This window comes from Serpentinimonas sp. SSL01, assembly GCF_056323735.1.
Genome location: NZ_CM150487.1, coordinates 670,858 through 724,223, shown reverse-complemented (window position 1 = coordinate 724,223; position 53,366 = coordinate 670,858). Strand labels below are relative to the sequence as shown.

Below are 53,366 nucleotides of genomic sequence, written 5' to 3'. Positions count from 1 at the left end.
GCACTGCTTGCGGGTTGTTGCGCGGTGGCAGCGCGGCTTCGGGCACGGCTACAGGCTTGGATGGGTAAAATTTTCCTTGCCAACTCGGCGAAGGTGGCCAGCTTTCTCTACAATATGGTCTTGAATACATATTGATTGCTGGCGCAATTCGGCCCGAACCTAGGGCGCCCAACTGTGGACACGCTCAAGGGCTCGCGGCACAGCCACATGAAAGAGTTGCGCTTTTCTTGGAATGGTCAGGTCTGGCGGGTGGCGTTTGCCTTTGACCCACAACGACAAGCCATCCTGCTGGTGGGTGGCGACAAGGGCGGCGCAGACCAGCGTCGGTTTTACAAACGATTGCTCAACGCAGCCGATACGCGCTACGACGAGCATCTGGGCACGTTGGCCTAGCCAAGCAAGGAGCCCCCACATGGCAAAAACACTCGATGAACTCCTGGCCGCGCTGCCCCAAGAGCGCCAGCAGCGCATAGAAGCGCGCGCGATGGAGTTGGCCACCCTCAAGGATCTGCGTCTGGCGGCCCAGCAGACGCAAGAGCAACTGGCGGCCACGCTGGGCGTGGGGCAAGACACGATTTCGCGGCTGGAAAAACGCAGCGACATGCTGCTGTCGACCCTGCGCCATTACGTGGAAAGCATGGGTGGCAAGCTGGAGCTGGTGGCGCAGTTTCCGAACCGCCCACCGGTGGTGATTCAGCACCTGAGCGAGGGTGCCAAAGCTAGGCGCAAGACGCGGGCAACGGCCTGAGCGCGGTCTTTAGGCAGGACTACCCCCCCATGTCAGAATTCTTGCCGCCTCCGTAGATGTCGGCTTAGTGGTAGCGAACGCAGCGGAACAGCCTGTGCCGCTTGGCATTGGTTGCCGGCCCGATCAAGCCTTGACGGCGTTCAAGCGCAGCATCAGCGTCAGCGGATGGAGCGGTGAAGCCTGAAAACCGTAGTGCTCGTAGAACGCCTTGGCGCGGTCGTGTAGCGCGTGCACCAGCAGGGCCCGAACACCGGCGTTGTGCGCAACCGTCACCGCCCGATGCACTGCATCCTGCAGCAGTGCCCCGCCCAGCTTGAGGCCCTGTGCACGGTGATCGACCGCCAGTCGGGCGAGAACCAACACCGGAACCGGGTCCGGCATGTTGCGGCGCACGGCGCTGGTTGCGGCTTGGTGCGCTACAGCACCCGCCGCCAGCGCGTAGTAGCCGAAAACGCAGTGCTGCAGATCGGCCACGACAAAAGTGCGGCTCGCGCCACTCAACTGGTTGGCCAGAGCGCGGCGTTTGAGCCATTCGTCCAGCACCGCCTCGCCACAAGCAAAGCCGTCTAGGCGATGGGCCGTGGCCAGCGGCTGCGGCGCACCGAGCTGCAAGCTCATGCCGCGCCGGTGCCCCAAGGTGCCTTGACGGCCATGAGGCGCTCGAGCCCGGGATTCGGGCCGGGGTGCGCGTCGAGCATGGCCGTGAACTGCTTGAACTTGTCGGCGTCTAGGCGGAAAAAAACCTGATCCAACACCACGGCCTGAGCGCGCTCGCAGGCCGCTTCGAGCATGAAGTCGGACCGGTTCTTGCCGAGCAGACGGGCGGCGTGATCGATCAGATCGCGCTGTTCGGGCAGGGCCCGCAGATTGATGGCGGCGTCACGCATTGGTTTGCCCTATTCATGCATACACAACAGATATACGGACTGTGGTGCAATGTGTAGCTTTTGTCAACACGTCTGTGCAGTGAATGGCGCAGGTAGCGACCTGCCGCAACGCCCTGTTTTCAGCGTTTTAGGTTCCAAGTCTGCCAGTCAACATCACAACTTGACGATGTGCGTCTCTTGTACTAACATCACCGCAATCAAAGCAACAAAATCGGTGCCACCATGACTGCCCTTGCATCGCCTCCTTCCGCCCGCTCTGCCCGACTTGGGCTGCGCGCCACCCCAGAACAAGAGGTGGTGCTGCGCCGTGCCGCCGAGGTGGCCCACAAGTCGTTGACCGACTTCATCCTCGACAGCGCCTGTTTGGCCGCAGAACAGACGCTGCTTGATCAGCGCTTGTTCATGGTTTCGGGCAGCCAGTATCAGGCCTTGCTGGATCTGCTGGAGCGCCCCGAACAGGACAACGAGGGGCTGCGCGAGTTGTTTGCCCGCAAGGCGCCTTGGGATGCGAAGTGAGGTTGCGTGCACCGGAGCCACTGGCCGCGCCACATAGGCTGGAAGGTTTTGATTGCGGCAAGCCCGCGTTGAACGACTGGCTGTTGCGCTACGCCCTCCAAGCGCAAGGCAGCGGCTCGGCCAAGACCTTCGTCGTGACTGAGGACGATGGCCGCGTCGCAGGCTACTTCAGCCTGACCGTGGGGCAAGTCGACACGCTGGAGGCGCCGGAGCGCATCCGCAAGGGAATGGGACAGTATCCGTTGCCAGTGGTAATCTTGGCGCGGCTCGCTGTCTCGGTAGCGGATCAGGGGCGAGGCATCGGCTTTAGTCTGCTACAGGATGCGATTCGCCGCACGCTGCTGATTGCCGAGCACGCTGGCATTCGGGCCATGCTGACCCACCCCATCGATGAAGAAGCGGCGCGTTTCTACACCCGGTTCGGCTTCATCGCCTCCCCGCTGCGCGAGCAGCAACTCTTGCTGCTGCTCAAGGATGCGAGGAGGGTCTTGATGGCCCTGAACGAGTTGGAAGTCAAGCGCTGCCAAACAGATTTATCGGGGCAATGACGCACCCCTTTACCCTCAATTGTGGGTATGATTACTAGGGCTTACAAGGAATTCGAAGAACGTGTCGGCGCCATCGAGCGTGGGTGCGGCGCCAAGGGCGACCGGGTGCGCGCCGAAATCCTCAAGAGAAACCTGCCGTTCTCGATCTCCGAAACCGAAGAGGCCTGCCCGGGCATCAGCCGCGACATGGTGCGCGTCGTCTTGCGTGCCATGAAAGCCGAAGGGCTGATCACGCCAACCGGCAAAGGCCGAGCGGCCAAATGGGAACAAACAGGGCCGATGCCATGAAGACGCTATCGGACAACCTGCGCCGTACCGGCGATAGCCGGACGATAGAGGGTGGGCGATCCGCCGGCACCGGCCCAATGAATCAAAAGGTTCTATCGACCACCAGCGGCGCGCCGTGGGCGATAGCAGCGCAAGCAGACCGCTCGACTTACAGGACGCACACGTGAGCGCCAACTTCCAACAACTTGCCAACTTCATCTGGTCCGTCGCCGATTTGCTGCGCGGGCCGTATCGCCAGCCGCAGTACGAGCGCGTGATGCTGCCGCTCACGGTGCTGCGCCGCTTCGATGCCGTGTTGGCGCCGAGCAAAGAAGCTGTGCTCAGGCGCTACGACGAGCTCAAGGCCAAGAACATCCCGAACATCGACGCCATCCTCAACAACCTAGCCAAGGATGAGGACGGCACCCCGCTGGGCTTTCACAACCACAGCCAGCTCGACTTTGCCAAGCTCAAGGGCGACCCCGACCACATCGGCCGCCATCTGGCCGACTACATCGCCGGCTTTTCCGAGAACATCCGCAAGATCTTCGAGCGCTTCGAGTTCGACAAGGAAATCGAGAAGCTCGAAGAGTCCAACCGCCTCTACCATGTGGTGGCGCAGTTCGCCGAGATCGACCTGCACCCACACAAGGTTGACAACATCACCATGGGTCTGGTGTTCGAAGACCTGATCCGGCGCTTCAACGAAGCCGCCAACGAAACGGCGGGCGATCACTTCACGCCGCGCGAAGTCATCCAGCTCATGGTCAACCTGCTGCTGGAGCCCGACACCAGCGTGCTCACGCAGGCCGGCGTCATCGTCACCATCTGTGACCCCGCCTGCGGCACCGGCGGCATGCTGGCCGAGGCGCAAAACTGGATTCGCGCGCACAACGAACAGGCCACGGTCAAGGTCTTCGGGCAGGACTACAACCCGCGCTCCTACGCCGTGGCTGCGTCTGACCTTTTGATCAAAGGCCACAAGGATGGCTAGGTGGTGCTGGGCAACACCCTCATCGACGACCCGTTTCCGGACCAGCGCTTCGACTATCTGCTGGCCAACCCGCCCTTTGGCGTGGACTGGAAGGCGGAGAAAAAGGTCATCGACCGCTGGCCCAACTTCCGCGGCTACAGCGGCAAGCTGCCGCGCATCAACGACGGCGCCCTGCTGTTCCTGCTCTACATGGTGAGCAAGTTCCAAGACTACCAGACTAGCAACCGCGACAAGCCCGGCTCGCGCACCGCCATCGTCTTCAACGGCTCGCCCCTGTTCACCGGCGGCGCCGGCAGCGGTGAGAGCGAGATCCGCCGCTGGATCATCGAACGCGACCAGCTCGAGGCCATCGTCGCCCTGCCCGAGCAGATGTTCTACAACACCGGCATTGGCACCTTCGTCTGGGTGGTCACCAACCGCAAGGCCACACACCGCAAGGGCAAGATCCAGCTCATCGACGCCCGCGAGCGCTACACGCCGATGAAACGCAGCCTAGGCGACAAGCGCCGCTACCTCGACCAGGTTGCGCTCGACGCCGTCACCCGCGAACACGGCGCGCTGGAACACAGCCAGACCAGCCGCGTCTTCGACAACACCGATTTCGGCTACCGCCGCGTCACCGTACTGCGCCCGTTGCGGCTGCGCTTCCAGATCACCGACGAAGCGCGCGAGCGCTTCCTCAACACCTGCCCCGATCTGTACGATGCCTTGCAGGCCGTGCAGGACGCACTCGGCACCGAGCCGCTGCTGGACTGGAACCGGGCATGGACCACGGTGCAAAAGGTGTTCCAACATCTGCCGGACGGCGTCCAGGGCTGGGCCAAGGGCGCCAAGGGCAGCGCACAGAAGAGGATTTTGCGCGACTGCTTCACCGTGGTGGACCCCGAGGCCGCGCCGGTGATCGCCAAACACCACAAGATCGAGCCGTTGGACCGCGCCGCCCTGTTCCCCGCCCAGACCCTGCCCGCCGACATCACTAAGGAAGGGCTTCATGCCCTGCTGGGCCTGAACGCCGACGGCAGGGGCAAACACGTCGAGTACGAGCCAGACCCAGCGCTCAAGGATGCCGAGAACATCCCGCTGAAAGCAGACATCGTCAGCTACGTGCTGCGCGAGGTGCGCCCCTACGTGCCCGATGCCTGGATCGACCGCGAGACACTGGACGAGCAGGACGGCGGCATCGGCAAGGTGGGCTACGAGATCAACTTCAACCGCGTGTTCTTCCAGTACCAGCCGCCGCGACCGCTGCACGAGATCGATGCGGAGCTGGCCGAGGTGGAGCAGCGGATTCTTGAGCTGCTGCGGGAGGTGACGGAGTGAGCTGCACCTCTGTTCGAGTGAAATTCATATGCCGGCTCGGGTACGGTGATGCTTTGCCAAAAGATGAAGAGTTCGCCGGTGGTGTGGCCGTCTTTGGTTCGAATGGCCAGTACGCGACCACGAGTGCGAGAAACACCGATATTCCCGCCATCGTCTTAGGGCGCAAGGGCTCATATGGAAAGGTGAACTGGGCACCAGACGGTTGCTTCGCTTCAGATACAACCTTTTTCGTTGACGAACGTCTCACCGCTGAAAATCTGCGGTGGCTGTTTTGGAGTCTCCAGACGCTGGGCTTGGACGAGGGGTCTCAAGAAGCGGCGGTTCCTGGGCTAAACCGGGAGTCCGTGTATGAAGAGCGCATTTGCCTTCCTTCTCTTGCCAACCAAGTAACCGTCGCCAACTACCTCGACCGCGAAACCGCCCGCATCGACGGGCTGATCGCCGAGAAGGAACGCATGCTAACGCTGCTGGAAGAAAAGCGGGCCGCCCTCATCAGCCGCGTCGTCACCCGTGGCCTCGATCCCAACGCCCCACTCAAACCCTCAGGCCAAGAATGGCTGGGAAAAATTCCGGCTCATTGGCAGGTGCTGCGGTTGAAGTTTGCGACAAGTGGCATTGACCAAGGTGCCTCGCCACAATGCTATTCCTACCCTGCAGCACCGGGAGAGTGGGGCGTCCTCAAGACGGGATGCGTCAATGGCGGCGAATTTCGCGAGCAAGAAAACAAAGCCTTGCCGGACGAGAATGAATCGCTCCCGGAAATCGAGGTTCGTCAGGGAGACGTGCTGATGTCGCGGGCCAGTGGCTCCGTTGATCTGATCGGGTCAGTTGCTCATGTTTCGAGTCAACCAGCGGCACGGTTAATGCTGTCAGACAAAATTTTTCGCTTTCGCGTCCGAGAAGACGTACTCAATCCGCGCTATCTGGTCCTCGCCATGGGCGCACGATATTTGCGACATCAGATCAAGTCGGTCATTAGCGGTGCCGAGGGATTAGCCAACAACATCGCGAAAAACGACGTTATGGAACTCTTGCTCGTAGTCCCGCCAATCCTTGAACAACGACGAATCGTGGAAGACCTTGATCGCGCTATCAGCAGCAGCAAGGTGCTTTGCGGCTCACTTGGTGAGTCGATCACGCTCGCCAAGGAACGCCGCGCCGCCCTCATCACCGCCGCCGTCACCGGCCAGATCCCGCAGGAGGAGATGCGCGCATGAAGTTCGAAACCTTCAAGGCCGGCCGCTGGCAGCCGCGCTACCAGTACAAGAGCTTCGAGCCGGTGCCGGTCAACCACGAATGGACTTGGGAAAACGCCACGATCAACGCCTTGCTGGAGCAGGCCACCCGGGCGCTGGGGGAGCTGAACGCGTTTTCGCTGATCGTTCCCGACATCGATCTGTTTATCGAAATGCACGTGGTCAAGGAGGCGCAGACCTCCAGCAAGATTGAGGGCACGCAAACCGCCATCGACGAGGCCTTGATGCCCGAGGACCAGATTCGCCCCGAAAAGCGCAACGACTGGCGCGAGGTGCGCAACTACATCGACGCCGTCAACTTGGCCATCGACGAATTGCAGCGCCTGCCCCTGTCGAACCGGCTGCTTAAGCAGACGCACGCGACGCTGATGCGCGGGGTGCGGGGCGAGCACAAGCTGCCGGGCGAGTTTCGCACCAGCCAGAACTGGATCGGCGGCTCCGGGCTGACCGACGCGGCCTTCGTGCCGCCGCATCACGAGGCGGTGCCCGAACTGATGGGAGACCTAGAGAAGTTCTGGCACAACGAGGCGGTGGTGGTGCCGCACCTGGTGCGCGTCGCGATCAGCCACTACCAGTTCGAGACCATTCACCCCTTTCTGGACGGCAATGGCCGCATCGGGCGCCTGATGATTCCGCTCTACCTCATCAGCCACGGGCTGCTAGCCAAGCCGTCGCTGTACCTATCGGATTTTTTCGAGCGCAACCGGGCCAGCTATTACGACGCGCTGATGCGGGTGCGCACCAGCAACGACCTGATTCACTGGGTGCAGTTTTTCCTCAATGGGGTGACGCAGACCGCGGTCAAGGGGCGCGACACCTTTAGGCAGATTTTGTTGCTGCGCACCGAAGTGGAGCACGCGGCGCTGGACATGGGCCGCCGCGCGGCCATGGCCCGGGATGCGCTGAACCTGCTGTACCGGCGCCCCATCGTGGCCGCAGCCGACTTGGAGCGGGCGCTGGGCGTGTCCACTCCCACGGCCAATACGCTGATCAAGGCACTGATCGAGCGGCACGTCCTGGTGGAGATTACCGGCCAGCAGCGAGGCCGGGTGTATGCCTTCGAGCGTTACCTTAAGCTGTTCACAAGTTAAAGTTCGGGCTTAAAATTTAACCAAGACCCCGCGCTGATAAAGGAAACGAGCGATGAAGACCACCAGCGAAGCCGCGTTCGAAACCGCCATCGAGGCGGTCTTGCTGGGCGGGGGCTACGCGCGGGTCGAGGGCAAGGGTTTCGACCGCGAGCGCGCGATCTTCCCCGACGAGGCACTGGCCTTCATCCGCGCCACCCAAGGCAAGGTATGGGAAAAGCTGGAGGCGCTGCATGGCGAGCAGACCGGTGCCCGCGTGCTGGAATTGCTGTGCAAATGGCTGGACACCCATGGGGCGCTGGCCACCCTACGCCATGGCTTCAAGTGTTTCGGCAAAACGCTGCGGATCGCTTTCTTTCGTCCCGCCCACGGCTTGAACCCTGAACTGGAAGCCCGCTATCAGGCCAACCGGCTGGGGCTGACGCGCCAGTTGCACTACAGCCCTAGGTCGGAAAAATCGCTGGACGTGGTGCTGTCGGTCAATGGCATCCCCGTGGTGACGCTGGAACTCAAGAACCCGCTCAGCGGCCAGACCGCCGCCAACGCCATCCACCAGTACCGCCACGACCGCGACCCGCGTGAACCGATCTTCGTGTTTACCAAGCGGGCGCTGGTGCACTTCGCGGTGGACACCGAAGAGGCGCACATGGCCACGCGCTTGGCCGGTTCATCCACCTATTTCCTGCCCTTCAACCGCGGCATGGACGGCGGCGCCGGCAACCCGCCCGACCGCGAGGGACGCAACTACAAGACCGCCTACGTGTGGAAAGAGGTGCTGGAGCGCGACAGCCTGCTCGACCTGCTCGCCCGCTTTCTGCATCTCGATGTGCAAGAGAAGACCGCAGACGACGGCAAGAAGCTGCGCAAGGAGACCCTAATCTTTCCGCGCCACCACCAGTTGCAGGCAGTGCGCCAGATGGTGGCGGCTGCGGCCAGCGAGGGCGTGGGTCATAACTATCTCGTCGAACACTCGGCCGGAAGCGGCAAGAGCAACACCATCGCTTGGTTGGCGCATCGCCTGTCCAGCCTGCACAACGAACGCGACGAGCGGTTGTTCGACAGCGTGGTGGTCATCACCGACCGCGTGGTGCTCGACCGCCAGTTGCAAAACACCATCTACCAGTTCGACCACCGCCAAGGCGTGGTGCAAAAGATCGAGGAGGATTCGCGCCAGCTCGCCGAGGCGTTGGAGGCTGGCGTCCCAATCATCATCACCACGCTGCAGAAGTTTCCGTTTGTCTCCGGGCAACTGGCAAAACTGAGCGAGGAGCGCGGCGAAGGCGGCAAGAGTCATCTGCCAGCGCGCAAGTACGCCGTGATCATCGACGAGGCGCACAGCTCGCAGTCGGGCGAGACGGCGACCGAGCTCAAGGGAGTGCTGGGCGGCGCGCAGTTGCGTCGCAAAGCACAGGAGATGGCCGAGGAGGAAGGCGAAATTGAGCTGGAGCGTCTGTTCCGGTCCATGGCCAAGCGTGGCCATCAGCCGAACATGAGCTTCTTCGCTTTCACCGCAACGCCCAAGCACAAGACGCTGGCGATCTTCGGCCGCAACGGCGCACCCTTCCACCGCTACACCATGCGCCAAGCCATCGAGGAAGGCTTTATCGAGGACGTGCTGAAGAGCTACGTCACTTACAAGACCTACTACAAGCTGATCAAGAAGGCCGAGGACGACCCCAACGTCGAACGCAAGAAGGCGGCCAAGGCGCTGGCCCGTTTCATGCGGCTGCACCCGCACAATATCGGCCAGAAGACCGAGGTAATTGTCGAGCATTTCCAGCACTTCACTCGGCACAAGATCGGCGGTCACGCCAAGGCGATGGTGGTCACCGGCTCGCGGCTGGATCAGCGACTACAAAAAGGCGCTGGGCCAGCCCGAGGGCTTGGCCGAACTCTCGGTGTTCTACTGCGAGGAAGTGTTCGATTTTCTGGCCGGTTGCGGCATGGACGACGCAGGCTTTTTTGACTCGCTGGTGCGAATGTTCGAACAGGCGCTGAAATACGTGCTGGCCTTGCCAAAGGCGCAACAAACGGCATTCCTTGCGCGGCTGGATCGGGTGCGCCTGCTGGGGCAGAACGTCGGTTGGGGCGTGGGCGATGATTTCGACCATTTTTGGTCGGAGGCCGGGTTGGCGGCTGACGCATGAAACAGCGCCACAGGCGGGCTCATCTTGAGCCATCCGCGCTTGCGTGCCGCCTGCTGGTCGCTTGACCCGCAGCAAGAAGTCTGCTGTGTGCGCAATAGTTGCGACAGAAACCGCCACCTACGCGACAATGCGCCCATCTGATCGCTCCGATAGGCTCCCATGTCCGAACGCATCAACGCTCGCCTGTCGCGACCCTTGGCTGAATTCGTGCATCGAATGGTCGGCGAGGCGGGTCTTTACGAAACACCCAGCGAATACGTGCGCGACCTGATCCGCCGCGACATGGAACGGCGTGACGGCCAGTTTGTGCAGGACGCCATCCTCGCCGGTTACCGAGACTTGGCGGCAGGTCGCATCTTTGCGTCCAGCGGCAACTTCAAGGCCGACATGGCGGCGCTCGACGAACTTCTGATGCGCCCGAAAAACGAAGGCGAATGATCCCGAAGGCCGTTTCCACATCCTCTTGCCACGAGACTATAAAAAGACTATATTCGGTCTTTATTAAGTCTGGAGCACGGCCATGCGCTACTCATCACAAGTCAAGCCCATCAGCTACCTTAAAGCCAACGCCGCCGAGGTTCTGACGCGGCTCGCGCAGCAGCGTGAACCGCTGGTCATCACGCAAAACGGCGAAGCCAAAGCGGTCTTGCAAGACGTGGCCTCGTTCGAGGAGACACAAGAAACGCTGGCCTTGCTGAAAATCCTAGCGCTGGGCAATCAGGATGTAGCCGCTGGCAAGGTCAGGCCGGTGGCCGATGTCGTTGCCCGCCTGCGTGCCAAACGCGCCCCAGTCTGATGGCAGGCGCACCGGCCAAGTTCGAAGTCCTGCTCACCGAGGGTGCAGAGCAGGACTTGGAGGCCATCCATGACTACATCGCCGAGTTCGACTGCGTCGCCAACGCCAACCATGTGCTGGATGAACTGATGCAGGTCGTGGAGAGCCTGTCGAGATTCCCCGAACGCGGCAGCTATCCGAGGGAGCTGGTAAATCTGGGCAGCAAAGAGTATCGCCAGACCTTTTTCAAGCCGTATCGCGTGATCTACCGTGTCACAGGCAGCCAGGTCATCGTTTACCTCATTGCCGACGGCCGCCGTGACATGCCATCCGTGCTTGCGCGCCGCCTGCTGGGCGCTTAACCCGCAGCAACCAGCACGCGTGCTACCCAATCCAGACAGCCGGTTTTTCGGGCGATAACCGTCCGCCAGCGGTCGGGCATCGAACCTGCAATGCCAGCGTATGGGCTCTTAAACGTTACTACCCAACCTGACCTGCCCCCATTGACCGTACCATTGTTTCGGAGAAGTCCTGGGGGTGGAAGATTAATCGATTTTTTGTCTTTGAGGTTGGTCAGCAGCACCGCCAGCGGCTGGCGGTGCTGTTGGACGAATCGTGCTGGCGGGATACGCCCCGGGCTGCTGTGTGGCCTGACCTCGTTGTAGTCCTGCCGCCAGCGCACAATGCACTCCCGGGCCTGTGACAACGATTCACGGGGGTTTCCTTTGTCAAAATCGGGGTCTATGACCGTGTGCAGCGATAAAAAAACAAACGAGCGCCTCCTCTGTGTGGATTTCAGCTCAGCCGATGCTGTCGAGGCTTGGGCCCCGATTGACGACCGCATCATGGGCGGTGTGTCGCAAAGCCGCCTGAGCTTTCATGCGGATGGGTATGCGGTCTTTGCAGGAACCGTCTCGATGGAGAACGGTGGCGGCTTTGCCTCGGTTCGAAACCCTTGCCTGCGCTTGGGCGATGCGCAGGAAGGGCCTTTCAGCTTGGACATCAAGGTTCTCAGTGCGGCAACCTGAGAAAGCCCTCCACCGCTGCTCCGACCTCGTCGTCCCAAGACCACATGAACGAGTGCCCCATGTTCAGGACCAACATCTGGGCACCGGGGATGTTCTCGGCCAGGTACTGCCCATGTTCCAGCGGAAACAGGGGGTCGAAGCGCCCATGAATGACTAACGTCGGAACCCGTATATCCCTGACGAGCTTGAGCCGGTTCTTTGAAGCAGACACCGCCAAACCGTGCTTGAATGCAGCCATGAGGTTGTCCGTTCGGCTAGATGCCAGACGGATGGCGGCTTTGACCTCGGCTGTCGGGCAACCCTTGGGCCCGGCGTAGGTCGCGGCCAAGGCATCGTAGGCGCTGGCGTACAAGTCGTCTGCGCTTTTGGGGCGATGTCGCCGAGCCTTCTTGATGTAATCCTGAAACGCCGAGGTGGGTGGTGGCAGGCGCAGCAGCTTTGTTGTGGGAATCCCCAAGGAAGCGGCGACGCAGGGGCGGTGGTCCGCAGTGGTGGACATCAGCACGAGGCGTTCGACACGCTGCGGATGTTGGGTCGCCATCAGTTGGCCGATGAACCCACCCATGGACAAACCCACCACGGCGGCCTTCGCCACGTTCAAGCCGTCCAGCACCGCCACCGCATCGCTGGTGAGCGCGTTCAAGGTGTAGGGATGCAGCGCGCTGACCGTGGAAGACCGACCGGTGTCGCGGTGGTCGTACCGGATGACGAAGTGGCCGCTCTGCGCAAGCTGTATGCAAAAACGCTCGGGCCAGAAAACCCCTTGACCCGTGGCGCCCATCACCAGCAAAACGGCAGGGTGGCTGGGAACACCAAAGGTCTCGGCCCACAGTGTCAGGCCTTCAGATTGGCGGATGAACGTTTCCAAGAGGCCTTACCATGGGTGGGTGGCTACAGAGTCTAGCAGGCCGTTGAAAAGTGCAAACCAAAGCCGCCCGCCCCCTGCCGCGTTGCTCTCGAGCCGCCGCAGAGCGCATTTTCCAGCCTTTGCAGCCCCTTTCGCGGCCCGTTTCATGCCAATGCGCCCATTTTGGACGCACCTCGGCCCAGAATCACGCATGATGCGCATCCCACCAGCCACCCATGGAGCCCATGCGCACCAAGTTGTAGGCCGCAAAGCACATCAGCGCCTGCCCAGTCAGCTTGGCCTGACCCTTGAGCTTGGTCTTGGCCAGTCCGCCTACGGTCTTGATCCAGCCAAAGGCCTCTTCGATGCGCTTGCGCACCTTCAGACTGGTTTGGTAGCCCGCATGCCGCTTGGTGCGCCCATCGATGGCCGAGTGCTGCTTCTTGGCCGCACATGGGGCGTAATGCCCAGCTTGCGGCAGCCCTGCACGAAGGCCTTGCAGTCGTAGTTTTTGTCGGCGCCCACGGTTTGCTTGCGCCCACGGCGCCTTTGGCGCCCCAGCATCTTGAGCGCCGCTTGGTGCTCTGCCGTGCCGTTGGCATGGGTGATCTCGACGTCCACCACCAAGCCGTTGCGGTTGTCCATCAGGATGTGGCCCATGTGGCACAGCCGCGACTTGTCGCCCTTGGCTTTCTTGTACAGGCGCGCATCGGCATCGGTGCGGCTGGCATGGGTGTCGTTGGTACGCTCTTGGCCTTTGAAGTCGCAGCAGGGCTTTCAAGAGCATCTCGGGCGGTACCGAAGGGCGGCCTTTGCGCGCATACACGGCTTCGAACTCGGCGCTCATACTGGCGAGCAAGGCATCGACCAGCGCGCGCAGCTTGCGCAAGGGGTGCTGGGGCGATACCCGGTCTTCAAGGCTGATGTAGCTGAACATGACTCCTTGAAAGCTCTGCACACCTCTCATTGCAAATCTCTTATATCTGCAAGATGCCGTGATGCATATGATAGCAAATCTGGGGCGGGTGTGGGGGAGTTTTTCAACGGCTTGTTTGACGGCTTACTTGTGCAATAATTTCTCCGTGGTGTGGCGCGGCAGCGATTGGCGATTTGCTTATTCCACCTGTAGGTCACCCCTTAACCCCCCCGAAACTCTCGTCTGTCTAAGCAACCGAACTCGCATGATTGCTTCCGTTTGATGGCGCGGTTGATCGAGTCGGCCAGTTCGCTCCATTCGCAGCCCATGGCGTCAAAGCGCTGGCGCAAGGTGGCGCTGGAGGGCACAGCACGCAGGCCCAAGGCTTGGTGGGCAAAGCGCTGCTTGCGAAAGGCTTCGACGGCTTCGAAGTCGTTCTTGCCCAAGGTGAGCATGGCGACGTAGCACTTGAGGATGTCGCTGTTGGCAATACCAGAGCGCAATGGATACTTGGGATCGACCATGGCCGGCAGGTTGATGCGCTTGAACAAGCGCCCCACCAAGGCCAAGCCACCGTGGCTGCTCAGGTCGTAGGGCAGCTTCTTGACAACGAACTCGACTGGGTCAGCCATTTGAGACGCTTGCACCTGCTGGGGGCATGGTTGTTGGTGGGAACAGGGGGTTTGGGGGTTTTAGGGGGGAAGTCACGGATTCAGGCCCCCAGTAAATTGAGATTCAAACAGCTTCACAGCCCGCAAGCTGTTCTGAACCCTTTTATACCCGATTAACCCGTCTGCCCTGCTGGCCTACACGCGGCTTGCTGATGCGGTAGCGCAGATGGCATGCGAAAAGCGTTATGTACCGTGGTATATTGCGCTGCGAGCAAAGCAGGCCGACCTTCTCGCCCTGCTTTGCAGGACCCAACCTGCAAAAGCCCCTCTCCCGAAATCCCCACCGCTGGCCCCACCCCGACGAAAGCGAGTCCCCATGCGCGCCCTCCTCTGTCGTCTGTTTTGTATTGTGAGCATTTTGGCCGCCAGCGCCGGCGCGCACGCCGGGCAGATCACGGTCTCGGCGGCTGCCAGCCTGACCAACGCTTTCAACGACATCGGCCGCGCCTTCATGGCGCAGCAGCCGGATGTGCGGGTGGTGTTCAACTTTGGCGCTTCGGGGGCGCTGTTGCAGCAGATCGACCGCGGCGCGCCGGTGGATGTGTTTGCCAGTGCCGACGAGTTCACCATGGATCTGGCACAGCAGCGCGGCCTGATCGTGGCCGAGCAGCGGCGCGATTTCACACGCAACCTGCTGGTGCTGGCGGTGCCGGCCGACAGCGGCCTGAACCTGAGCACCCTGCCCGACTTGACCCAAGCCGCCGTGCGCCGGGTGGCCATCGGCAACCCGGACAGCGTACCGGTGGGGCGCTACACCCAGCGCGCGCTCGAGGCCGCTGGGCTGTGGCCGGCGCTGTCGGGCAAGGCAATTTTTACCCTGAATGTGCGCCAGTCGCTCAACTACGTGTCGCGCGGCGAGGTCGAGGCCGCCTTCGTCTATGCCACCGACGCCGCGCTCATGCCGGATCGGGTGCGGGTGGCGTTCCAGGTGCCCACCACCACGCCCATCACCTACCCGATTGCGCCCACGGTGCGCAGCGCCGGCTCGGCCAACGCGGCGGCGGCGCAGCGCTTCATCGCCTTTGTGCTCTCGAGCGCAGGCCAAGCGATTTTGCAGCGCCACGGCTTTCTGCAACCCTGAGCGCTCTGCAGCGCCCACACCAAGCTCATGGATGCGCTAGCCGACGTCTGGATCGTGTTGCGCCTGTCGCTCAAGGTGGCGCTGTGGGCCACGGCGATCACGCTGGTGCTGGGCGTGGCGCTGGGCTGGCTGCTGGCGCGCAAGCGCTTTGTCGGGCGCGAGCTGCTCGACACCCTGTGCACGCTGCCGATGGTGCTGCCACCGACGGTGCTGGGCTACTACCTGCTGGTGCTGGTGGGCAGCCGCGGCCCGATAGGTGCGTGGCTGTATCAACACTTTGGCATCAACCTGATTTTTACTTGGCAGGGCGCGGTGCTGGCGGCGGCGATCGTGACCTTTCCGCTGGTATTCAAGCCGGCCCGGGCCGCGTTTGAGGCGGTTGAGGGCCAGTACGAGCAGGCCGCGCGTGTGCTGGGTGTGTCGGAATGGGCGCTGTTTTTGCGCGTCACGCTGCCGCTGGCTTGGCGCGGTATCATGGCCGGGCTGCTGCTGGCTTTTGCGCGCGCGCTGGGGGAGTTTGGCGCCACGCTGATGATCGCCGGCAACATTCCGGGCCAGACCCAGACGCTGTCGATCGCGGTCTATGAGGCCGTGCAGGCCGGGCAAGACGACATGGCCAACGTGCTGGCCGCGATCACTTCCATCGTCTGCATTGCGGTGCTGCTCTCGGCCACGCGCCTGATGCCGGGGCGCGTGGCGCACCACCAGAACTAGAGCCCGCCATGCTGCTCGACTTTCATCTGCGCAACCGGCTGCAATCGGGCACGCGCGTGTTCACGCTCGACGTGCAGCTCAAGTCGCAGGCGCAGCGCGTGGTGATTGCCGGGCCCTCGGGCTCGGGCAAGAGCCAGACCCTGAAGGCGATAGCCGGCTTGGTGCGCCCGCAGTCGGGCCATGTGCGCATCGACGGCCAGACCCTGTACGACGCGGCCAGCGGCGTTTTTCTGCCGCCGCAGGCGCGCCGGCTGGCTTATGTGTTTCAGGATTACGCCTTGTTTGCGCACCTGACGGTGCGCCAGAACATCGCTTTTGCGCTCGCCCGTGGCTGGCTGAACCCGCGCCGCCGTGCGCGCCACCCGGCGGTGGAGTATTGGATCGAGGCCTTTGAACTCGGGGCCCTGGCGCACCAGTACCCGCACGAGCTCTCGGGCGGGCAGCGCCAGCGCACCGCCTTGGCGCGCGCGCTGGTGGCCGAGCCGCGCGCCTTGTTGCTCGACGAGCCCTTTGCCGCGCTCGACGCCGACCTGCGCCAGACCATGCGCGCCGAACTCGACGCGCTGCAGCGGCGCCTGCAAGTGCCGATGGTGCTCATCACCCACGACCCGCAAGACGTGGCCTTGTTTGGCGACGAGGTGCTGCACCTGCACGAGGGCCGGTCGGGCCGCGCTCCATGAGCCCGCGCAAACCACGCGCCCCGCGCACCGAGCCCAGCCAAGGCACCCCGCACGCTGCACCGGCGCCGCCTGACACCGAAGCTCCGCCCGCGCCACCACCCCCGCAAAAACCCACAGCCCCACCCGCACCCCAATCCACCCAAGCCTCCCCCACCGCCCCCCTGCAGCTGCAAGGGCTGGTGTGGATGACGGCGGGCGAGCGCAACTTCGGCGGCCCCGGCCGCATCGCTTTGCTCGAGCACATCGGCACCTGGGGCTCGATCACGCGCGCGGCCAAGGCGGCCCAGCTGAGCTACAAAGCGGCCTGGGACGCCATCGACACCATGAACACTTTGGCCGGTGAGCCACTGGTGCAGCGCCTGACCGGCGGCAAGGGCGGCGGCGGCACCCGCTTGACGCCCCGGGGCCGGCAACTGGTGGTCAACTACCGCCGCCTCGAGGCCGAGCACCGGCGCTTTGTCGAGCACCTGAGCCGCCAAGCCAGCGGCATGGCCGACGACTACCTGCTTTTGAGGAGCATGACCATGAAAACCAGCGCCCGCAATCAGTTTCTGGGGCGTGTGGTGCGTATCGAGCCCGGCGCCGTGAATGACCTGATCGAACTCGACATCGGCGCACCGCAGCCGCTGGTAGCGCTGCTCACGCGCGAGAGCACGCAAAACCTAGGGCTGCAGATCGGGACCGAGGCCTTTGCGCTGGTCAAGGCCTCATCCATCATCTTGCTGTGCGCCGATGATGACGACGCCGCCGACAACGAGGCTGTCGCCGCCAAACCCAGCCGGGCGCGCTATTCGGCCCGCAACTGCCTGAGCGGCACGATCATGCGCATCACACCCGGCGCCGTGAACGCCGAAGTGGTGCTGCAACTGTCGGGCAGCGCCAGCCTCGCGGCCATCATCACGCAGCAGAGCTGCATCGACATGCAGCTTGCCGTCGGCCAGCGCGCCAGCGCCTTGTTCAAGGCCTCGAGTGTGATTCTGGGGGTGACGGATTGAGATCGGTGCCCGCTTTGATGGCTGCTCCCAAACTCACAAATCATGAACTCACAAATCGGCGAGCACGCGGATGTGCGCTTCCACGCTGCGCGCCAGCGCGCTCAGGTTGTAGCCGCCCTCGAGCACGCTCACGATGCGGCCCTGCGCGTGCCGGTCGGCCACGGCCTTGAGGCGCTGCGTGATCCAGACGTAGTCTTGCTCCACCAGCCCGAGCTGGCCCATGTCGTCTTCGCGGTGGGCATCGAAGCCGGCGCTGATGAAGATCATCTCGGGCCGGTGCGCCTCGAGGCGCGGCATCCAGACGCTGTCGATGAGCTCGCGCACATCCGACCCGCGGCTATAGGCCGGCACCGGCAGGTTGACGAGGTTGTCGGCCTCGGCGTGCGGCCATTCGGGGTAAAAGGGGTGCTGGTAGTAGCTGCACATGAGGATGCGCGGGTCGCCGGCCACGATCTCTTCGGTGCCGTTGCCGTGGTGCACGTCGAAGTCGATCACCGCCACGCGTTGCAGGCCGTGGCGCTCGAGCGCGTACTTGGCCGCCAGCGCCACGTGGTTGAAGATGCAAAAGCCCATGGCGCGCTCGCGGCAGGCGTGGTGGCCGGGCGGGCGCACGGCGCAAAAGGCGTTTTGCAGCTCGCCGGCCAGCACCGCGTCGGTGGCGTTGAGCGCCGCCCCGGCCGACATCAGCGCCGCTTCGTAGGTGTGCAGGTTGATGGAGGTGTCGGGGTCGAGCTGCAGCCGCTCGGGGCCTCCGGCGCGCACTTCTTCGCGCAGTTCATCCGTCATGCCGCGCAGCGAGGCCACGTACATGCGCGAATGCGCCAGTTCGAGCTCAGACTGCGAGGCCGGGTTGGGGTCGCGGCGCTCGAGCGCGTCGGCTAGGCCAGTGATGAGCAACCGGTCTTCGATGGCACCCAAGCGCTCCGGGCATTCGGGGTGGCCCGGGCCCATGTCGTGCTTGCGGCAGGCGGGGTGGGTGTAGTAGCCGGTGGGTTTCATCGTTGTCTCCTTTTTCCGTTATCGTAGCACCCATGCTCGAACCCCAATCCCTCATCGCGCCACTGCTGCGCCAACTCGAAACGGTCATCGTGGGCAAAGCCGGCGTCATCCGCGACGCCGTCACCTGCTTGCTCGCCGGCGGGCACCTGCTGATCGAAGACTTGCCCGGCGTCGGCAAAACCACGCTGGCCCATGCGTTGGCGCACAGCTTTGGCTTGCAGTTTTCACGGGTTCAGTTTACTTCGGACTTGATGCCGAGCGATCTGATGGGGGTTTCGGTATTCGAGCGCGAGCGCGCCGAGTTTGTGTTCCACCCGGGCCCGCTGTTTGCCCAGGTGCTGCTGGCCGACGAGATCAACCGCGCCAGCCCCAAGACCCAAAGCGCGCTGCTCGAGGCCATGGAAGAAAAGCAGGTCTCGGTCGAGGGCGCGACGCGGCCGCTGCCGCAGCCTTTTTTTGTCATCGCCACCCAAAACCCGCACGACCAGCTGGGCACGCACGCGCTGCCCGAATCGCAGCTCGATCGCTTCTTGATGCGCCTGCGCTTGGGCTACCCCAGCCGCCCCGCCGAGCGCCTGTTGCTGCGCGGACTGGATCGGCGCGAGCTGCTCGACACCCTGCCCGCCTTGCTCGACAGCACCGGCCTGGCCCGGCTGCAAGCGCAGGTGCGGGCGGTGGCCCTGAGCGATGCGGTGCTCGACTACCTGCAAGACTTGCTGGAGGCCAGCCGCAACGGGCGCTGGTTTGCGCAGGGCCTGAGCCCGCGGGCTGGGCTGGCGATCTTGCGTGCCGCCCAAGCGCGCGCGCTGCTGGAGGGGCGCAGCTACGCCGCCGCCGACGACGTCGCCGCCATCTTGCCGCAAACGGCAGCGCACCGGCTGCAGCCGCTGGGCAGCGCCGGTCGCGGCGCCTTTGAGCAGGTGCAGGCCATGATCGAGGCCACGGCGCTGCGCTGAAGTGAAACTGGCCCCCACGCTCGCTGCCCCCCAAGGGGGCGCTTCAGTGGCTTCGGGCGGCCGGGCGCCACTGAAGTGAAACTGCCCCCATGCTCGCTGCGCTCGCTGCCCCCCAAGGGGGCGCTTCAGTGGCTTCGGGCGGCCGGGCGCCACTGAGAGGCAATCGCTCATGCCAGCCATGATCCAAACCACCTTTGTGCCGCGCCTGCGCGCTTGGTGGCTGCGCCGCTTGCCACAGCAAGACCAAACCGCGCTGCACCACCACAACCTCTACCTGCTGCCCACCCGTGCGGGCTGGATGCTGGGCTTTACGCTGCTGCTGTTGCTGCTGGGCAGCATCAATTACCAGCTCAACCTAGGCTACCTGCTCACTTTCATGCTCGCCGGCAGTGCGGCGGCTGGGGTCTGGGTGGGGCACCGCAACCTGGCCGGGCTGGAGCTGAGCCTGCACCCGGGCGCGCCGGTGTTTGCTGGCCAGAGCGCCGCGGTCGAAATCCACTTGCGCAACCCCTCGCGGCGCGCGCGCTACGCCGTGGGGCTGCAGTGGCTGGGCAGCGGCGCTGCAGCCAGCGACGTCTGGGCCGATGTGGGCCCCCAAGACCAGCACAGCGTGCAGCTGGCTTACCCGACGCAGCAGCGCGGTCGCCTGCCGCTGCCGGCGCTGCGGGTGCAGACCCTGTATCCGCTGGGCACCTTTAAGGTCTGGCATTGGTGGCGGCCGGCGGCGCAGCTGTGGGTCTATCCGGCCCCCGAGACCCCACCCCCGGCGCTGCCGCTGGCCGCCACACACGAAGACGGCCCGGCCAGCGGCCCCCACGCCGCCCAGCGCAGCGGCGAAACCGATGGCGCCCGCCCCTACCGCCGCGGCGACCCGCTCAAATGGGTGCTGTGGAAAAAAGCCGCGCGCCTGGCCGGCGATGAGCGCGCGCAGTGGATCAGCCGCGACTTCAGCCACCCGGCCGCAGCCGAGCTGTGGCTGGAGCACGCACGCTGCCAGCTGCACGACGAAGAGGCGCGCCGCTCGCGCCTGTGCGCCTGGGTGCTGCAAGCCGATGCCCTCGGGCTGCGCTACGGCTTGCGCCTGCCGGGCTTCGAAATCGCGCCCGAGCAGGGCGCGGCGCAGCGCCAGCGCTGCCTGGAGGCACTGGCATGGCGCTGATGAAACTGGCGCTGCCCTCCGCGCTGGCCCCGCGCACCTGGCCGCGCGAGCTGCGCGACACGCTGTTTTTGCTCGGCGTGGTGGGCTGGATCGTGCTGCTGCAAAGCGCGCATCAGCCGCTGTGGGCCAGCGCACTGGCGCTGCTGCTGTTGCTCGTGCGCGCCGTGCTGGCGCTGCGCGGCCAGCCCTTGCCCGGCCGCGCAGTCATGCTGGCCCTGCTGCTGCTGGCGCTTGCTGGCACCTGGCTGCACCACGGCCAGCTTTGGGGTGCCCTGGCCGGCAGCAACCTGATCGTTCTGCTGCTGGCCCTCAAAACGCTGGAGCTGCGCGCCCGCCGCGACGCGCTGGTGGTGTTTTTCTTGGGTTTTTTCACCCTGCTCACGCTGCTGCTGCATTCGCAGTCGTTGCTCACCGCGCTGGGCATCGTACCGGCGCTGCTGGGCCTGCTCACTGGCCTCGTGCTGGCGCATCTGCCGCTGGGGCGCCCGCCGCTCACCCAAGCGCTGCGCCAAGCCAGCGCCCTGGTGCTGTTTGGGGCGCCGCTGATGCTGCTGCTGTTTGTGCTGTTTCCGCGCTTTGGCCCACTGTGGCACATCCCCACCGACGCCCAGATGGGCCGCAGCGGCCTGTCGGGGCAGATGCAGGTGGGGCAGATCGCACGCTTGGCGCTCGACCCCAGCGTGGCCCTGCGCGTCGAATTCCTCGACGGCCGCCGCCCACCGCAAAATCAGCTGTATTTTCGTGGCCCGGTCTTGAGCCGCTTCGACGGCCAGCAGTGGCTGCCCCAGTACGGCGAGCACAGCCTGCCCGAGCACGCCAGCGCCGCCTTGCAGACCGAGCTGCAAAGCGCCGGCACGCCGCTGCGCTACCGCCTGACCATGGAGCCCAGCCACCAGCCCTGGGTGCTGACGCTGCAAACCACACCGGAGCTGCCACCCATCGGCACCCAGAGCGCGCAGCTCACACCCGATCTGCAATGGATACTGCCGCGGCCCCTGACCGAAGTCACCCGCTTCGAGGCCGTGGCCTGGCCCGAGCTGCGGCACCGCCCGCTGCGCCCCGCCGCCACGCTGGCGGCCAATTTGCTGCTGCCCCCCGGCTTCAACCCGCGCACGCGCCAGCTGGCGGCTGATTTGCTCCAGCAGCTGGGGCCCAACGCCAGCGCGCCGCAGTTGATCGATGCCGTGCTGCTGCGCCTGCGCACCGGCGGCTACCAGTACACCCTGGAGCCGGGCGTGTTTGGCCGCCACAGCGCCGACGAATTTTGGTTTGACCGCCGCGAGGGTTTTTGCGAGCACATCGCCTCGGCCTTTGTGGTGCTGATGCGCGAGCTGGGCATCCCGGCGCGCATCGTCACCGGCTACCACGGCGGCGAGCTCAACCCCATCGACGGCTTTTGGACCGTGCGCCAGAGCGACGCCCACGCCTGGGCCGAAGTCTGGCTGGATGCCCAAGGCTGGACGCGCATCGACCCCACCGCGCACGTAGCCCCAGCGCGCACCACCGACCTGCAGCGGCTGCTGCCGCCACCGGGGCCCCTGGCCGCGGCCCTGATCCAGATCGACCCCGACATGCTGGCCCAGATGCGCGCCATTTGGGAGGCCACCAACAACCGCTGGAACCAGTGGGTGCTCGACTACGGCCAGAACCGCCAGCTCGAGCTGCTGCGCCAGCTCGGCTTTGCCACCCCGCACTGGCAGCAACTGCTGTACCTGCTGGTGGGCCTGCTGTGCCTAGCTACCCTCGCCGCCGTGGCTTGGCTGCAATGGCTGCGGCCGCGCCCCGACCCCTGGCTGCGCCTGTTGCAAAGCGCCCGCAAGGCCGTGGCCCAAGCCGGTGGCGTGGTGCCAGCCCCCGCCACCCCACGCCAGCTCGCCGCCGCCCTGCCCACAAACTGCCCCGCCGCCACCGCCGCCGCCTGGAGCCACTGGCTGCTGCGGCTTGAAGCCCAACGCTACGACCCGACCCAGCAGATCGACCTGCGCGATTTGCGCCGACAATGGCGCCAGTTGCCACCATTGCCACGCCCCGTTGATCCGACCCCATTAAATCGGGCCGCTTGACCCGACCCCAAACCGGTGCCCCGCTCCACCCTTGAACATGACCCACTCGCCAGCCCTTGCCACCCCGGAACACGCGCCCTCGCAAACCCTGCGCCGCCACCTCACGCTCGCAGCGCTGGGCGCTGCCGTGCTGCCCAGCGCCCTGCTGCCGGCGCGTGCTCTGGCCCACCCCGGCCCTGGCACCCTGCCTGCGGCCGCCCTGCCAGCGCCAGCCCCGGCAGCGCCCGCCGCTTCGGCTCCAGCCGCCCCCGGCAGCTTCGCCCACAACCCTGCCGCGCTGGCCTTTGCGCGCCAGCTCGACACCCAACAGGGCTGGAGCGACGGCTGGGCCGAGCGCTGGATCGGGCACGAAGCCCGGCACCGGCCGCAGATCGTGCGCCTCATGACGCCCATGCCGCGCGGCACCCTGCGCGACTGGCCGGCCTACCGGGCGCGCTTCGTCGAGCCGGTGCGCATCCAGGCCGGGCTGCGCTTTTGGCAGCAGCACGAGGCCAGCCTAGCGCGCGCCGAGCGCGAGTTTGGCGTGCCCGACTGGCTCATCGTGGGCATCATCGGCGTCGAGACGCTCTACGGCCGCCACATGGGCACGCACCGCGTGCTCGACGCGCTGGCCACGCTGGGCTTTGACTTCCCGCCCGAGCACCCGCGCGCGGCCCAGCGCAGCGAGTTTTTCCGCTCCGAGCTGGCCGCCTTTTTGCAATTGAGCCACAAGCACCCGCGCCCCCCCGACGCGTGGCGCGGCAGCTTCGCCGGCGCCATTGGGCTGCCACAGTTCATGCCCAGCAACTGGCCGCGCTTTGGCGTCGATTTCGACGCCGACGGCCGCATCGACCTGATCGACAGCGTGCCCGACGCCATCGGTTCGGTGGCGCGTTTTTTGCGCGAACACGGCTGGCAGCCTGGCATGCCCACCCACTTCCCGCTCCGCTTCGACCCTGCACGGCTTGATTTGCCCTCCCTGCTCGCCCCCAGCATCCGCCCCAGCTTCACGCTCGAGCAGTTGCAGGCCTTGGGCGTGCAACCCGGTGGCGCCGCGGCGCAGCACAACGGCCTGCTGGCGCTGGTCGAGCTCGAGCAAGGCGACCCAGCGCGCGGCGGCCAACCCGCCATCCATTGGCTGGGCACGCAAAACTTTTTTGCCATCTCGCGCTACAACCCCAGCAGCTACTACGTCATGGCGGTGATCGACCTGGGGCAGGCGGTGCGGGCGCGACGGAGGAGTTAAACCTATGCCCGCACCCACTACCCCGGCCACCCTAAGCGCGCCCCCACCGCAATCGATCCACCAGAGCCCGATCGACCAGCGCATCGACTGGCTGTTTGACTTGGCGCAGCGCCATGGCGAAGCGTTTCGCGGCCCCGAGGCTTGGCTGGAGCGCCAGCGCTACCGGGCGCAGCACCCCAGCGCCATCGCCGCCCTGATGTGCATGGACGGGCGCGTCAACCTCGCGCTGGCCACCCAACTGCCCGCAGGCATCATCACCCCCTTTCGCAACTTGGGCGGCATGTTCAACCTCGGCTGGCCTTACCTGAGCCAGCTGCTGATCGATTTTGTCAACAACCAAACGCAGAGCGGGCGCCGGGTGCTGCTGCTCATCACCTACCACTGGTCGCGCGGCGAGCGCAAGCGCGGTTGCGCCGGTTTTCGCTATCGGCGCGAGGACAGCATGGCGCACGCTTGGGCCATCCACGCCCAAGTCTCGCAGCTGTTTGGCGCCGCGCACCAGAGCGTCTATCCGATCGTCTGCGGTTTCGAGACCGACGAAGAAGCCCTGTTGCTGCACGGCCCCGACGGCACCGTGCTCGATCTGGCCGCCTTTGGTGCCGTGACCAGCCAACCCGAGCCCGATGCCCGCACACAGCCGCCAGCCGGCACCGAACCCGACGCACTGGCGCTGGAAGCGCAGCTGGTGCGCACCCTGCCCGGCCTGCCGCGCCCGGTACGCGCCGACTTGTTGCCGCTGCTGCTGGGCAACCTGGCCCACGTGGCCGGCGTGCGCCAGCAGCACGGGCGGGCGCTGGCGATCGAGCACCGCGAATGGGTGATATGCCTCGGGCGCGGTTTTGACTTTCTGCACACCCCCAATCTGGCCCTGATGATCGGGCCCTACAGCCCAGACTTGGCGCAACCCATCCGCACCGCCGCCGACATCATCCACAGCAACATGCGCGCCGGGCGCATCCCCCCCGACGGTTTTTTGCTGCTCACCTCCATGCCCTACGAAAACCAAGGTGTCGAGCGCGCCGGGGCCGAGTTGCGCTCGCGCTTTCTGGCCCACTTCGCCACCCAAGTAATCAACGAGGCGCATCCCGATCTGGCCCCCCTGATGCACCGGCGCTGCGCCGTGCTCGACTGGCCGGCGCGGCGGCTCGACGTGCTGCCACCGCTCTAAAACACACTCCTAGGGCGGCGCGGGCAGTGCGCCGCGCCCATCGGGGTGCTGCCAATAGCGCTGGCGCTGCTGGCGCTGGCAGTGCAGCTCGTCCGGGCGCTGGCTGCTGCCCCAAGCGGCCCCGCACAGCGGTGTCGCCACCCACGGGATGCCGCGCTCTTGCAGCCGCGCCAGCACCTGCGGGTGCGGGTGGCCGTAGCGGCTGCGGTGCGCGGCTTGGATCACCACCCACTGCGGCTGCAGCGTGTTGAGCCAGACCGGCCCGCTCGAGGTGCGGCTGCCGTGGTGCGCGGCCAGCAGCACCCCGGCGCGCAGATCGGGCTGCGCCAGCGCCAAGCGGGTTTCCTCCTCGACGTAGATATCGCCCGTCAGCAACAGCGAAGCCGCACCATCCCCCACTTGCAGCACGCACGACATGGCGTTGTCGGGGCGGCGCGTGGCGTAATAGGCCGGGCCCGGGTGCAGAATGCGAAACGGCACCCCGTCCCAGACCCAACTCTGGCCCGCCAGGCAGCGCTGGCTGCTCAAGCCCCAAGGCCGGGTGTCGAACGAGGTGAGCCACTGCGCCTGCGGGTGCGCGCGCGCCAACGTGGCGATGCCGCTGGCGTGGTCGGAATCGATGTGGCTGATCAGCACTTTGGTAGGCGCTTCGCCGTGGCGCCGCAACAGCGGCAGCAACACGCGCTCGGCAGCGTCGCTGTGCGGCCCCATGGGCGGCCCGGTGTCGTAAACCAAGGTGTGGTTCTGGGTGCGCACGATCACCGCCGTGCCCTGCCCGATGTCGGCCGCCAGCCATTCGAAATGCCCCGGCGGCGGGCGCGCCGGGCTGTAGGCCAGCGCCGGCCAGATCAGCAGCAGCCCCCAGGCGCGCAGCGACCACGGCCAGCGCAGCACCAGCAACAGCCCGCCCAAGGCGGCCAGCACAGCCAGCAGCAGCGGCAGCGCCGGGCGGCTGATGGTGGCCCAAGGCCACTGCTGCAAGGCTTGCAGCCACAGCATCAGCGCATCGACCATCCAGCCCGCCAGCAGCCACAGCGGCCAGATCAGCACCCCGGCCAGCGCGAGCGGCGTGACCAGCAGCGTGACCCAGGGTATGGCGGGCAGATTGGCCAGCAGGCCCACCAGCGAAAACTCGCCGAACCACAGCAGCAGCAGCGGGGCCAGGGCCAGCGTCATGAGCGCCTGCGTGCGCACCAGCCCCAGCACATAGTGGCGCCCGCTGCGTCCGTCGGTGGGCAGCGGCTGGCCGGTGGCAAACAGGATCGCCACCGCCACGAAGCTGAGCCAGAAACCGGGGCTGAGCAAGGCCCACGGGTCCAGCAGCACCACCATCTGCATCACCGCCAGCCACATAAAGGGCCACGGCCACTGGCGGCCGCTGAGCTGCAGCAGCACCAAGGTGGCCAGCATCAGCACGGCGCGCTGCGCCGGCACGCCCCAGCCCGAAAACAGCGCGTACAAAAACCCCAGCGCCAGCCCGCCCAAGGCCGCCGCCACCGGCGTGGGCACGGCCAGCAGCAGCGCCGGCAGGCGCCGCCCGGCCAAGCGCCAGAGCAGACCGATGAGCGCCATCGCCATCCAAGCAAAGAGCGTGATATGGGTGCCCGAGACCACCATCAGGTGCGTGACGCCGGTCACGCGAAAAGTCTCCCAATGCGCTTGCGGGATGGCACCCTGATCACCCACCACCAGCGCCGCCAGCACGCCGGCCGTGGCCGCGGGCTGCACGCGCTCGAGCATGCGGTCGCGCACCCACTGGCGCGCCTGCTGCAACGGAAATTGCCAGCCGTGGCCAAGCAACTGCGGCGCCGGCGTGGCCGGCCCGGCGCGCACGCTGCCGGTGGCGTGGATGCCCTGCTCCCACAGCCGCAGCTCGAAATCGAAGCCACCCGGATTGGCCAAGCCGTGCGGGCGCTGCAAGCGCGCCGTCAGGCGCCAGCGCTGGCCGGCGCGCAGCTCGGGCAGGCCAGCGCCCGCGTTTTGCCCGCGCCCCGCACGCGGCGCAAACCACGCCAGCCGCAGCCGCTGCGGCAGCGCCACGGCCACGCCGTCGAGGCTGGCCTGCAGCACCACAAACTCAAACTGCCAGCCCAGCTCGCCTTGGCGCGGCAAACCGGCCACGTAGCCCTCGAGCAACAGATCGCGCCCTTCGAGGTGCGCATCCAGCGCCCCGGCCTGAAACCACAGCGCCCGACCGCCCGTGCTGGCAAACAACAGCCCCGCCCCGACCAGCAGCCAGCCCAGGCTCCACAGCTTTTGCCTAGCACCCCCAAGGCCCGGCTGGCGGCCCCAGAGCAGCGCGCCCAGCAACAGCGCCGCCACCGCCAGCGCGCCGTAAACCTCGAACGACCACAGCAGCGGCTGCTGCAACTGCAACCACGCACCGCCGATGCCACCCAGCATCAGCGGCAAGCCCAGCGCCAGCGCGGCGTGCATTGCCACGGGTCTGTCCATCCCTGCTGCCCCCTTTTGTGCTTTGGACGCCGCATCATATCGCCCTAGAATGGCACTGCGCCGCACCCAGAGCACGCGCCACCCACCCCCAATCCACCTTTATCCTAGCCCCCATGAGCGTCTATCACACCCTGCAAGCGTTGAACATCGAACTGCCGCCCGTGGGCACCCCGGCGGCGGCCTACCTGCCCTTTGTGCAAACCGGCAACCTGGTCATGCTCAGCGGCCACATCGCCAAACGCGGCGGCCAGCCGTGGGTCGGGCAGCTGGGCCTGAACCTGAACACCGCCGAAGGCCAAGCGGCCGCGCGCGCCGTGGCCATCGACCTGCTGGGCACGCTGCATGCCGCTTGCGTGGCCGCCGGCACCGACCTCAACGGCGTGCGCCGCATCGTCAAAGTGATGGGGCTGGTGAACTCGACCGACAGCTACACCGAGCAGCACCTGGTCACCAACGGCTGCTCGCAGCTGCTGGCTGAAGTCTTTGGCCCGACCGTGGGCGCGCACGCCCGCAGCGCCTTTGGCGTGGCCCAGTTGCCGCTTGGCGCCTGCGTCGAAATCGAAATGATCGCCGAGCTGGCACCCAAGCCCTAAAGCACGCGCACGATGCGCTCGGGCTTGAAGCCAAAGTTGCCCGGCTTGCCCTTGCCGCCCCTGGGCCCGCGGGCGTTGTTCAGGCTGCGCACTTCCAGCGTCTCTTCGCGCGGCTTGGCGCCCCGGCCCGTGCCCTCGATGCGCACGCTGCGCGTGTAGGGTTGCGCGCCCACCAGCCGATCGCCGGCCTCGAGGCTGATCAGCTGCAGGCCGCGCCCGCCTTTGGGCTGATGCCGCAGCTGGGCCAGTTCGAAGCACAAAATGCGCCCCGCCGCCGACACCGCGCACACCTGCTGTGCCCCGGCCACCGGCGCCGGTGGGCACAGGCTTTCGCCCTCGGCCAGCGCCAAAAAAGCCTTGCCGGCGCGCTGGCGCGAGAGCAAATCTTCGGTCGCGGCCAGCAGCCCGTAGCCGCCCGAGCCGCACAGCAGCCACTGCACCACCGCCGCTGCCGCCAGGTAATGCTGCGGCTGGGTGCCGCTCTCGAGCTCGATCAGGCTCGTGATCGGCTGGCCGTCGCCGCGGGCGCCGGGCAGGCTGGCCACCGGCACGCTGTAGGCGCGGCCATTGCTGCCCAGCACGATCAGGCTATCCACCGTGCGGCACTCGAAAGCGCCATAGAGCGCGTCACCGGCCTTGAAGGCGAAACCGCCGGCCTCGTGGCCGTGGCCGCTGCGGGCGCGCACCCAGCCCTTGGCCGACACCACCACCGTCACCGGCTCGTCGATCAGCTTGACTTCGGCGCTGGCCTTGCGCTCGGGCTGGATCAGGGTGCGGCGCGCGTCGCCAAAGGCCTTGGCGTCGGCCTCGATCTCGCGCACCAGCAAGCGGCGCAGGCTGGCCGGTTGCGCCAGCACCTCTTCGAGCCGGCCCTGCTCGGTGCGCAGCTCGCTCAGCTCCTGCTCGATCCGAATCGCCTCCAGCCGCGCCAGTTGGCGCAAGCGGATGTCCAAAATGTCGTCGGCTTGGCGCTCGCTCAGGGCAAAACGCGCCATCAGCGCCGCCTTGGGCTCGTCGCTGCTGCGAATCAGGGCGATCACCTCGTCGATATTCAGCAACACCAGCGCCCGCCCCTCCAGAATGTGGATGCGCTCGAGCACGCGCTCCAGCCGGTGCTGGGTGCGCCGCGTCACGGTCTGCTGCCGAAACGACAGCCACTCGCTCAGCATCTGGCGCAGGCTCTTGGGCAGCGGCTTGCCATCCTGGCCCACCAGCGTCAGGTTGATCGGCACCGAGCACTCGAGGCTGGTGTGCGCCAGCAGGGCCGCGATCAGCTCGTCTGGGCTGGAGCGGCTGCTCTTGGGCTCGAACACGATGCGCACCGCCGCGTCTTTACTCGATTCGTCGCGCACGGTGTCGAGCAGCGCCAGCAGGCTGGCCTTGAGCTGCGTCTGCTCGGGGCTGAGCGCTTTTTTGCCGGCCTTGACCTTGGGGTTGGTGATCTCCTCGATCTCCTCCAGCACCCGCTGCGTGCTCACGCCCGGCGGCAGCTCGGTCACCACCAGTTGCCACTGGTTGCGCGCCAAGTCTTCGATGCGCCAGCGCGCGCGCACCTTCAGGCTGCCGCGCCCCGTGCGGTAGGCTTGTGCAATGTCTGGCGCCGGGCTGATGATCTGCGCCCCACCCGGAAAGTCGGGCCCGGGCAGCAGGGCCAGCAGCTCGTCTTCGCTCAGCTCCGGGTTTTTGATCAAGGCCACGCAGGCGCTGGCCACCTCGCGCAGGTTGTGGCTGGGGATTTCGGTCGCCATGCCCACCGCAATGCCGCTGGCGCCGTTGAGCAGCACAAAGGGCAGCCGGGCCGGCAGCTGGCGCGGCTCCTGCGTCGAGCCGTCGTAATTGGGCACAAAGTCCACCGTGCCGGCGTCGATCTCGTCGAGCAGCAGCGTGCTGATGCGCGCCAGCCGCGCCTCGGTGTAGCGCATGGCCGCAGCGCCATCGCCATCGCGGCTGCCAAAGTTGCCTTGGCCGTCGATGAGCGGATAGCGCTGCGCGAAGTCTTGCGCCATGCGCACCAGCGCATCGTAAGCGGCTTGGTCGCCGTGCGGATGAAAGCGCCCCAACACATCGCCCACCACGCGCGCGCACTTGACCGGCTTGGCCGCACCCGCCGCCGCACCCGCGCCCCCAGCACCGCTGTGCCCGAGCCCCATGCGCTGCATGGCATACAAAATGCGCCGCTGCACCGGCTTTTGCCCATCGCACACATCCGGCAAAGCCCGCCCCTTGACCACGCTGAGCGCGTACTCGAGGTAGGCGCGCTCGGCGTAGTCGGCGAGGGTGTCGGTGCCGTCGGTGCTGTTGGTACCGGGGGGAGAGTCGGGTTGGGGGGGGACGGTATCGGGGATGGGCGGAATGGGGTTCATGCGCCGATTTTCGCGCACGCGGGGGCAGGATTGGGGTCGCGGCTCAGGCTCGCGGCTTTAAAGCGCATCGAGCGGGCTGCGCACGCCCTTTCCACCTTGGTTGAGCACGTGGGTGTAGATCATGGTGGTGGCCACATGGGCATGGCCGAGCAGTTCCTGGATGGTGCGGATGTCGTAGCCGTTTTGCAGCAAATGGGTGGCAAAACTGTGGCGCAGGGTGTGCGGAGTCGCCGGTTTGGCCAGCCCGGCCGCCTGCACCGCCCGTTTCATGGCGCGCTGCAACAGTTTTTCGTCCATGTGGTGACGCCGCTGCACGCCGCTGCGCGGATCCACCGAATAGCTGCCAGAAGGAAAGACGTACTGCCAGCCCCACTCTTGCGCGGCGAGCGGGTATTTGCGCTCCAGTGCATCGGGCAGATAGACGGCTGCCATGCCCTTGGATCGATCGTCTTCGTACAAATGCCGCCGCCAGACCCAATGCGCACGCAGCGGCTCGGCCAGCTTGCGCGGCAGCATGGTCACCCGATCCTTGCCGCCCTTCCCGTCGCGCACCAGCAACTCGGCGCGCTCAAAGTCCACGTCCTTGATACGCAAGCGCACCACCTCCATCAAGCGCATGCCACTGCCATACAGCAGTCGCGCCATCAGCGCGTGCGTGCCCTGCATCCGCTCCAGCACCGCCGTCACTTCGCCGGGCGTGAGCACCACCGGCAAGCGGTCTGGTCGTTTGGCACGCACCACGTCTTGCATCCAGGGCAAATCCTGGCCGAGCACCTCGCGGTACAAAAAAAACAGGGCCGACAGCGCCTGGTTCTGCGTCGAAGCCGCCACCTGGCCCTCCACCGCCAGATGCGTCAAGAACGCCTCCACCTCCGGCGCCCCCATCCCAGACGGATGGCGCTTGCCATGAAACAAAATAAACCGCTTGGCCCAGTGGACATACTGGGTTTCGGTTCTTATACTGTAGTGGCGCAAGCGGATGCGCTCGCGCAGCAGGTCCAGCAGCTTCGGTGCCGCGGGGCCTGCGGTAGCCTTGCCAGAGACCGAAAAAGGTGTGGGATCAGACATCACAAGGGGCTGGAAGATGAGATATACACCTGCTGGACGGCTTGAGTATACGCCGTTGGCGGCGTATACTTTACGTTAGGCATTCGAAAACCCGCCGAGGCGCGCTTCTTGCTCGCACTCGCCAAGCCCGTTCCATGGAGTCGGCAATGAGTCCGCAGCGTTTGTTCAAGGTCGCAGAGTTCCTCCAACCAACCGATGGTGAACCCATTCGCTCGGTCATCACCCAGTCGGCTGACGCAGCGATCGTTGCTTGGTACGTCAAGCCCGGACAGCACATCTCGGCTCATGTGCATCCCGATGGTCAAGACACATGGACCATCCTTTCCGGTTGCGGGGAGTACCACGTCAGCGCTCTGGGGCAGTCGATTGCCATAGCCAAGGGAGATGTGCTAGTCGCCCATCGCCGGGAGGTTCACGGTGTGCTGAACACCGGGCAAGAGCCACTTGTCTTCGTTTCAGTCGTCTCGCCCGCAGCATCGGGCTTCGAGCCACTGTAGTAGGTCATTGGCGGAGCCTAGGCCTCTGTCTGACTTCTGCCACCCAACCTCCCCGCGCTCCGGCGACGCTACCCGGCTGCTGGCCTGCCGCTCCCCGGTCTGGCCACCGTCACCCAGCGCACCGCGCTTGCTTTCCTGCAAGGCTCCAGCCATAATCTCCGGCAACGCCGCAGCGTTCCAAGACCCCAGCACCCTTCTCCACAGCGCCTAACCTGCGGTTCAACTCGGACGTGCCTTCGGCACGCCGGTTAACCTCAACGTTAGGCATCATGACCGACGAACTCGCAAACTGGACGATCAAAGACTGGCTTGAGTCAGCGGCCTACGCTGTCGCAATCCTCGGCGCCCTTGCGGGCGCATCGCTTTACTTGTGGACATCGCGCGAGAAAGCGATTGACGAAAGCCGGAGCGTTCTTGCCAATCAGTGGACGAACGAGGGTGATGTTTCTGGCAAAGAACGTGAGTTCATCACGCTAGAGCTTGAAGACTCAGATGGTGATCTCATCGGCAGCCTAAGTTCTCCGTCCATGCAAAGGCCGCTTGAGGTGCATGCGCACGTCGGCTGGAGTTCGACGACGCTTAAGCTCTCTAAGCTTGTTGGCAACCGGGTTGTTCCAGTTGCTACCGTCAAGATCCGCGTCGTTGGCAACAAAAATCGTCTTGAGTGGCGTGTCGTTGACTCAGGCACCCCCGAGCACATCCCGGCATCTACGATCCTGTGGCCCGTTCCTTCGGCCGCTCGCGGGTGATGCCTAACAGTTCGCTCAAGCGGACCAATCAATCGCTTCGCGATTGATGTGGCCGCTTAGCTCCAGCGTTAGGCCTCGCTCTGGTTTCTTCCGCTCCACCTCCGCGTGCTCCGGCGGCGCTACTCGGTTGCTGGCCTGCTGCTCGGCCTTCGTGGCAAAGTACAGGCTTGCGCTTGCTTTCCTGTGCGACCCCAACCATAATCTCCAGCACCGCAGCAGGCGAAGGCAGCAGCACCCAGCTCCACCGCCTAACCTGCGGTTCAACTCGGACGTGCCTTCGGCACGCCGGTTAACCTCATACGTTAGGCTTTGCATCCAACAGTACGTAATCTTCAAGGAGAGCTAAATGCGCTATCTGTATCTTGCAATCGTCATCCTCATGACACTCGTCGTCGTCACATTCATGGTCCAAAATAGCGGCAGTGCGACGGTTTCCCTCCTTTCTTCTTCAGCGACGTTGCCTTTATCGCTGTTGACCTTAGGCACCTACTTCTTAGGCATGCTGACAGGTGGCATGCTCATTGCTTTCATTCGATCATTGGTTCGCGGCGCAACCAAGCCGCAACCAAATCAGTAGATGCAGGCATAGCCTAACAATTCGTTCAAGCCGACGCCGCTTCGAGGCGCCGCTTAACTCGGGCGTTAGGCGTCAACAGTCACCACCCACCGATTTCGAAGGTTTCAATGAAGAACGTTGATTTCTACAAGCTCCTGACCGGCGAACTTGACGCAATCGTCGCTGAACGTATGGACAGCAAGCTTAGGGCTAAGCTTAAACAAGAGGAACAGAAGCGCGCATACGCTCTTCTCATATGGTTTCTGAGCTTTTACTCAGAAGTCGCAAATGTCGAGACTTACATTACCGACGGCAACGACGACTCCTCATGCGACATAATTCTTGATCTAACTGACAATCAAGGAATAAAGACGTTCTATCTCATACAGAGCAAATGGAACTCGGAATCCAACTGCAGCGGCGAGTTGGACAGCACTGAACTAAAGTCGTTCCTTTCCGACGTTCAAGTCGTGATGCGAGGGGAAAAGTCGGGATCCAAGAACTCTCGCTTCAACGCCCGTTATAAAGATCTGCTTCAGCACATTAAGCAAAACGGTGCGGTGAAGGCGATATTTCTCTGCCTAAAGAACAGGTGCACGACAACCGCCGACAACATAACCGCCACAAAGAACTCGATTGGCGGTCGCCTCGAGATTGAAATATTTGACATCAACAGGATTAAGTGCGATTTCATTTCTCGACGGTTCAAGGGCTCGCTGCCGCCCAATCCCCTGAATAGCATCTACAGCCCAGAGTACGAGAAAATTAGGCTTAGCGTTGCGCGGGACGACCCGGCATCGAGAAATCAAATATTTGTTAGATCGCCTTTTGAGGCGCACGTCTTCTTTGTGAAGCCTTCGATGATTTTCGCACTGGTTGAGCGCTACGGCGTCTCCCTGTTTGAGAAGAACGTTCGAAATCCGCTTCAACGATCCTCGATTAATGCGGAGATCGAAAGCACACTGAAGAATAACCCCTCATACTTTTGGTACTACAACAATGGAATAACGGCAATTACAAGAAGCATCCCAGAGATTAGCCAGCAGGCGGAGGAGTTCGAAGTAATAGGTTTGCAAATTATCAATGGCGCACAGACCGCTTACTCAGTATTCAAGGCGCTTCAGTCCTGTTCGCCGGAGCAACGCGCCCTAATCGATGCAGAGGCCAGAGTCACATTTCGTTTACTCAAATCCGGCGGCAAGGACTTCGACCTCAAGGTGACGAAGTACACAAACTCACAGAACCCTGTATCGGATAGAGATTTCTGGTCGAACGATCCAGTTCAGGAAAAAGTGCAAGAGTACTTCTATGACACCAATCACTGGTACGAACGCCGGGCCGGTGAATTCAAGAAGCCACCTGAACAGGTATCGATAATTCCGAATACCTACGTAGCCAGTGCGCATCTTGCATTCTGGTTAGGCGACCCCGTTGGCGTGTTTGATGCCGCCATGAAGCGAGAATCGAAGAAGATGGACCTGGTTTTTACCTCGTTCAAAGAGAATGAAAAGGGCTTGTACGAGAAGATATTCAATAAGGACACCGACAGCAAGTCAGTTTTCGCCTCCTTCTGCATGTTTGATCTACTTACTGACGGAGACGGATTTGAGATTCCAACTGTCTTCTTCACGAATGGTTTTCATATTCTTGCGATTGCAAGGGTTCTGCTGAAGAAGTACCTAAAGGCGAAGTTTGGTGACACAGTCAATCTCGCCGAATACATTGTCAAGCGGCATCTCACAGATGACGACAAGCCCTTGCGTCAGGTGATTACGCACGCCTCGGTCATCATGAGCCAAGAGATGAAAGCCGACGGACCAAAGAAGGAACGTCGCCAAGCCTTCCTCAACCTCATGACGAAGCGCGCGCACTTCGACGTACTGCTTGAGAAGCTCGAGAGTTCCGCGCTTACGCCAGAAACAATCGAATCTATCGAACTCAAAGAAGCCGGTGATGAGCTCGACCGCCTCGAGGATGACGAGTTTGAAACGATTGAAGCCGCGGAATCCACATAATCCCAGGTTGACGCCTAACCCCTCGTTCAAGCGGAGCGCCAACGGCAGGCCACCAAGCCCGGGCTGGTGGTACGCGGTACATTTTCACCAGCCCGGGCTTGGCGGCCTGCCGTCGTCGCCCGCTTAACTCGAACGTTAGGCTTTGCATCCAACAGTACGTAATCTTCAAGGAGAGCTAAATGCGCTATCTGTATCTTGCAATCGTCATCCTCATGACACTCGTCGTCGTCACATTCATGGTCCAAAATAGCGGCAGTGCGACGGTTTCCCTCCTTTCTTCTTCAGCGACGTTGCCTTTATCGCTGTTGACCTTAGGCACCTACTTCTTAGGCATGCTGACAGGTGGCATGCTCATTGCTTTCATTCGATCATTGGTTCGCGGCGCAACCAAGCCGCAACCAAATCAGTAGATGCAGGCATAGCCTAACAATTCGTTCAAGCCGACGCCGCTTCGAGGCGCGGCTTAACTCAGGCGTTAGGCCTTGGCTGGGTGTCGGCGCTCCACCGCCTCGCGCTCCGGCGACGTTACCCCCAGTTCATAGCCTGCCGCTCTCCCATCCGGGCACCATCAGGCACTCTGCGCAGCTTGCATTTCGACAACTTTGAGGTCATAATTGCCGACGAATAGAAGTCCAAAACACGGGTGATGTTCTAAAACAGGAGGAGTTATGGCACTAACAAAGTGCGCAGAGTGCGGGCATCAGATCAGTTCCGAGGCCGTGACTTGCCCAAGCTGCGGCGCGAAGGTTAAACGAACGACGCTGTTCACAAAGATTGTTGGCGGGTTTTTCGCGATCTGGGTGCTTCTGGCGGTCATCGGTCAGTTTACCGCCGAAACGGAGAGGGTTGCACAGACGAACGAAGAAGCGGCTGCTCAACTGGCTGAACAGGCACGCCTTGCCGCTATGACGCCTGAGCAGAGGGAAGAGGCAGAACGGCAGCGCAAGCAACAGGAGTTGGCTCTGGTTGTTGCAGAGCAAAGGCGGCTTGGCCTCATGTGGAATTACCACGAGATCCAAGACCAGATGGGACGCGGGCAGATCAGACAAGCCCTCGTAAGTTCGCTGAACCAAGTTGATTTTTCCTTTCCATACCATGGAAGGCAAAGGGCCCAACTTCAACTTCGGACGCATCCGAGGCATGGTAGAGATGTGATCCTTTCAGTTGAACGCGGACAGTTTTTATGTGGCGTTAATGGATGCACGGTCAAGGTACGATTTGGAACTGGTAACCCGGTTACGTACCGGGCACTGGCACCTGCTGACCACAGCACGAACCACTTGTTCATCAGCAACTACGCACAGTTTTTGGCGAACACCAGACGGGTTGACAGGGTAAGCATTGAGGCGACGTTTTTCCAAGAAGGGAGCCGGATGTTTGAGTTCGATGTGTCTGGCTTGGAGTGGCCCTAAAACCTGATCATCGACGGCGTACTTGGCTTTCATCCACCGCAAAAGGCATAATCCCCGGCAACGCCGTAGTGCTCCAAGGCCACAGCACCCTTTCCCACAGCGCCTAACCGGCGGTTCAACTCGGAAGTGCCTTCGGCCCGCCGGTTAACCCTTACGTTACGCGCCACAGGGCACCACACTCCCTCTCTCGGGCGCACAAATGACACTCCTCTACCTTCTCCTTGGAGCCCTCGCGATCTGGGTCGCGTACAAGGTTCTTGCGAAGCCTCGCCAACTTCCGCCAAGTCCGCAGTCGGACCCACTCGAGATACCAATCAAGATTACGGTGAGCTATGACGACGGCGAATACAGTTGTCAACTTCGAGAGAGCATCGACAAGGATGAATGGGAGGGAAGCTTCTGGGAGGTTACTCAGCCCTTGCCAGCGAAGGCAAGGCTCAGGCTCAAGTACACAGATGGTGCTGGCCGGAAGACCGAGCGCACGGTCGATGTAAGGCAGTTTGGCTCAATGGGTCCGAATGCGTTGCTCATCGGGCATTGCAACATGCGAGAGGCCACCCGAACGTTCCGAAGTGATCGGATTGAATCCTGTATCGACGAGGAAACTGGCGAAGTAGTGACCGATGTTCGCGCATATCTTCAAGCGAAATATGACCAGTCACCTGATCGGACCAAAGATCTACTGCTTGAAGGAGAGTACGACACCCTTCGAGTACTGCTATATGTTGGCAAGGCAGATGGCCAGCTTCGCGCAGCGGAGAAGGCTGTTATTCGCAAGACCTGCATAGCAATCACGAACGATTCACGTCTCACCGACAGTACCATCGAGGAACTGCTCGTAAACATGGATGTTCCCACGCTTCAAGCGTTCAAACTTGCAGTCGGCCGCCTTGCCAATCGCGACACGGCGGCACAGGCAGCCGTAATGACAGCCGCCGTGGAGATGATCGCCACCCAGAAAGCCGTCCACCATGCCGAACAGGAAGCGTTGGACTACATGAAGAAGCGGTTTGCCCGTGGCGCGAGCGCCGCCTAACCGGCGGTTCAACTCGGACGTGCCTTCGGCACGCCGGTTAACCTCAACGTTAGGCCGCGCGAACACACCGCTCTGGTACAGTCACAGTCATGGTACCCACCATCGTCCGCGACGGCCAATTCCGACTGTTCTTTTTCTCCCGCGAGGAAACGCGGATTCACGTCCACGTCGCGCACCCGGAGGGCGAAGCGAAGTTCTGGCTCACGCCCTCGGTACACTTAGCCAAGAACGTAGGTCTGTCAGACGTCCAGCTTCGGCAGGCGCAAGCTGTGGTTCAATCTCACATACAGGAGATCCAAGATGCATGGAACCGTCACTTCGGGGGCTGAAGTCACCAACGTCTCCACGCACTGCTTCTGGCTGCTGCTCGGAGACGAAGAGCTTGCCGTTCCGTTCAGCGAGTTCCCGTGGTTCAAGAAAGCCACGATTGAGCAGCTCGCTGAAGTTCAGCGCCCCACCGAAGATCACTTGTACTGGCCGCAGCTTGACGTCGATCTATCCGTTGAGTCCATCCGCAGTCCAGAGCGTTTTCCTCTGGTCTCGCGCGGCGCAGCCTAACCGGCGGTTCAACTCGGACGTGCCTTCGGCACGCCGGTTAACCTTGACGTTAGCGCTCATCACAGGAGGTACTCATGTCTATTTCTACCGAAAAAGAGCTTGGCGATGCACTCAAAAACAATCAGGACAGCATTGAGATTGAGGGCGACCTATCAAAAAAAGTTATCAGAATTAAAGCAACCGGGACGGTTGCATGGGCCGTTGCAATTGGTGCAATCGGCATCGCGGTAGTTCTTACCGTTGGTTCAGGTGGCACTGCTGCGCCAGCCGCCGGGTTGGTTGGTTTTGGAGCCGTTTCTGTCCTAGGCGTTTCAGCAGCAACGTCCGCTGTGGCAATCGCAGTTGCAGCTGGCGGCGTAGGTGCGCTGAATTCCCTTCGAAAATATAAGATTATCAGCCAAAGCGATAACAAAGTAGTTCTCAGTCGAGGATAGCTATGCCTGTTCGCCCAAGTCCAATGACGTACAGATGCCCATCTTGTGGCTGGTCAAAAACTACTGCACCAAAAAGTGACGCCTTGCTTCCTGGTGAATTTTTCACCAAATGCCCAAGCATTGATGACCTAGACGGGATGTGCGCTGTAGTCTTGGCGCTCACTGGCGCCGACTTCTACAAGAGCATGACCACCCATGCCGATCATCGTGTTTGGCAAGACGTGTACCGAGGCAAGACGCCATGCGGCGATGAGGTGTATCTGAAGCTGACCGTCATCGATGGTGTGTTGATCGTTTCCTTCAAGGAGCTATGACCATGAAATGCCCCTGCTGCGGCGCGGCGGAACTGATCCATGACACGCGCGATATGTCCTACACCTACAAGGGCGAACACACCATCATCCCAGCGGTGACGGGCGATTTTTGCCCTGCTTGCGGTGAAGTGGTCTTGAACCGTGAGCATGGCGACCGCTACAGCGAAATGGTCGGCCTGTTTCAACGCCAGGTCAATGCCGCCTATGTCGATCCGAGCTACATCGCCAAGGTGCGAAAGAAGCTCGATCTTGACCAACGGCAGGCGGCTGAACTCTTTGGTGGTGGAGTCAACGCCTTTTCGCGCTACGAGAACGGCAAGACCAAGCCGCCGCTGTCCTTGGTCAAGCTGCTCAAACTGCTGGACCGCCACCCCGATCTGCTCTCAGAGGTCAGAGCCACCTGATTTTCGGCCAGAAATCGGGGTCTGATAACGGGGTCAGACCATCATGACACTCGGATAAGCTCAAAACATGGGAATCGTGGTCAAGCAGCGATTTACGTGGGACTGGGGCGCTGGGGGCAGTTGGCCGATTTTTGGCCGCGCAGCAAAACGTTATGGGGCCGGCTGCCCCCAGCGCCCCAGCCTCTACCCCCACGGCGGTTCACCGTGGCATGGCCAAGATTTTCTGGCACATGACACGGTTTCGGTTCTTGCTCTTGTGCTGTAATATGGCGTTGTTGTATGACAAAGGGCAAGTCATGACCATCGTCGCAAAAGTCTTCATGAGTGGCCGCAGCCAAGCCTTGCGTCTGCCTGCACGCCTGCGCCTGACGGCCAAAGAGGTGCGCATCGAGCAGGTCGGGGCCGATTGGTGGCTGCACCCACAAACGCCGCCGGAGCAGGATATGGGCCTTTGGCTGCAGGGGTTCTACGCCCACGCAGCCCCCTTGCCAGACCACTTTTTGGCCGACAGACTAGACCATCCGCCGCAAGATCGCGACTGGAGTTGATCGCGCGCCATGCGACGCACGCTGGACACCAACATTTGCAGCTACATCCTGCGGCGGCACCCTGCTGAAATGGTGGCGCGCTTTGCCGGGCTTGAGCGCAGCCAAGTGTGGTTGTCGGGCATTGTGGCGGCCGAACTGCGCTTTGGGGCGGCCAAGTTGGAGTCACCCAAATTCAAGGCAGCGGTGGAAGCGTGGCTGGCGGGTTTTGACGTGCGGCCTTGGCCCTTGGAGGCCACCCACCATTACGCCCACATTCGGGCCATGCTGGAGCGAGCCGGGCAGCCTATAGGTGGCATGGATTTGATGATTGCCGCGCATGCCTTGGCCGAGGATTCGGTGCTCGTCACCAACAACGCCAGAGAGTTTTTGCGCGTACCGGGCTTGGCGGTAGAGGAATGGGCGCTGGGCGCTTGAAAATCCGCATCAGAAAGTATTGGTCAAACGCACCATCAGCAAAGTAGGCGTGAACAGGTGAATGAAATCGGAATCAGACCGTCGTGGTACTCGGCCCTGGTTCAAGCTACCACGGCCTCTGCTGACTTCTCGCTCCGGAACAGCCGTCGCCGTTTCAGGCGTATGAGCGCTGCCGTGCCGGTGACCTGCCCCCAAGCCCCCGGCGCTTGCGCCGGCCCATGCCTAGGTGCGCAGATACGCTTGTGGGTTGAAGGGTTGAAGGGTTGAAGGGTTGAAGGTTGAAGGCTTGATGCCTGCGGCGGCGTCTGCATTTCAGCGAGCGCTAAGTACTGACAAGGTTTATACTGGGACAGTACCCTGATAAGGAGAGCGCCATGCCCAAAGAAGCCGTCTTTACGATGAAGCTGGAGCCGCAGCTGCGTGCCGACTTTATGGCCGAGGTGGCCGGCGAAGATCGGCCCGCGTCCCAAGTGGTGCGCGAGTTGATGCGCGGCTACATCGAACAGCGCCGCCAAGCCCGCGCCTACGATGACTACCTTCAGCGTAAGGTCGAGGCCGGCCGCACCTCGATGCGTGCCGGTCTTGGCCGCTCCAACGACGAAGTTCAAGCCGCATTCGCTACCAGACGCCACCAAGCAACGGCAGGCCAAGTGTGATTGTCGTCTGGACGCCAGAGGCAGAGCAAGACCGCGCCGACATTTGGGACTACATCGCGGACGACAACCCAAGCGCAGCCGTGCGCATGGATGCGCTTTTCAGCGCTGCGGCTGCTAGGGTTGGCCGCACATCCGAAGCTGGGCAAGGCGGGCAAGGTTGCAGGCACCCGCGAACTGGTAGCGCATGAAAGCTATAGGCTGGTGTACGAGATCGACGGCAGCACGGTTTGGGTACTGGCCTTGGTGCATACCGCCCGCCGGTGTGCCACCAGTGACGCACTAGCACGCGGGGCTGGGTGTCGGCGTTGCGCCTGCGCCATTTGGTACTGTTTGAACTGCTGGCACTCGCTGGCACCGGGGGCAGCGCCGGGTGCTGGTCAATTTAGGCCCGTTAGGCCGTCTGTGCGCCATGTATGCGGTGCGATTTTGTGCCGCTCTGCCGCTGCGTCTGCGGGGCGTGTCCTTGAGAGGCTTGGCTTAATCTTAAGGGCTTTAACTTGCCGTTTTCGTAACCATCTAATTTTCTTAGATATTTTGGTAGGTCGTGCAGGATTCGAACCTGCGACCAACGGATTAAAAGTCCGAAGTAAATACCATTTGCCAACATTGAAGCTCCTTGATAGAATCTGTGTAAATCAATGACATAAAGCCACTTTCGCGGGTGGCGCCATTGATGCAAATTCATCCAATTTTCGAAAATTTGCTTACATCCGCCGTTACATCCAACCGAATGTAAGCAGAAGGGGCACGCATGGCAAAGGTGGCATTCACGGCTGCACGGGTAGCGGGTTTCAAGTGCCCGGCAGACAAGGCGCAAGCATTCATGTGGGACTCAACCGCCCCCGGGCTGGGACTGCGCACCACACCGGCGGGCGCACCGGCCTACGTTTTCCAAGGCCGCTACCAAGACAAGACCATTCGCGTGACCATCGGGAGCCCCAGCGCCTGGAGCATTCCCGAGGCGCAGGCCAAAGCCCGCGAGCTGCAACGCCTGATTGACGAGGGCAAAGACCCGCGCACGGTAAAAGCCGAGCAACTGGCGCAGGCCGAGGCCAAGCGCGAAGCCGCGAAGCTGGAGACTGTGACCGTGGGCGAAGCATGGGCCGCCTACATGAAGGCCCGCCGTGCCCATTGGGGTAAGCGCCATTACCGCGACCATGAGCGCATGAGCCAGCCCGGAGGCGTGGAGAAGAAACGCGGAACCCGTGGCCGAGGCGTGACCATTGCCGGGCCGGCGTATCCGCTGCTGGCGCTGCGCCTGGTGGACCTGACACCCCAGGCGGTGGAAGCGTGGGCCGCGAAGCAAGCCAAGGACCGCCCGACCTATGGCCGCCTTGCCTGGCGCTGCCTCAAGGTGTTTTTGGGCTGGTGTGGTGAGCAACCCGAATACAAGCGTCTGGTGCAAGAGGATGCTGCCAAGACCCGCAAGACCCGCGAAGCCTTCGGCAAGCCTGCAACCAAGCAAGACGCTTTGCAGCGCGAGCAACTGCCCGCCTGGTTCGATGCTGTGCGAAAGATTGGCAATCCCGTGATGGCCGCCGCCCTGCAAACCATGCTGCTGACCGGGGCCCGCCCTGGTGAAGTGCTGGCGCTGCGCTGGGCAGACGTGAATACCCAATGGAAGGGGCTGACCATCCGCGACAAGGTGGAGGGCGAGCGCGTGATTCCGCTGACGCCCTGCGTGGCGCAGATGGTGGCCATGCTACCCAGGCGAAATGAGTGGGTTTTCTCCAGCAATCGCACCGAGGGTGCCGCCATCACTGACCCCAACCATGCGCATAACCGCGCCTGCAAGGTGGCGGGGCTCGATGGCCTGACCCTGCATGGCCTGCGCCGTTCGTTCGCCAGCTTGACCGAGTGGCTGGAGATTCCGTCCGGTGTGGTGGCGCAAATCATGGGGCACAAGCCGAGCGCGACCGCTGAGAAGCATTACAAGGTGCGCCCGCTCGACCTGCTGCGCCTTCACCATGAGCGCATCGAGGCGTGGATTCTGCAACAGGCGAAGGTGCCGTTCGTGGCCGATGCCGAACCCGGCAAGCTGCGCGTGGTGGCTTGAGTGAGATACCCGCGAGGCCCTGGCGCGGTATGACCAGGGCGCAACGAAGGAAGAACATGGACCGCATTTACATCGTGGTGAAGAACATGGAGACCGAGGGGAAGGCCCGGCAGACAGTGACCCTCTCCAGGCAGATGAAGGACAAGGGGACCGCCCTGCGTGTGCTGCGCCGAGTGCGCCGCATCCACCGCGATGCGTACTACATCCAAGCTGGTGCACTGGTTTGACGAACAACTGAAGGACGAAGACATGAAGACGATGAACACCCCGACCCGCGAAGAAGAAGGCGCCGCAATCTGGACCCCCGTGGTGGGCCTGAAGAATGGCGAGACAGTGGAGCTGCCCGGAGGCCTGACACACGCCGAAGCGAACAAGGCCGCCGACCGCGAATCCGACAGGCTGGACGCCCAAGGTAAGGCGGTGGAGTGGTCTGGTGCCCGCCGTGTTGCCTGACGACATTCACCTGACGCTGCGCGACATTCGTCGGCCAGAGATTTGGCTACCGCGCCCGCCCAAGACCTTTTGGGGCTACATCAAGTGGCACCTGATGCCGTGGACCCGCCCGCCGTTGACGCCTGAACAGCGTTGGGCACTGAAGCAACTCGACTGAACCTGTTTCGCCCCAGCTAGGCCCGCGAACCGAAAAGCGGAGTCCCTTCCTCCGCCTGCTGGGGCACCCCATGAAGGATGCACTGGAGGGAGTGCGATGCGTGATGAACTGACCTGCTGGGACTACGTGCCCGAATTCACCGGGCAACAAGCTGCCCTCGCAATCGTGGGCGAGCCCGAGACCGACGACCCTGCAACGCTGCGCAAGGCCATGCCCGTGCTGGACCTGATGCGCCGCGCCTACGAGGGCACCCGCCGCTGGCTTGCCGATGCGCCAGAGGCTGGCGACACCGCACCGAGGGGGCTGCTTATGAGCGTGGAAATGCGCGGAAAAGCAGACTGCACCAGTGCAGAGCTGGCCGCTGCTGGCGCTAGTGATGTGCGATTCCTGACCTGGCTGCGCACCCCGATGGCCGACTTCGACCGGCAGACTTTCGCGCGCGATGTGCTGGCGCGCTGGGTGCAGGAGGTTGGCGCTTCGAGCCTGTACCCATTCACCGGGCCGCTGGCGCAGTCCACCGCACCCAAGCCACTGCAGAGACAGGCCGCGCAAGAGCTGGCGATTCTGGAGGCCATACGGCAAGCAGGACACGACCCGCTGCGCTTGCCGAAGAACGAGCCCGGCAAAGCTGGCATCAAGGCCCAGGTGAGCGATGCGCTGAAGCGCGACCCGATATTCACCGGGCCGACCGTGTTCAACAAGGCATGGGAGCGCATGCGCAGCAACGGCGACATCGCAGACGCTGCCTGAGCTGGCTGGTATCCCCCGAGGTGGGGGACGGTGGACACTTGCGGGGGAGGATATTTACCCGAAAACCATTCACGGCATCAACAACTTCCGCGAGGAAATGCGATGCCGAGCAAGCAAGTTCAACTTACCCCATTGGCGCAAGAGACCCGCGCCACAATCCCGACCGCTGAAGCCGCTGCGCACCTGAACCGCGCGCAGCAAACGCTGTGGCTCTGGGCCTGCAAAGAGAACGGCCCGATTCGACCGGTGCGCGTGATGGGCCGCCTGGCCTGGCCCGTGGCCGACATCAAGCGGGTGCTGGGGGTAGCGTGAATGGCGCGCGCTGCAACACCTGGCGCCAAGTCCGTGAGCTTCACCGAAGCCCTGCAGCTTCGTCCGCTGGACGATCTGAGCGGCAAGTTCACCGGCACCGACAACCCGCGAGAGCTGCGAGCCCTGGAGGTCCTGATGCGTGGACCCGTGAGCCGCGAGGACCTGGACAAGCGAGCCGGCTGCACCAACAGCCCGGAGCTGATTCGACGCCTGCGCGCCCGTGGCCTGGAGCTGCCATGCGAGCGCATCGACTTCATCGACCGCGATGGGAACACCTGTCACCCCGGCGTGTACCGCCTGACAGACAGCGACCGCCTGAAGCTGCGCCGCTGGCAAGAGCAAGAGGGCTCCCCAGAATGAGAAAAGCCCCCGCACCGACCAAGACATCAGGGGCTGAGGGCGAGCAACTTTCGTTTCTGCCCCCGCCGCCATTCTGCCCGGCCTGGCCGCGCCCAGGGACAAATGCTGAGGCCGCGCTGGACCTGCTGATGCAGGGGCGCATGCTGGACCACCTGGATTTCATCGAGGCACGCGGATGCTGGCGCCTGGCTGCGCACATCGCCGTGCTGAAGGACATGGGTTGGCCCATCGAGCGCATCGACGTGGCGAGCCCGACCGACGATGACGCCGGCCGAGTGATTGCGCTGTACCACTTGCCCGCCAAGTACGTAGCGCTGGCGCGAGAGCTGAAGGGAGGCGCCCATGCACAGCACTGACATGGCGCGTGAAGCCCTGTTCGCCATTCCGCCCAACCTGCCCCGCGAAGAGTGGGTGAAGGCAACGATGGGCGCGCATGCGGCCGGCCTGGACTTCGAAACCTTCAACGACTGGAGCGCCCAGGCGGAAAACTATGACCACACCGCCGCGCGCGATGTGTGGAAGTCCATCAAGCCGGGCAAGGGCGTGGGCGCCGGGACACTGTTCCACATGGCCCGCGCGCATGGCTGGGGCAAGGGCGGCCACACGGAAGCGAAGCCGCTGCGACCTGCGCCAGCGAAGCGACCCGCGAAGCCTGTGCGCGAGGGCATGACCGCTGCCGAGCTGTGGGAGCGCTTCGAGCCTGCGACCGCTGCGCATCCGTACATCGTGGCCAAGGCCGCCGCGGGCGTGCCCCTGGATGGCCTGCGCGTGGTGCCCGATGCCGACCCGTTGCAGGTGGCCGGTGAACGCATGGCCGGCGCGCTGGTGGTGCCCGTACTGCGCGACGATGGCACTCCCTCCAGCCTGCAACTCATCGCGCCGCCCGAGACTGCCGAGCGACTGAAGGCCAAGGGCAAGCCCGGCAAGTTGAACCTGGCCGGCGCCAGCCTCGAAGGCTGGTTCACCGTGGGCGAGCTGCTGCCCGGTGGCTCTGTGCACCTGTGCGAAGGCATCGGCCAAGCGTGGGCCTGCTGGAAGGCAACCGGATGCGCTGCCGTGGTGTGCTTTGGCTGGGGGCGAGTGCGAACCGTGGCCAAGGCACTGCGCCAGCGTGACCCGACCGCGCGCATGGTGCTGGTGCCGGATGTCGGCAAGGAGGAAGACGCCGAGGCGATCGCCCGCGCTGCCGGCCTGCTGGTGGCCACGATGCCCGAGGGCTGGCCGCGCAATGCGGACGTGAACGATCTGATGCAGGCCGAGGGCGCCGACATGGTGGCCGACCTGCTGGAGCACGCGAAGCCGCCGAAGGCCGCGCCGCTGCCCTTGGGGGTGGTGTTTGCGGATGAGCTGCCCCGTGAGTACGAAGCGCCCGACGAGCTGGTGCAAGGCGTCCTGACTGCTGGCGCCGGGTCCATGCTCTACGGGGACAGCAACAGCGGCAAAACCTTCTTCACCATCGACCTGGCCTGTGCCGTCGCGCGCGGTGTGCCGTGGATGGGACGCCGCACCGAGCAGGGCCTGGTGGTGTACGTGGCCGCCGAGTCGCCGGCATCCGTGCGCAGCCGCCTGCAGGCGTACCAGATGCACCACCGCTGCACGGTGCCGAACTTTGCCATCGTGCAGGCGCCGCTGGACCTGTTTTCCGGGGACACCGACACCGAAGCGCTGATTGCCCTGGTGCGCATCGTGGAGCGCCAGCGGGGGCAGAAGGTCCGGCTGATTGTGGGCGACACCCTGGCCCGCCTGAGCGCCGGAGCGAACGAGAACAGCGGCGAAGACATGGGCCTGGTGGTCAAGCGCTTCGACCGCATCCGCGCCGAGTGTGGTGCGCACTTCCTGCTGATTCACCACAGCGGCAAGGCCGCCGCCAATGGTGCGCGAGGCTGGAGCGGCATCCGCGCAGCGATGGACACGGAAATCGAGGTGACAGACGCACTCACCGGGCGCTGTGCCGAAGTGACCAAGCAGCGCGACCTGTCGACCAAGGGCGAGCGCATCGGCTTCAACCTGGAGCGGGTGCAAATCGGCGTGACCAAGTGGGGCGAACCCGCCACCACCTGCGTGGTGACACCGACCGACGCGCCAGCGAAGGAAGCCAAGGGCAAGCGCATGGGCCAAGTGGAAGGCGCCGTGCTGGAGTACCTGCGCGCCCAGCCGGCCGGCGTGAGCAAGTCCCAGGTGGTCAAGCACTTCGATGGCCAGTACGTGCGGACATCCGTTTACCGAGCCATCGGCGCGCTGTCCGACGCTGGTATGGCCCACGTGGCCGAGCACTCCAACATGGTGTGCATTGCGGAGGCTGCACGGTGAATGCCCGTTTGTCTCGCATGTCTCGCGTGTCTCCCGAGACATTCGAGAGACAAGAGAATTTGTCTCGTTTGTCTCTCTCTCTCTTTAGGAGAGAGACAGAGAGACACGACACACGGGAGACAGCCGACACACCTGCGAAAACCAACCGAGAGAGGCGCCAGCCGCCAGAAAGAGAACACCTGTGATTGATGGACTGATTGCCGGCAAGCTGTACGGCGCCCCCGCTGAAAAGACCGCCAAGACCGGCAAGCCCTTCGCCACTGCAAAGGTGCGCGCTGCTGCTGGTGACGGTGAATCCCTGTTCGTGAACGTGATTGCCTTCGATGCTGGCGCGTGCTCTGCGCTGCTGGCGCTGGGTGATGGCGATTCCGTGGCGCTGTCTGGTGCACTGACCCCGAAGGTGTGGACCGACCGCGAGGGCAACACAAAGCCGGCCCTGGACATGGTGGCGCATGCCGTCCTGACCGCCTACCACGTGACCCGCAAGCGCAAGGCAGTGACCGAGCGCCCGCAATGCGTTGGGGTGAACGATGACCCGCTCGACTTCTGAAGCGGACCCCATGAAGCGGGAAGGTTTGGACAAGGGTTCAGGAATCGACCAGGACGCCTTGCGCAAGCTCTGGCGCCAATACTGCCGAGCCTGCGCCGAAGTCAGCGCAGCGTGGAGAGCATCGGGTTACCGACACCCGGCGCCGGAATCGCCGCCATTCCCTGACGTGCTTCGAGGCCTGCAGTGCGGAGCGAAGACCCGGGCGGGTACGCCCTGCAAGCAGACCGGCATCTATGAGAACGGCCGCTGCAAGCTCCATGGCGGACTGTCCACCGGGCCGACCACGCCAGAGGGCAAGGCCAAGGCTGCGAGCAACGGCAACGCACCGAAGCGCAAGCGGACCCCATGAGAGGGTGAGAAATGCTGTGTTTCATCCGCTGATTGCAGTCGCACCCATGACAATCGCAGCCGTGAAAGGAGGCTGCAACATGGGTTGTTTCGCAAATACCGCAAAGCGTGGGCGAGTGCTGGACCTGGACGACTTTCCCCCCGGAACACTGGCCCGCACGCCCAGCGGGCGCATCGGCATCGTCATCAAGCACCAGGGCGCAGAGAGCAAGCGGGACCACTTCCAGCGGGTGGTACTGCGATTCAACGCCGACCCGCGCGATTCGGTGATGTTGCAGCCTCACATGCTGGAGCGCATCACCCCCTGCACCAGAGGCCGGGCACTGACGCCCGAGGCCCGTGCTTTCTGGGAGTCACCCGAAGGCGAGGCACTGATGCACAAGCTGCGCACCCGGCAACAGTTCACCGAAGCCGAGCGCGAGACCCTGGAGCGCGTGCTGCGTGGTGAGCCCTACCGACCGCCTGTTACGAAAGTTTCGGAACGGGTTTCCAAAGTTTCCAAACGATTTTCAGGCACTGGCGTGACGCTGGCACTGACCGCCTGAAATGTAGGGTTAGGGGCGACGAAAGTCCCCCGGCATGGCAAGGCAACCCAACAATTAGGGTGGCACTTTTGAAGGAGAGACACGCCATGCACACCGACCAAGTATTCACCGGCCCCTGTGGCACCAAAGGGGCCTGACATGCCATTGACCAGACTCGAACGAGGCGCGGCCGACACATGGGCCGATGCAGGACGATCCATTGCAGGCGGGCTGTCCGCACTCATGCAGGGCGAAGCCGTCAAACAGCGTGCGCAGCTTGAACAAGAGGACACGCTGGCCGGCATCTACGCCAAGAACATGCAGGGCAACCAGTACGGTGCGAACGCCGAGAGACTGCGACGTGACGCCGAGCTGGCCGCCCACCGGCTGGGCTTGCAGCAAAACCCATTGCCCACGGCCATGCTGGAGCTGGGCCTTCCGACCGCGAAGGCGGCCGACTTCCAGACTCGATTGGAGACCGGGCAATGGGGAGGCCAGTACGCCCCGCCTGGTGATGGCGTGGGCCCCACCATGCCGCCGCCTGCTGACGATGACACGGTTGCACGGCTGGGGCGCAACCTGGCGCTGCTGCAACGCATGTACAGCACTGACAGCAACGTGGACCAGGCTGCTGCCGCTTCGTTGAAGGGCCAGCAGGAGCGATTCATTGACCAGGTGGCCAGCAATCCGGCAATAGCGCCAGCCGTTGGCCAAGCCTATGCCGCCACCGCAGGCCGGCCAATGTTCGGCGCCGTGGGCAACACTGGCGCGAGCGTCAACCAGTTCACCGGGCAGCAAACCATTGCAAGCCCTGAGCTGATGGACCTGTTCACCCGCGTGCAGCGTTCCATCTGGAACGAGAACAACGCCCAGGCGGGCAGCGCCGGTGCATCGGCCGCCAACTCACGGGCACGCGCCGAGCTGACGGCCGCGAAACTCAAGCACTTCATGGAGACTGGCCGCATGCCTGGCACGGGTGAGGGCAATAGTGGCGGGCTGAACATCGGGCAAATCCGTGACGACATTCGAGCGGACTTCAATGCGATCTACCCGATTGATGCCACCCGTGCCCGCCCGAAGGACACGCCAAGTTTCCAAGACTTCACCCGGCAGTGGCTGCGCCAGCACAACATTCCCGAAGCGGAGTTCTTCGGTACGGCACGCACGGCTGCGGCACCGGGGAGCTATCCAACGGGAGCGCCTGCCGAGGTGGATGACGCCGGGCTTGATGCTGCACTCACCAAGGCGGTGAATGCCATCAAGAGGGGTGCGCCCGCCGCCAGTGCGCGGCAACGCTTCGAGAGCAACGGCATCACCGAGGCGCGACTGCTGGCCCATGCCCGTGCAGCCATCGCGCGGGGTGAGGACCCAGCCATCGTGAAGGAGCGACTGCGAACGCTGGGCATCAGCACCAGGGGACTGTGATGGAAAGCGGGGAGCCGAAGCCGGCCGATTATCCGTTCGTGACCAACTTCGCCGCGCAACTGGACGCCATGCAACAGGAGTGGGTGAGGTTCATCGGCCTGAAGCATGTGCCACCCGTGGCGCTACTGGCGGACCCGGTGGAAGGCGTCAAGGTGTTCGCCTGGCCTTCGCCCTGGCTGCACTGAGCGCAGTACGATGGTGCGACTGAAAGGACCGCACCACCGTGAACGAGCAAGCCCGCCGCATCTGGAAAACACCCGAGGGCGTGGCTTTGCTGCGCAAGATGCTGGACGGTGGGCCGCTGGATGGGCAGGACCGGCAGACGCTGGCCGAGCTGAAGCGAGCCGACCCGCCGAAGAACCAAACCCAAACCCAAACCCAACCGCAGCCGCCCAGCAAGGAGGCCAAGCCGTGAAAGTCGTTCCCTTGCCGATTCGTGGCCCGGATGGAAAGGCGCTACCACCGGGGGTGATTTATGACCCACCGAAGCCGTACAGGGTCAAGCCTGGCGAGGTGATATCACTGCCTACAAAACCCGATGCACCAGCACAGCCGAAAGAACGTGACGCCGGATGAATCACAGAAATCCGCTTACATCCGCCGTTACATCGGCCAGACCCTAGAAAGCAAAAAGCCCGGATGACCGGGCTAAGTGCTTGATTTTATTGGTGGGTCGTGCAGGATTCGAACCTGCGACCAACGGATTAAAAGTCCGCTGCTCTACCAACTGAGCTAACGACCCACTCTGCTTGACGGCGCCGATATTCGACATCGCCAAGCCTCGCATTATATCCTGTTTTTCGACGCTTTGCGGACGCTTTTCGGCCTGATTGTTGTCGCGGGATGCGTTTATCGGGGTAGGGGCTGAGTGCTTCTGGCGCCCTTCGCCCCAGCCGACCGCACCTCAACCGCCAAGCGCTCCAGCACCCATGAGGCCGCCACCATGCCAAAGCCTGCGGTTACTGCCACGCTGGAGCCGTAACCGTGGCAGTTGAGGCTGCCATCGACGGCGCTCTCTGTGCTGCAGGACGGGTCGGGCGGGGCCACGGGTTCCCGGCTGAACACGCAGGCCAGCCCCATGGACCCTTTGGCAGCGGCCGCGTGTGTGCGGCGCAGCTGGGAGCGCAGACGGGCCAGCAGCGGGTCGTGGGTGACGGCGGACAGATCGGCCACTTCGATGCGCTGCGCCTGCCGTTTGCCACCGGCGGCGCCGCAGGTGATGAAGTGCAGCGGGGTTTGCAAGGCCCACGCCGCCAGCGTTTCCTTGGCGCTGCGTTGGTCGCAGGCGTCGATCAGGGCTTGCGGCTGGCCGTTGCGGGCGGCGGTCTGCTGCAGCAGCGCGCCCCAGTTGGCGGGCGTGACAAAATCGTCGAGCGCATGCACCTGCGCGGCCGGGTTGATCTGGGCGATGCGCTGCTGCATGGCCTCCACTTTGGACTGTCCCAAGGTGCTGCTCAAGGCGTGCAGCTGGCGGTTTACGTTGGATTCGGCCACGTGATCGAGGTCAATGAGTGTGAGGCGCCCAACGCCGCTGCGCGCCAGCGCCTCGGCCGCCCACGAGCCCACGCCGCCAATGCCCACCACCACCACGTGAGAATCAAAAACGCGCTGCGCCCCAGCGGCCCCGTAGAGGCGGCGCATGGCACCAAAACGGCGCTCGAAGCCCTCGAAAGGCTCAGCCACGCTCAAGCAGCCACATTTGGAAGCGCAACGCGCCCACCGCCCCCAAGCCGATGCCCGCCACAGCGATCAGGCTGCCCAAGCTCAGGGTTGAGAGGCCCGAGAGGCCCTGCCCGATGGTGCAGCCCATGGCCGTGACGCCGCCCACACCCATGCACACGGCGCCGACCAGGTGCAAGGCGGTGTCTTGGGAGCCGCGAAAGCCTTCCCAATGAAAGCCGCGGCTTAGCAGCGCATAAGCCAGCGAGCCCAGCACCACGCCCACCACCGTCACCACCCCGAGGGTAAGCACCTGGGAGGCATCGCTATAAAAAATCAGCCACTCGAGCGCGTAGGCCATGGGCGCGGTGAAGGTGAGAGACTCCATGAGGCCGGTGTCGGTGGTGAGAAACACCGCTTCCAGCGTCTCGGGGTGCTCGGGGACGAAGGCCAACACGCCCGTCACCCACCACAGCGCCACCACCGTGGCTCCGATGCCGATTCCGGCCAACGGATTGTCAAGCGAGGAACGAAAATCGCGGCTGGACAGCGCCCACGCGATCAAAGCCACCCCAACCAGCCCCGCCAGCCCCAGCGCCGCACCCGGCGCGCCCCACAGCCCGGCCAGCCAAAGGGGCAAGGCGCTGCTGGTATCCAGATGCAGCACCACTTGATCGATGGTTTGGTTGCGCAGCACCGCCGTGACGCCGCTCAAAGTGGCGTAGGCCGCTAGGCCCATGACGAAGAAAACCACCAGCGACTTGAGGTTGCCGGCGCCGATGCGCACCAGCGTTTTGCTGCCGCAGCCCGATGCCAGCACCATGCCAAAGCCAAACAAGGCCCCACCCACCAAGGCCGATAGCCACAACACCCGGCTGCCGCTGTAGATGGTTTGCGTGGGGTCGATCCAGCCCAGCGCCGCCATGCCGTAAAAGCCGAGCATGGCGACGCCGGCCGCCATGCCCCACATGCGCAGGCGCGTCCAGTCGCCCATGTTGACGACGTCGCTGATGGCGCCCATGGTGCAAAAATGGGTGCGCTGGGCCACCACGCCAAACACGAACGCGACCGCAAAAGCGGCCCACAGCACAAGGCTGGCTTGCGCTTGGATATCAGACATTTCCATGGCGAGTGATTAGCGCAGGCGCGTGATCCGCTCACGCGCCACGGCGGCGGCTTCGGTGTTGGGGTGCGCTTGGATGAGCTCTTGCAAGGCAGCGCGGGCGGCGCGGTTGTCGCGCTGGGCGATGTGCGCATTGGCGATGCCGAGCAAGGCATCGGGCACCCGCGGGTGGCGCGGGGAAGCGGCGATCATGCGCCTGAAGGTTTCGACAGCTGCGGCG

Annotated in this window: 63 protein-coding genes, 1 tRNA gene and 5 pseudogenes (1 of these 69 running past the window's edge); 54 read left to right on the top strand and 15 right to left on the bottom strand. The window is 63.7% G+C overall.

From position 1 onward, the window contains the following. Positions 1-174: 174 nt before the first annotated feature. Positions 175-393, top strand: a complete 219-nt coding sequence (locus ACVMK0_RS03560) for a type II toxin-antitoxin system RelE/ParE family toxin (protein WP_476464645.1) — start codon at positions 175-177, stop codon at positions 391-393. 19 nt (positions 394-412) lie between these two features. After that, positions 413-748, top strand: coding sequence for a helix-turn-helix domain-containing protein (locus tag ACVMK0_RS03555; protein ID WP_250961178.1), 336 nt, complete (start codon positions 413-415; stop codon positions 746-748). A 123-nt stretch (positions 749-871) separates the two neighbouring features. Here ACVMK0_RS03555 and ACVMK0_RS03550 read toward each other — a convergent pair whose 3' ends face one another. Continuing rightward, entirely contained in the window at positions 872-1,366 is a 495-nt protein-coding gene (locus ACVMK0_RS03550; RefSeq protein WP_250961177.1) for a GNAT family N-acetyltransferase, read from the bottom strand. Beyond that, positions 1,363-1,635, bottom strand: a complete 273-nt coding sequence (locus ACVMK0_RS03545) for a type II toxin-antitoxin system TacA family antitoxin (protein ID WP_476464321.1) — start codon at positions 1,633-1,635, stop codon at positions 1,363-1,365. Before ACVMK0_RS03545 ends, ACVMK0_RS03550 begins: the two co-directional genes overlap by 4 nt. A gap of 222 nt (positions 1,636-1,857) precedes the next feature. Between ACVMK0_RS03545 and ACVMK0_RS03540 the strand changes: the two genes are divergently transcribed. The 11 genes and pseudogenes from ACVMK0_RS03540 (at position 1,858) to ACVMK0_RS03490 (ending at position 10,908) form a co-directional block, all read left to right on the top strand. Continuing rightward, positions 1,858-2,151: a type II toxin-antitoxin system TacA family antitoxin gene (locus ACVMK0_RS03540; RefSeq protein ID WP_250961175.1), complete on the top strand. Its 294-nt coding sequence runs from the start codon at positions 1,858-1,860 to the stop codon at positions 2,149-2,151. Positions 2,152-2,219: 68 nt separating this feature from the next. Further along, complete coding sequence (locus tag ACVMK0_RS03535; RefSeq protein ID WP_476464320.1) at positions 2,220-2,699, top strand: GNAT family N-acetyltransferase; 480 nt, start codon at positions 2,220-2,222, stop codon at positions 2,697-2,699. Between the two features lie 24 nt (positions 2,700-2,723). Beyond that, positions 2,724-2,987 (top strand): annotated as a pseudogene (locus ACVMK0_RS03530) (Fic family protein); the annotation flags it as partial. 115 nt (positions 2,988-3,102) lie between these two features. Continuing rightward, positions 3,103-5,280, top strand: a pseudogene (locus ACVMK0_RS03525) (type I restriction-modification system subunit M). Continuing rightward, positions 5,277-6,497 (top strand): restriction endonuclease subunit S, encoded by a 1,221-nt coding sequence (locus ACVMK0_RS03520; protein WP_476464319.1) that lies wholly within the window; start codon positions 5,277-5,279, stop codon positions 6,495-6,497. Before ACVMK0_RS03525 ends, ACVMK0_RS03520 begins: the two are co-directional and overlap by 4 nt. Next, positions 6,494-7,627 (top strand): Fic family protein, encoded by a 1,134-nt coding sequence (locus tag ACVMK0_RS03515; RefSeq protein WP_045534986.1) that lies wholly within the window; start codon positions 6,494-6,496, stop codon positions 7,625-7,627. Before ACVMK0_RS03520 ends, ACVMK0_RS03515 begins: the two co-directional genes overlap by 4 nt. 52 nt (positions 7,628-7,679) lie before the next feature. Further along, positions 7,680-9,590 (top strand): type I restriction endonuclease subunit R, encoded by a 1,911-nt coding sequence (locus ACVMK0_RS03510; protein ID WP_476464318.1) that lies wholly within the window; start codon positions 7,680-7,682, stop codon positions 9,588-9,590. Beyond that, on the top strand, positions 9,508-9,771 hold the full coding sequence (locus tag ACVMK0_RS03505; RefSeq protein ID WP_476464317.1) for a hypothetical protein: 264 nt from the start codon (positions 9,508-9,510) through the stop codon (positions 9,769-9,771). The genes ACVMK0_RS03510 and ACVMK0_RS03505 overlap by 83 nt, the downstream gene beginning before the upstream one ends. A 159-nt stretch (positions 9,772-9,930) precedes the next feature. Beyond that, positions 9,931-10,209, top strand: coding sequence for a ribbon-helix-helix domain-containing protein (locus tag ACVMK0_RS03500; RefSeq protein ID WP_045534983.1), 279 nt, complete (start codon positions 9,931-9,933; stop codon positions 10,207-10,209). Positions 10,210-10,291: 82 nt separating this feature from the next. After that, positions 10,292-10,567, top strand: a complete 276-nt coding sequence (locus ACVMK0_RS03495) for a type II toxin-antitoxin system Phd/YefM family antitoxin (RefSeq protein WP_042920599.1) — start codon at positions 10,292-10,294, stop codon at positions 10,565-10,567. Next, on the top strand, positions 10,567-10,908 hold the full coding sequence (locus tag ACVMK0_RS03490) for a type II toxin-antitoxin system RelE/ParE family toxin (RefSeq protein WP_042920601.1): 342 nt from the start codon (positions 10,567-10,569) through the stop codon (positions 10,906-10,908). The genes ACVMK0_RS03495 and ACVMK0_RS03490 overlap by 1 nt, the downstream gene beginning before the upstream one ends. Positions 10,909-11,141: 233 nt before the next feature. On the opposite strand, the pseudogene ACVMK0_RS03485 reads toward ACVMK0_RS03490, so the two are convergent. Further along, a pseudogene (locus tag ACVMK0_RS03485) lies at positions 11,142-11,255 on the bottom strand (integrase core domain-containing protein); the annotation flags it as partial. 34 nt (positions 11,256-11,289) lie between these two features. Here ACVMK0_RS03485 and ACVMK0_RS03480 point away from each other — a divergent pair. After that, the gene (locus ACVMK0_RS03480) at positions 11,290-11,574 is read left to right on the top strand and encodes a CIA30 family protein (protein ID WP_052468391.1); all 285 of its coding nucleotides are present in this window, start codon (positions 11,290-11,292) and stop codon (positions 11,572-11,574) included. Here ACVMK0_RS03480 and ACVMK0_RS03475 read toward each other — a convergent pair. The 3 genes and pseudogenes from ACVMK0_RS03475 to ACVMK0_RS03465 all read right to left on the bottom strand — a co-directional run bounded on the left by ACVMK0_RS03475 (position 11,558) and on the right by ACVMK0_RS03465 (position 13,969). Further along, positions 11,558-12,442 carry an alpha/beta fold hydrolase gene (locus tag ACVMK0_RS03475; protein WP_476464316.1) on the bottom strand — a complete coding sequence of 295 codons (885 nt, stop codon included), beginning with the start codon at positions 12,440-12,442 and terminating at the stop codon, positions 11,558-11,560. The genes ACVMK0_RS03480 and ACVMK0_RS03475 overlap by 17 nt on opposite strands. A 184-nt stretch (positions 12,443-12,626) precedes the next feature. Then, a pseudogene (locus ACVMK0_RS03470) lies at positions 12,627-13,388 on the bottom strand (IS5 family transposase). 170 nt (positions 13,389-13,558) lie between these two features. Next, on the bottom strand, positions 13,559-13,969 hold the full coding sequence (locus ACVMK0_RS03465; protein WP_476464315.1) for a hypothetical protein: 411 nt from the start codon (positions 13,967-13,969) through the stop codon (positions 13,559-13,561). A gap of 355 nt (positions 13,970-14,324) precedes the next feature. Between ACVMK0_RS03465 and modA the strand changes: the two genes are divergently transcribed. The 4 genes from modA to ACVMK0_RS03445 all read left to right on the top strand — a co-directional run bounded on the left by modA (position 14,325) and on the right by ACVMK0_RS03445 (position 17,478). Beyond that, positions 14,325-15,089 (top strand): molybdate ABC transporter substrate-binding protein, encoded by a 765-nt coding sequence (gene modA / locus ACVMK0_RS03460; protein WP_042921663.1) that lies wholly within the window; start codon positions 14,325-14,327, stop codon positions 15,087-15,089. A gap of 27 nt (positions 15,090-15,116) precedes the next feature. Further along, complete coding sequence (gene modB / locus ACVMK0_RS03455) at positions 15,117-15,803, top strand: molybdate ABC transporter permease subunit (RefSeq protein ID WP_042921661.1); 687 nt, start codon at positions 15,117-15,119, stop codon at positions 15,801-15,803. A gap of 8 nt (positions 15,804-15,811) precedes the next feature. Further along, complete coding sequence (locus ACVMK0_RS03450) at positions 15,812-16,483, top strand: ABC transporter ATP-binding protein (RefSeq protein ID WP_045534976.1); 672 nt, start codon at positions 15,812-15,814, stop codon at positions 16,481-16,483. A gap of 185 nt (positions 16,484-16,668) precedes the next feature. Continuing rightward, entirely contained in the window at positions 16,669-17,478 is an 810-nt protein-coding gene (locus ACVMK0_RS03445) for a TOBE domain-containing protein (RefSeq protein WP_476464644.1), read from the top strand. Positions 17,479-17,526: 48 nt separating this feature from the next. On the opposite strand, the gene ACVMK0_RS03440 is transcribed toward ACVMK0_RS03445, so the two are convergent. Further along, positions 17,527-18,477 (bottom strand): histone deacetylase family protein, encoded by a 951-nt coding sequence (locus tag ACVMK0_RS03440; RefSeq protein ID WP_476464314.1) that lies wholly within the window; start codon positions 18,475-18,477, stop codon positions 17,527-17,529. A gap of 32 nt (positions 18,478-18,509) precedes the next feature. On the opposite strand from ACVMK0_RS03440, the gene ACVMK0_RS03435 reads away from it, so the two are divergent. From ACVMK0_RS03435 to ACVMK0_RS03415, 5 genes are all read left to right on the top strand, one after another. Further along, positions 18,510-19,433: an AAA family ATPase gene (locus ACVMK0_RS03435; RefSeq protein WP_476464313.1), complete on the top strand. Its 924-nt coding sequence runs from the start codon at positions 18,510-18,512 to the stop codon at positions 19,431-19,433. Between the two features lie 169 nt (positions 19,434-19,602). Then, positions 19,603-20,592 (top strand): DUF58 domain-containing protein, encoded by a 990-nt coding sequence (locus ACVMK0_RS03430; protein ID WP_476464312.1) that lies wholly within the window; start codon positions 19,603-19,605, stop codon positions 20,590-20,592. Then, positions 20,583-22,655, top strand: coding sequence for a transglutaminase TgpA family protein (locus ACVMK0_RS03425; RefSeq protein WP_476464311.1), 2,073 nt, complete (start codon positions 20,583-20,585; stop codon positions 22,653-22,655). The genes ACVMK0_RS03430 and ACVMK0_RS03425 overlap by 10 nt, the downstream gene beginning before the upstream one ends. A 37-nt stretch (positions 22,656-22,692) precedes the next feature. Then, positions 22,693-23,880, top strand: a complete 1,188-nt coding sequence (gene mltB / locus ACVMK0_RS03420; protein WP_476464310.1) for a lytic murein transglycosylase B — start codon at positions 22,693-22,695, stop codon at positions 23,878-23,880. A gap of 4 nt (positions 23,881-23,884) precedes the next feature. Next, positions 23,885-25,048: a hypothetical protein gene (locus tag ACVMK0_RS03415; RefSeq protein ID WP_476464309.1), complete on the top strand. Its 1,164-nt coding sequence runs from the start codon at positions 23,885-23,887 to the stop codon at positions 25,046-25,048. Between the two features lie 9 nt (positions 25,049-25,057). Here ACVMK0_RS03415 and ACVMK0_RS03410 read toward each other — a convergent pair whose 3' ends face one another. Then, complete coding sequence (locus tag ACVMK0_RS03410) at positions 25,058-27,484, bottom strand: DNA internalization-related competence protein ComEC/Rec2 (protein ID WP_476464643.1); 2,427 nt, start codon at positions 27,482-27,484, stop codon at positions 25,058-25,060. Between the two features lie 131 nt (positions 27,485-27,615). Between ACVMK0_RS03410 and ACVMK0_RS03405 the strand changes: the two genes are divergently transcribed. Then, positions 27,616-28,095: a RidA family protein gene (locus ACVMK0_RS03405; protein ID WP_045534963.1), complete on the top strand. Its 480-nt coding sequence runs from the start codon at positions 27,616-27,618 to the stop codon at positions 28,093-28,095. On the opposite strand, the gene parC is transcribed toward ACVMK0_RS03405, so the two are convergent. Continuing rightward, complete coding sequence (gene parC, locus ACVMK0_RS03400; protein WP_476464308.1) at positions 28,092-30,458, bottom strand: DNA topoisomerase IV subunit A; 2,367 nt, start codon at positions 30,456-30,458, stop codon at positions 28,092-28,094. The genes ACVMK0_RS03405 and parC overlap by 4 nt on opposite strands. A gap of 57 nt (positions 30,459-30,515) precedes the next feature. Continuing rightward, a complete protein-coding gene (locus tag ACVMK0_RS03395; RefSeq protein ID WP_476464307.1) occupies positions 30,516-31,526 on the bottom strand; it encodes an integron integrase in 1,011 nt (336 codons plus the stop codon). 146 nt (positions 31,527-31,672) lie between these two features. Here ACVMK0_RS03395 and ACVMK0_RS03390 point away from each other — a divergent pair, with 146 nt between their 5' ends. The 16 genes and pseudogenes from ACVMK0_RS03390 to ACVMK0_RS03315 all read left to right on the top strand — a co-directional run bounded on the left by ACVMK0_RS03390 (position 31,673) and on the right by ACVMK0_RS03315 (position 41,307). Then, positions 31,673-32,023, top strand: a complete 351-nt coding sequence (locus tag ACVMK0_RS03390) for a cupin domain-containing protein (protein ID WP_476464306.1) — start codon at positions 31,673-31,675, stop codon at positions 32,021-32,023. Between the two features lie 269 nt (positions 32,024-32,292). Then, positions 32,293-32,772 (top strand): hypothetical protein, encoded by a 480-nt coding sequence (locus ACVMK0_RS03385; protein WP_476464305.1) that lies wholly within the window; start codon positions 32,293-32,295, stop codon positions 32,770-32,772. A gap of 346 nt (positions 32,773-33,118) precedes the next feature. Further along, a complete protein-coding gene (locus ACVMK0_RS03380) occupies positions 33,119-33,349 on the top strand; it encodes a LapA family protein (protein ID WP_111864150.1) in 231 nt (76 codons plus the stop codon). Positions 33,350-33,456: 107 nt separating this feature from the next. Continuing rightward, positions 33,457-35,343: an AIPR family protein gene (locus tag ACVMK0_RS03375; RefSeq protein WP_476464304.1), complete on the top strand. Its 1,887-nt coding sequence runs from the start codon at positions 33,457-33,459 to the stop codon at positions 35,341-35,343. Between the two features lie 179 nt (positions 35,344-35,522). Further along, positions 35,523-35,753 (top strand): LapA family protein, encoded by a 231-nt coding sequence (locus ACVMK0_RS03370; protein WP_111864150.1) that lies wholly within the window; start codon positions 35,523-35,525, stop codon positions 35,751-35,753. A 258-nt stretch (positions 35,754-36,011) separates the two neighbouring features. Further along, positions 36,012-36,755, top strand: coding sequence for a zinc-ribbon domain-containing protein (locus tag ACVMK0_RS03365; protein ID WP_476464303.1), 744 nt, complete (start codon positions 36,012-36,014; stop codon positions 36,753-36,755). 325 nt (positions 36,756-37,080) lie between these two features. Then, positions 37,081-37,791 carry a WYL domain-containing protein gene (locus ACVMK0_RS03360; RefSeq protein WP_476464302.1) on the top strand — a complete coding sequence of 237 codons (711 nt, stop codon included), beginning with the start codon at positions 37,081-37,083 and terminating at the stop codon, positions 37,789-37,791. A gap of 89 nt (positions 37,792-37,880) precedes the next feature. Continuing rightward, the gene (locus tag ACVMK0_RS03355) at positions 37,881-38,120 is read left to right on the top strand and encodes a DUF4160 domain-containing protein (RefSeq protein WP_476464301.1); all 240 of its coding nucleotides are present in this window, start codon (positions 37,881-37,883) and stop codon (positions 38,118-38,120) included. Then, positions 38,092-38,349 (top strand): DUF2442 domain-containing protein, encoded by a 258-nt coding sequence (locus ACVMK0_RS03350; protein ID WP_476464300.1) that lies wholly within the window; start codon positions 38,092-38,094, stop codon positions 38,347-38,349. Before ACVMK0_RS03355 ends, ACVMK0_RS03350 begins: the two co-directional genes overlap by 29 nt. 74 nt (positions 38,350-38,423) lie before the next feature. Next, positions 38,424-38,783: a hypothetical protein gene (locus ACVMK0_RS03345; RefSeq protein ID WP_476464299.1), complete on the top strand. Its 360-nt coding sequence runs from the start codon at positions 38,424-38,426 to the stop codon at positions 38,781-38,783. A 119-nt stretch (positions 38,784-38,902) separates the two neighbouring features. Then, positions 38,903-39,097 (top strand): annotated as a pseudogene (locus ACVMK0_RS03340) (type II toxin-antitoxin system MqsR family toxin); the annotation flags it as partial. Positions 39,098-39,099: 2 nt separating this feature from the next. Beyond that, entirely contained in the window at positions 39,100-39,501 is a 402-nt protein-coding gene (locus tag ACVMK0_RS03335; protein WP_045534955.1) for a type II toxin-antitoxin system MqsA family antitoxin, read from the top strand. 296 nt (positions 39,502-39,797) lie between these two features. Further along, complete coding sequence (locus tag ACVMK0_RS03330; protein ID WP_476464298.1) at positions 39,798-40,049, top strand: antitoxin; 252 nt, start codon at positions 39,798-39,800, stop codon at positions 40,047-40,049. A 9-nt stretch (positions 40,050-40,058) separates the two neighbouring features. Continuing rightward, on the top strand, positions 40,059-40,463 hold the full coding sequence (locus ACVMK0_RS03325) for a type II toxin-antitoxin system VapC family toxin (protein WP_476464297.1): 405 nt from the start codon (positions 40,059-40,061) through the stop codon (positions 40,461-40,463). A gap of 374 nt (positions 40,464-40,837) precedes the next feature. Further along, positions 40,838-41,119 carry an antitoxin of toxin-antitoxin stability system gene (locus ACVMK0_RS03320; protein ID WP_476464296.1) on the top strand — a complete coding sequence of 94 codons (282 nt, stop codon included), beginning with the start codon at positions 40,838-40,840 and terminating at the stop codon, positions 41,117-41,119. Next, positions 41,116-41,307, top strand: a complete 192-nt coding sequence (locus ACVMK0_RS03315) for a type II toxin-antitoxin system RelE/ParE family toxin (RefSeq protein WP_476464295.1) — start codon at positions 41,116-41,118, stop codon at positions 41,305-41,307. The genes ACVMK0_RS03320 and ACVMK0_RS03315 overlap by 4 nt, the downstream gene beginning before the upstream one ends. A gap of 203 nt (positions 41,308-41,510) precedes the next feature. On the opposite strand, the gene ACVMK0_RS03310 is transcribed toward ACVMK0_RS03315, so the two are convergent. Beyond that, on the bottom strand, positions 41,511-41,804 hold the full coding sequence (locus tag ACVMK0_RS03310) for a hypothetical protein (protein WP_476464704.1): 294 nt from the start codon (positions 41,802-41,804) through the stop codon (positions 41,511-41,513). 66 nt (positions 41,805-41,870) lie between these two features. Here ACVMK0_RS03310 and ACVMK0_RS03305 point away from each other — a divergent pair, with 66 nt between their 5' ends. From ACVMK0_RS03305 to ACVMK0_RS03240, 14 genes are all read left to right on the top strand, one after another. After that, on the top strand, positions 41,871-43,175 hold the full coding sequence (locus ACVMK0_RS03305; protein WP_476464294.1) for a tyrosine-type recombinase/integrase: 1,305 nt from the start codon (positions 41,871-41,873) through the stop codon (positions 43,173-43,175). A 56-nt stretch (positions 43,176-43,231) separates the two neighbouring features. Continuing rightward, entirely contained in the window at positions 43,232-43,402 is a 171-nt protein-coding gene (locus ACVMK0_RS03300) for a hypothetical protein (RefSeq protein ID WP_476464293.1), read from the top strand. 22 nt (positions 43,403-43,424) lie between these two features. Beyond that, on the top strand, positions 43,425-43,628 hold the full coding sequence (locus ACVMK0_RS03295) for a hypothetical protein (protein ID WP_476464292.1): 204 nt from the start codon (positions 43,425-43,427) through the stop codon (positions 43,626-43,628). 253 nt (positions 43,629-43,881) lie between these two features. Further along, the gene (locus ACVMK0_RS03290; RefSeq protein WP_476464291.1) at positions 43,882-44,535 is read left to right on the top strand and encodes a hypothetical protein; all 654 of its coding nucleotides are present in this window, start codon (positions 43,882-43,884) and stop codon (positions 44,533-44,535) included. A 102-nt stretch (positions 44,536-44,637) separates the two neighbouring features. Then, positions 44,638-44,847, top strand: coding sequence for a DNA-binding protein (locus tag ACVMK0_RS03285; RefSeq protein WP_476464290.1), 210 nt, complete (start codon positions 44,638-44,640; stop codon positions 44,845-44,847). Between the two features lie 33 nt (positions 44,848-44,880). Next, positions 44,881-45,207 (top strand): hypothetical protein, encoded by a 327-nt coding sequence (locus ACVMK0_RS03280; protein ID WP_476464289.1) that lies wholly within the window; start codon positions 44,881-44,883, stop codon positions 45,205-45,207. Next, complete coding sequence (locus ACVMK0_RS03275; RefSeq protein ID WP_476464288.1) at positions 45,204-45,563, top strand: hypothetical protein; 360 nt, start codon at positions 45,204-45,206, stop codon at positions 45,561-45,563. Before ACVMK0_RS03280 ends, ACVMK0_RS03275 begins: the two co-directional genes overlap by 4 nt. Then, a complete protein-coding gene (locus tag ACVMK0_RS03270) occupies positions 45,550-47,517 on the top strand; it encodes an AAA family ATPase (RefSeq protein WP_476464287.1) in 1,968 nt (655 codons plus the stop codon). Before ACVMK0_RS03275 ends, ACVMK0_RS03270 begins: the two co-directional genes overlap by 14 nt. A gap of 181 nt (positions 47,518-47,698) precedes the next feature. Continuing rightward, positions 47,699-48,067 carry a single-stranded DNA-binding protein gene (locus tag ACVMK0_RS03265; protein ID WP_476464286.1) on the top strand — a complete coding sequence of 123 codons (369 nt, stop codon included), beginning with the start codon at positions 47,699-47,701 and terminating at the stop codon, positions 48,065-48,067. Continuing rightward, positions 48,048-48,416: an HGGxSTG domain-containing protein gene (locus ACVMK0_RS03260; protein WP_476464285.1), complete on the top strand. Its 369-nt coding sequence runs from the start codon at positions 48,048-48,050 to the stop codon at positions 48,414-48,416. The genes ACVMK0_RS03265 and ACVMK0_RS03260 overlap by 20 nt, the downstream gene beginning before the upstream one ends. A 46-nt stretch (positions 48,417-48,462) precedes the next feature. Then, complete coding sequence (locus tag ACVMK0_RS03255; RefSeq protein WP_476464284.1) at positions 48,463-48,960, top strand: hypothetical protein; 498 nt, start codon at positions 48,463-48,465, stop codon at positions 48,958-48,960. A 138-nt stretch (positions 48,961-49,098) separates the two neighbouring features. After that, entirely contained in the window at positions 49,099-50,364 is a 1,266-nt protein-coding gene (locus ACVMK0_RS03250) for a hypothetical protein (RefSeq protein WP_476464283.1), read from the top strand. After that, positions 50,364-50,549 carry a hypothetical protein gene (locus ACVMK0_RS03245; protein WP_476464282.1) on the top strand — a complete coding sequence of 62 codons (186 nt, stop codon included), beginning with the start codon at positions 50,364-50,366 and terminating at the stop codon, positions 50,547-50,549. The genes ACVMK0_RS03250 and ACVMK0_RS03245 overlap by 1 nt, the downstream gene beginning before the upstream one ends. A 38-nt stretch (positions 50,550-50,587) precedes the next feature. Beyond that, a complete protein-coding gene (locus ACVMK0_RS03240; protein ID WP_476464281.1) occupies positions 50,588-50,779 on the top strand; it encodes a hypothetical protein in 192 nt (63 codons plus the stop codon). Positions 50,780-51,030: 251 nt separating this feature from the next. Here ACVMK0_RS03240 and ACVMK0_RS03235 read toward each other — a convergent pair. From ACVMK0_RS03235 to ybgF, 4 genes are all read right to left on the bottom strand, one after another. Beyond that, positions 51,031-51,106 (bottom strand) — tRNA-Lys (locus tag ACVMK0_RS03235). 107 nt (positions 51,107-51,213) lie between these two features. After that, the gene (locus tag ACVMK0_RS03230; protein ID WP_476464642.1) at positions 51,214-52,005 is read right to left on the bottom strand and encodes a tRNA threonylcarbamoyladenosine dehydratase; all 792 of its coding nucleotides are present in this window, start codon (positions 52,003-52,005) and stop codon (positions 51,214-51,216) included. Positions 52,006-52,039: 34 nt separating this feature from the next. Beyond that, positions 52,040-53,149, bottom strand: a complete 1,110-nt coding sequence (locus ACVMK0_RS03225) for a YeeE/YedE family protein (protein WP_476464280.1) — start codon at positions 53,147-53,149, stop codon at positions 52,040-52,042. Between the two features lie 9 nt (positions 53,150-53,158). Then, positions 53,159-53,366 carry the 3' end of a tol-pal system protein YbgF gene (ybgF, locus tag ACVMK0_RS03220; protein ID WP_476464279.1) on the bottom strand. It continues 629 nt past the right edge of the window, so the window shows 208 of its 837 coding nt (coding positions 630-837); its start codon lies beyond the right edge, outside the window; its stop codon occupies positions 53,159-53,161.

Coding starts and splice junctions, on each gene's coding strand:
- ACVMK0_RS03555 (WP_250961178.1), top strand. CDS start 413: ATGGCAAAAACACTCGATGAACTCCTGGCCGCGCTGCCCCAAGAGCGC.
- ACVMK0_RS03550 (WP_250961177.1), bottom strand. CDS start 1,366: ATGAGCTTGCAGCTCGGTGCGCCGCAGCCGCTGGCCACGGCCCATCGC.
- ACVMK0_RS03545 (WP_476464321.1), bottom strand. CDS start 1,635: ATGCGTGACGCCGCCATCAATCTGCGGGCCCTGCCCGAACAGCGCGAT.
- ACVMK0_RS03540 (WP_250961175.1), top strand. CDS start 1,858: ATGACTGCCCTTGCATCGCCTCCTTCCGCCCGCTCTGCCCGACTTGGG.
- ACVMK0_RS03515 (WP_045534986.1), top strand. CDS start 6,494: ATGAAGTTCGAAACCTTCAAGGCCGGCCGCTGGCAGCCGCGCTACCAG.
- ACVMK0_RS03510 (WP_476464318.1), top strand. CDS start 7,680: ATGAAGACCACCAGCGAAGCCGCGTTCGAAACCGCCATCGAGGCGGTC.
- ACVMK0_RS03500 (WP_045534983.1), top strand. CDS start 9,931: ATGTCCGAACGCATCAACGCTCGCCTGTCGCGACCCTTGGCTGAATTC.
- ACVMK0_RS03495 (WP_042920599.1), top strand. CDS start 10,292: ATGCGCTACTCATCACAAGTCAAGCCCATCAGCTACCTTAAAGCCAAC.
- ACVMK0_RS03490 (WP_042920601.1), top strand. CDS start 10,567: ATGGCAGGCGCACCGGCCAAGTTCGAAGTCCTGCTCACCGAGGGTGCA.
- ACVMK0_RS03480 (WP_052468391.1), top strand. CDS start 11,290: ATGACCGTGTGCAGCGATAAAAAAACAAACGAGCGCCTCCTCTGTGTG.
- ACVMK0_RS03465 (WP_476464315.1), bottom strand. CDS start 13,969: ATGGCTGACCCAGTCGAGTTCGTTGTCAAGAAGCTGCCCTACGACCTG.
- modA (WP_042921663.1), top strand. CDS start 14,325: ATGCGCGCCCTCCTCTGTCGTCTGTTTTGTATTGTGAGCATTTTGGCC.
- modB (WP_042921661.1), top strand. CDS start 15,117: ATGGATGCGCTAGCCGACGTCTGGATCGTGTTGCGCCTGTCGCTCAAG.
- ACVMK0_RS03450 (WP_045534976.1), top strand. CDS start 15,812: ATGCTGCTCGACTTTCATCTGCGCAACCGGCTGCAATCGGGCACGCGC.
- ACVMK0_RS03445 (WP_476464644.1), top strand. CDS start 16,669: ATGACGGCGGGCGAGCGCAACTTCGGCGGCCCCGGCCGCATCGCTTTG.
- ACVMK0_RS03440 (WP_476464314.1), bottom strand. CDS start 18,477: ATGAAACCCACCGGCTACTACACCCACCCCGCCTGCCGCAAGCACGAC.
- ACVMK0_RS03435 (WP_476464313.1), top strand. CDS start 18,510: ATGCTCGAACCCCAATCCCTCATCGCGCCACTGCTGCGCCAACTCGAA.
- ACVMK0_RS03430 (WP_476464312.1), top strand. CDS start 19,603: ATGCCAGCCATGATCCAAACCACCTTTGTGCCGCGCCTGCGCGCTTGG.
- ACVMK0_RS03425 (WP_476464311.1), top strand. CDS start 20,583: ATGGCGCTGATGAAACTGGCGCTGCCCTCCGCGCTGGCCCCGCGCACC.
- mltB (WP_476464310.1), top strand. CDS start 22,693: ATGACCCACTCGCCAGCCCTTGCCACCCCGGAACACGCGCCCTCGCAA.
- ACVMK0_RS03415 (WP_476464309.1), top strand. CDS start 23,885: ATGCCCGCACCCACTACCCCGGCCACCCTAAGCGCGCCCCCACCGCAA.
- ACVMK0_RS03410 (WP_476464643.1), bottom strand. CDS start 27,484: ATGCACGCCGCGCTGGCGCTGGGCTTGCCGCTGATGCTGGGTGGCATC.
- ACVMK0_RS03405 (WP_045534963.1), top strand. CDS start 27,616: ATGAGCGTCTATCACACCCTGCAAGCGTTGAACATCGAACTGCCGCCC.
- parC (WP_476464308.1), bottom strand. CDS start 30,458: ATGAACCCCATTCCGCCCATCCCCGATACCGTCCCCCCCCAACCCGAC.
- ACVMK0_RS03395 (WP_476464307.1), bottom strand. CDS start 31,526: ATGTCTGATCCCACACCTTTTTCGGTCTCTGGCAAGGCTACCGCAGGC.
- ACVMK0_RS03390 (WP_476464306.1), top strand. CDS start 31,673: ATGAGTCCGCAGCGTTTGTTCAAGGTCGCAGAGTTCCTCCAACCAACC.
- ACVMK0_RS03385 (WP_476464305.1), top strand. CDS start 32,293: ATGACCGACGAACTCGCAAACTGGACGATCAAAGACTGGCTTGAGTCA.
- ACVMK0_RS03380 (WP_111864150.1), top strand. CDS start 33,119: ATGCGCTATCTGTATCTTGCAATCGTCATCCTCATGACACTCGTCGTC.
- ACVMK0_RS03375 (WP_476464304.1), top strand. CDS start 33,457: ATGAAGAACGTTGATTTCTACAAGCTCCTGACCGGCGAACTTGACGCA.
- ACVMK0_RS03370 (WP_111864150.1), top strand. CDS start 35,523: ATGCGCTATCTGTATCTTGCAATCGTCATCCTCATGACACTCGTCGTC.
- ACVMK0_RS03365 (WP_476464303.1), top strand. CDS start 36,012: ATGGCACTAACAAAGTGCGCAGAGTGCGGGCATCAGATCAGTTCCGAG.
- ACVMK0_RS03355 (WP_476464301.1), top strand. CDS start 37,881: ATGGTACCCACCATCGTCCGCGACGGCCAATTCCGACTGTTCTTTTTC.
- ACVMK0_RS03350 (WP_476464300.1), top strand. CDS start 38,092: ATGCATGGAACCGTCACTTCGGGGGCTGAAGTCACCAACGTCTCCACG.
- ACVMK0_RS03345 (WP_476464299.1), top strand. CDS start 38,424: ATGTCTATTTCTACCGAAAAAGAGCTTGGCGATGCACTCAAAAACAAT.
- ACVMK0_RS03335 (WP_045534955.1), top strand. CDS start 39,100: ATGAAATGCCCCTGCTGCGGCGCGGCGGAACTGATCCATGACACGCGC.
- ACVMK0_RS03330 (WP_476464298.1), top strand. CDS start 39,798: ATGACCATCGTCGCAAAAGTCTTCATGAGTGGCCGCAGCCAAGCCTTG.
- ACVMK0_RS03325 (WP_476464297.1), top strand. CDS start 40,059: ATGCGACGCACGCTGGACACCAACATTTGCAGCTACATCCTGCGGCGG.
- ACVMK0_RS03320 (WP_476464296.1), top strand. CDS start 40,838: ATGCCCAAAGAAGCCGTCTTTACGATGAAGCTGGAGCCGCAGCTGCGT.
- ACVMK0_RS03310 (WP_476464704.1), bottom strand. CDS start 41,804: ATGAATTTGCATCAATGGCGCCACCCGCGAAAGTGGCTTTATGTCATT.
- ACVMK0_RS03305 (WP_476464294.1), top strand. CDS start 41,871: ATGGCAAAGGTGGCATTCACGGCTGCACGGGTAGCGGGTTTCAAGTGC.
- ACVMK0_RS03300 (WP_476464293.1), top strand. CDS start 43,232: ATGGACCGCATTTACATCGTGGTGAAGAACATGGAGACCGAGGGGAAG.
- ACVMK0_RS03295 (WP_476464292.1), top strand. CDS start 43,425: ATGAAGACGATGAACACCCCGACCCGCGAAGAAGAAGGCGCCGCAATC.
- ACVMK0_RS03290 (WP_476464291.1), top strand. CDS start 43,882: ATGCGTGATGAACTGACCTGCTGGGACTACGTGCCCGAATTCACCGGG.
- ACVMK0_RS03285 (WP_476464290.1), top strand. CDS start 44,638: ATGCCGAGCAAGCAAGTTCAACTTACCCCATTGGCGCAAGAGACCCGC.
- ACVMK0_RS03275 (WP_476464288.1), top strand. CDS start 45,204: ATGAGAAAAGCCCCCGCACCGACCAAGACATCAGGGGCTGAGGGCGAG.
- ACVMK0_RS03270 (WP_476464287.1), top strand. CDS start 45,550: ATGCACAGCACTGACATGGCGCGTGAAGCCCTGTTCGCCATTCCGCCC.
- ACVMK0_RS03260 (WP_476464285.1), top strand. CDS start 48,048: ATGACCCGCTCGACTTCTGAAGCGGACCCCATGAAGCGGGAAGGTTTG.
- ACVMK0_RS03255 (WP_476464284.1), top strand. CDS start 48,463: ATGACAATCGCAGCCGTGAAAGGAGGCTGCAACATGGGTTGTTTCGCA.
- ACVMK0_RS03250 (WP_476464283.1), top strand. CDS start 49,099: ATGCCATTGACCAGACTCGAACGAGGCGCGGCCGACACATGGGCCGAT.
- ACVMK0_RS03245 (WP_476464282.1), top strand. CDS start 50,364: ATGGAAAGCGGGGAGCCGAAGCCGGCCGATTATCCGTTCGTGACCAAC.
- ACVMK0_RS03230 (WP_476464642.1), bottom strand. CDS start 52,005: ATGCGCCGCCTCTACGGGGCCGCTGGGGCGCAGCGCGTTTTTGATTCT.
- ACVMK0_RS03225 (WP_476464280.1), bottom strand. CDS start 53,149: ATGGAAATGTCTGATATCCAAGCGCAAGCCAGCCTTGTGCTGTGGGCC.